A 55,930-nucleotide genomic window follows, 5' to 3' on the forward strand; every position below is an offset into this window, starting at 1 on the left:
TTGGCGAATCTCAATGGCGGCGCCCGTCTCCTCCTGGAGTGCATCCAGGGCAGCGGTGTTAGCGCCACTCTTATCGATCGTGACTTTGTCCGGAAGACCGTGCTGCCGTATCGCCTTTTTGAGAAAGCGCAGGGCGGCTTTCTTATCGCGATGCGCCGTGAACAGGAAGTCGATCGTCTGGCCGTCTCGATCAACCGCGCGGTAGAGGTACTTCCACTGGCCTTTGACCTTAATGTAGGTCTCATCCATCCGCCAACTTGTGCCCACCGGGCGCTTTTGTCCTTTGCGGAAAGCCGCTTCCAACTGCGGCGTAAACTTCTGGACCCAGCGGTAGACGCTGGAATGATCCACGTCGACACCCCGCTCCGCCAGCATCTCTTCCAGGTTCCGATAGCTCAACGGATAGGCGAGGTACCAACGGACACTCGTTAGGATGATGTCTCGTTCAAAGCGGTGGCCTCTAAAATCGATCATGCGGGTTCTCAAGTCAGGACAGGGGCCGTGTAGCTTACCGAAATCCGACCCTATCAGCTAACGCAACAGAACCTTCCGCCAGGGTCTCAATCTGGGCGTCATAATGAGCAACCCGTTCATCCAAGTGACGGAGTTCGTCAGCCAACTCGCGTAGCTCAGCCCGGAAGCGCTCGCTGAGGCCGTTCTCTGGATCCTCAAGAATCTCCGGCAGGCGCTGGTTCACCGCCACACGCCCCTGCGGGATTTCAATGCCGTATTCCAACAAAAAACCGCGAATCTGATTGACCTGGGCGGTGCGGCGTTCCACCCCCAAACTGCGCATCCGGTGAATCGCCTGGATATCTTGCTGTTCCACGCTCTTGATCGCCACCAACCGCATCCTGGGCCGCTGGGCCGCTTCGCAAATCGCCTCGGCATCGACGGCGTCGTTTTTATTGGATTTCACAAAGGGCTTCACGAACTGGGGCGCGATCAACCGTACCTCATGGCCGTCCTCCCGGAACTGCCGCGCCCAATAGTGCGCACTGCCACAGGCTTCCATGGCCACCGTACAGGCGGGCAGATTCGCCATGAATTCACTCAGACGTACCCGGTTGAAGGTCCTGCGGATCACCCGTTGACCGTTCTCGTCCACGCCGTAAACGTGAAAACTCCGCTTGGCCAGATCAATGCCGACAACCTTAATGACGCGCTCATTGGTATACTCTTTCATGGGTCCGCTCCGTTATCTCGGTTAATATGATGTGAGTCAGCATTCACTATCTTGCCCGCTTTGGGCTCGTTGGAGGAGCGGGGCGGACCATTCCATTAGCCTCTGAGCGAGGGCCTTCCGGGTCAACTGAACGAGTCAGCACGGATCGCTCTGGAAAAACGATCGTTTTCCTGGACTTCTGGCGACGACTCTATTCGTACCGATGGCCTTGTACTTTGGGATGACTTTGCTCGTCGAGTACCCGAAATTGTCATGGGAATGAAAATTGGCGGGTCTCGGATCTGTCCCGGAATGCTGCAGCCTTGTTTGCAGATAATCTGGGTCAGCCCGGATGTTTGCAGGCTATTGTCAGATAATGTGGGCTGTTAGCAAAGTAATGTGGGTTTAAGGCCCCAGATATTGTCAATTAATCTGGGCTGAAAAACGGGATGTTTGCAGGCTGAGCCACCGATGTTTGCAGGTCGCTACAGCTACCTGGCCATTGGCACCGGGGACACCGAGTTGTACATCTTCGCCGGGATGCTGGCGGCGGTGGTGATCAGCGTTCGAGTGTTTCTGTTCAAAGGCGCGGGGAAGGCGAATTGACGGTCGATCCAGCCAGGCGTTCGTTGCTAAACAATCAAATTGCATCTACGATTTGACCATGATGACCTGGGATGAAGCGAAGCGCCAAGAAAACCTCCGCAAGCATGGGATCGACTTTGCGGGGTGCGATGCGGTGTTCGATCATCCGGTCGTGGCGTGGGAAGATGACCGGGAAGGCTATGGCGAGCAGCGGATCAACGTCTTGGGCTTTCTGAACGGTGACCTGGTACATCTGACCTATACCGAGCGTGGCGATGACCTCCACGCCATTTCGTTGCGAAGGGCGGAGAAACATGAAATCAGACGTTATCGAGCGGCGCTTTCCAAAGACCGATGAAGAATGGGAGGCGTTGATCGCGGACGCGCCGGGCGAAGAACGTCCGCTGGATCCTGACGCGGAACGGGCCTTTCTGGAAAAGGCGGTCGTAGTGCGCGAAGGCGGCCCCGGTGCCGTGCGTGCGGCGCTGACCGGTCGGCGGATGCGCGGGCCGCAGAAGACGCCAACCAAGGAGCAAGTGGCGATCCGGCTTTCGCCGGAAGTGCTGGCGTATTTCCGCGCGACCGGCCAAGGCTGGCAGACGCGAATGGACGCGGCGCTCAAGGAATGGATCGCGCAACATTCCGGGTAACATTCGGAGTCTCTGCAAGGAGTTGACACGATGACCGTCGATACCCTGACCACCCTGGAAATCCCGCAAGGCATTGGGGTCTGAGTAGCAACCGGACGGAAAGTCGGCATAAGACCCCGATAGCTGTCTCATGAAGGGTCATTTCGGCCATAAGTACATCAAAACGCCCTGTCGCAGAATCTGTCGCAAAAGTTTTGACTTTCGCGACTGACTTTTACGACACGAAAGTTAGTGAGATTTGACCCTGAGTTGGCCTGTCGCAAAAGTTAGAATTTTTGCAACTGATTGCTTTTTAGCAGGTTTAGTTACCTGCTTGGGATAATGCCGACTTTCCGTCCGGTTGCTACTCAAACCCCATAGCAGGTAGCGGTAGCGTTGCATTGTGGTTTGAATCCTCGTGATGTCATGGATGGTTTTCAATTCCACAACAAGGCGTTGTGATTCATGATGAATATCGAGGCGGGCTTTGAGCGGCAATAGTCCGCGTTCCCGTTCCTGAATGAGGGTCTGCTCCTTCTTTCCGCCAGTCAGTAATAACCGGGCTTCCGGGTCGGCTTTGAGTGCCGCGACAATCGCTTGAGCGCGTTCAAAATCATCAGAGGTGATGATGATCTTGCCGGTCGCCGCCAGTGCGGCATAGCGGGCTTTCTCGGTTTGGGTGCGGCGGTTGCCGGTGTCGATCACGAATTCATTGCCGAATTGCAGCGGAGTCAACGCCAGACAATGAGCCAGCGTCCCAAACTGCATGGCGGCGCTGGCCTTCGGTTCGGGCCGGTGCGGGTCCAGGTGCTTGCGATAGCAAGTCGCCGGGCTGTCCAGCAGGTCTTTGAGCCAATGCGAGCTGATATATGCCCGGCGCTTCTTCAAGAAAGCGATTCGACAGCAGGGTCTCCCGGAGAAGGTCACCATCGACAAAAGTGGGGCCAACACAGCGGCCCTTGACGCGCTCAAGGAAGAAACCGGTACCGAGATCGAGGTGCGTCAGATCAAGTACCTCAATAACCCAGTGGAGCAGGACCACCGGGCCGTGAAAAGAATCGTCCGCCCCATGCTGGGGTTCAAATGCTTCCCTTCTGCCCGGACCACCCTGCGGGGCATCGAACTCATGCACATGATCAAGAACTCATCAGTCATAAGTTCTCTCCCTGAAAAGCCTTGACGGCCGCTCCTCAAGAGCAGCATGAATTCCCCTCAGCGGTCCGCGCCTGAACAACCCGGTCGCCCGAGGAGAATCCATGCTGATTTATGTATACCATGCTTGAGAAAGTTTTCGCAGCGCCTTTGCGCGGCAGCGCAGTTGGCTGCTGTTCTGCGCGGTGGTGTTGAGCTTTCTCGCCGCCCCGGAAATGATCGGGGTGACGTCAATGTGCCGGTTCTGGCAGGGGAATGAAGCGGTCTATCACCGGTTTCTGCATTTCTGTCGCTCCAAAGCTTATGATCTAGAGACCCTGTTGGCGACGTGGCAGGGTTATGTGTGGCGTCAGGCCGTCGCCGTCCAGGTGGCCGGGCGGGCTGTCTTGTTGGGTGATCATACGCTGGTGGTCAAGGATGGGGGCGTATGCCAGGCGTCGTGTCGTTACATGACGCTTCAGAAACCCAGCACAAGCCATCGTACTTCCGCGGGCACTGCTGGGGCGCGATCGGGGTGGTGGTTGGCGCACTCGATGCTTGTTTTTGTTTGCCTTTAGCCCTGCGCATGCATCAAGGCTTTTGCCATTTAGGTCAGGTGGAACCGACTTCACCCCAAAGGGGCGCGGACCCGAGCCTGCCCGAGCGGGTGGTGCAGATGGCCCTGACGTTGACCATCGATCAGGATGGCCCCGCATTTTTAGTCTTGGATGCCTTTTTCTCGATCGCGGGGGTCTTTCGCTTGGGGCACTGGGCTCAAACCACTGTAAGCCACTTTTCCGGATAAAGGCGAAAAGGGAAGAGAGACATTGACCCGCTGTTGTTTGGGCATCAAGCGGCCTTTTGCATCATCAGGATTTCTTCAAGGCGCAAAGGGGCTGCCATGATGCCGAGCCGCACGGCCGGTACCTCCCCGGTGGTCCAGTGTGGACGGACGAAGTTGTGTTGCAACAGATGCACGTCCAGGGTGCGTTGCAAGGCAGTGGTGTTCTTGGCATAGGTGTTGGTTCTACGCCGAAAGGCGCTGTTGCGCCGGCGTAAGGCCGTGTTGTGCGCTTCCAGAGGGTTCGCGTGGATGGCTGCCTCGGGAACATCGCGTGGGGTGTCGGGATGCTCGGGTTGAGGTGCTTGATATTTCGGGCGCTTGGGACCCCGCCGATGCTGTTGGCTACCCTTGTTCTTGAGGCGCACGCGGCAACCGTTCGGCAACGTCTTGCGGGGACGGCCCCGCTTTCCGGTCCGTACCGTCTGGGCACAGAGTTCGAACAAGGTGTTCCCATAACGGCGCTCCCCATCCGACAGAAAGGTCAGATCCTGGGTGCGCCGCACGTAGGCGGTGACCGATTGCATGACCTTTTTAAACAGCATGGCGTCTTTGTGGCCGCACGACTGATCCACCAGAAACCGGCTGGCTCGTTCCAGAATGATGGCCGTCCAGCCGGTCGAGTCGGCTGGGAGAACCCGTTGGCCGACCACCGTGTAAAGCTCATCCCCTTCAAACGTCAATTGGATGAAGGTATGACACAACCCGTAGAGCATCAACGTGGGTTTCATCCCGGCAAAACGGCCTTCCCATTCGGCGATCGTATTCTTGTGGGTACCCAGAATCCGGGCCGTCGCTCGCAGCCCCAGCCCTTCGCCGCGCAATCGCAGCGCCGCCGCGACCTTGCTGATCGGCGTCTTGATGCCCTGCATCGGGGTGCCGGTCGTCTCGGAGAAAACTTCCCCACAGGTCGTGCAGGCGCGGAGGCTTCGGGTCCCGTTGTGAATGGTCTCGTAGTGACCGTGGCCCGTGGTGTCAGCGGAACCGCAGGTCGGGCAAACCAGTGTCATCGTCGTTTTCATCGACGCAGTAAAACTCGATAAATGATCAAATACAAGGGTAAATCAATGGTTCAAGCCCAGTGCCACCTTCAGTCAGGGGCGGTCTTATTCGACGATTAGACCGAGAACTTACGACTGAGGAGTCAAGAAGGGCCAGATGAAATGGGATTTCCCGGTCGCCGTCGAGCAAAGTAGCGTCGGCCTTGGAAAACACCAGCCAGCGACCGAGCGGCGGATCGACCGGTGCGATCAACAAACCGTGATAGCGGCGGGTCAGCGTTCCCGCGACCGTACCGGCGGCATAGGCGCCCAGGCCGTTGCCTAGCCACCATTCGCGCCGCTCGGCTTGGCCGAGATCGCCGCAAATCGCCCATCCAAAGCAGATGAAGTTGGGAAGTTCGGCGCTCATGCTGGCGGCCTCCGCTGTTGCAGTCGCTCCGCCACCCGCAACGCCCAGGCATAGATCGTCAACGACGGGTTGACCCGGCTGGAGCGCGGCAAGACGCTGCCGTCCACCACGTACAGATTGTCCAGACCATGCACCTTGCCATCGGCGTCCACGACAGACGTGTGGGGATCGTTGCCCGCAACCAGCGTCCCGCAGGGTTCTGTTGCGTTAGCTGATAGGGTCGGATTTCGGTAAGCTACACGGCCCCTGTCCTGACTTGAGAACCCGCATGATCGATTTTAGAGGCCACCGCTTTGAACGAGACATCATCCTAACGAGTGTCCGTTGGTACCTCGCCTATCCGTTGAGCTATCGGAACCTGGAAGAGATGCTGGCGGAGCGGGGTGTCGACGTGGATCATTCCAGCGTCTACCGCTGGGTCCAGAAGTTTACGCCGCAGTTGGAAGCGGCTTTCCGCAAAGGACAAAAGCGCCCGGTGGGCACAAGTTGGCGGATGGATGAGACCTACATTAAGGTCAAAGGCCAGTGGAAGTACCTCTACCGCGCGGTTGATCGAGACGGCCAGACGATCGACTTCCTGTTCACGGCGCATCGCGATAAGAAAGCCGCCCTGCGCTTTCTCAAAAAGGCGATACGGCAGCACGGTCTTCCGGACAAAGTCACGATCGATAAGAGTGGCGCTAACACCGCTGCCCTGGATGCACTCCAGGAGGAGACGGGCGCCGCCATTGAGATTCGCCAAAACAAGTACTTAAATAATTTAGTGGAACAAGATCATCGCGCCGTTAAACGGATCGTCCGCCCCATGCTGGGGTTCAAAGGCTTTCATTCTGCTCGGACCACCCTGCGGGGCATCGAACTCCTGCACATGATCAAGAAGGGCCAAATGATCATGGCCGAAGGGACGAATCTCTCCGCCGCAGGACAATTTTATTCACTGGCTGCCTAATAACCTGCAAGGGTTACCCAATCGTGCTCGAAAAAAATTAACGCAACAGAACCGCGATCTTGGGTCGGCGTATAAAATCTGCTGATCCTTGTCGATGACCGTGACTTGTTTCACTTCGGTGCCGAGAACCTCTGCAGCCGGCGTCACCATGGCTTGGATTATTGCTGGAATTTGCTCAGTGGCGCCGGTCAGCAACGGATATTCCAGGTTTGCAGCAAGCTGGGCAGCCAGTAAGGCGCCTTGTCGGTGCAGCGCTTGATGGCTTTGGGCGATGTTCTCCCGGTAGGCCAACACGACCAGAATCAATGTCATGATCAAGGTGGGAGCGATCACCACGATCAGAATTTGGCCGCGAATTGAAAGATGATGATAAATCTTACTCAGCATAGGCGTTCCAGGTGGAGGGAATGCTGATGGATAACGCACCGGCCACGGTTGAATTGATAACCACCCGGGTTGCCTTTGGATAAGCGGGCGCCGGATTATCGCCGTCCGCCAAGCGCTGGGCGACAGACATAATCTGTGCGGGTAGGCGATCCAGATCCGCGACAACGGCGGCCAGCACTCCTGCGCGCACATACTCAGCTGTAGGGCCGCCAAAGGTAGGTACCCCTTGACGGATGGTCATTAACAGGATCGGTTTCAGCGACCAGGCATTGATCAGTTGCAGGTCCGGGAGTAATAACAGGGCATCGAGAGTGCTGATCCGTTTGCGTAGCGCCCGGACCGCTTCTTCATCGTTGGTAGCGATGATTTCCTCTAAATGAAACCGCAGCCGATCAGCTTCCGCGCGCAGGTGGGGTAATCGGGCACGCTGCTGGGGGGACACGAGTACGCCGATTGTGTTTGCTTTCGGAAGTAACTCCCGAATCATCAGTAAGTTCGCCACCGGGTCTGCTTCCTGATAGATAGCGGTTCGCGCTGATTCTCGGCTGGGATTGAAGTGCGGGTTAAGCAGCGAGGTTGGCGTTAACACAGTCAGCACGGGAATAGGGCAATGTTTATCGGCCTCCCGCGCTGCATCGCCGGCTATCGCTACCACAACGTCGACGTGCTGACATAAATTGGCCAAGCTCCCGGATCCGATCCGAGCATGAGGGCGCGTGCGTGATGGGGAGGATTTTCGTCCTGGTGTAACCGATTCAAGCCAGATTATGAATCCGGTCAATCGGTTTTCCTGGGTTTCCACGGTATCGAAGTCTAACCGATCGTCAGCGGGCCATTGGCGCAGCTGCGCCAGGAACTCACGGTGGGTGGGTGAGTCGCTATTGGCGATGAATAATAGCGCGGCGGAGTCAGCCGGGAGGGAGAGCGTCATCAGAATCAAGGCCAGTAGTCCACAGCCTAGTGGGCTGACACAGAAGTTTTGACAGGTAGCGGTGGGTGCCCTATGGTTGAGATCAACAGGAGGAATCACCATGGCCCACAAGTATCTGGTTGATCTAACTGAAGAGGAGCGGGAAGACCTGCTGAAGGTCATTCATAAAGGCAAGGCAGCGGCGCGCAAGGTTGCCCGTGCCCATGTGTTGCTGCAGGCTGCGGAAGGGGCGACGGATGAGGCCATTGCCCAAAGCCTTCACTTGGGGATTTCGACCGTTCATCGTACCCGTCAACGGTTTGTCGACGAAGGGTTGCTGGCGGCGTTAAGCGAGCGGCCACGAGTCGGTTTGCCCCCGGCCTTGACCGGCAAACAGGCCGCCTTTCTGGTCGCCTTGGCCTGTAGTACCCCGCCCGCTGGCCGTTGTCAGTGGACTCTCCAATTGTTAGCGGACCGCTTCATGGAACTCCGGCCCATCGAAGCCATTTCCCGTGAGAGTGTGCGGCGCATCCTTAAAAAAACGACCTCAAACCCTGGCAACGTCAAGAATGGTGTATTCCCAGTGTCAGTCCCGATTATGTTTGGCATATGGAGGATGTGTTGGACCTGTACGCCGAACCCGATGATCCTCAATACCCCCAAGTGTGCTTCGATGAAAGTCCGGTGCAATTGACCAGCGAAACCCGCTGTCCTCAACCCGCCCGCCCGGGTCAACCGGCGCGCTATGACTGTGAATACAAACGCGAAGGCACCGCCAATTTATTTCTATTCGTACAACCCTTGCGCGGGTGGCGTCATGTTAATGTCACGAAACAGCGCACCAAACGCGATTTTGCCCAGCAAATGCAGCAACTCGTTGATGTGTACTTTCCGAAGGCGGAGCGAATCCGGTTGGTCGTGGATAACCTCAATACCCACACTCCTGCGGCCTTGTATAGTGTCTTTTCTCCAGAGGAAGCCCGCCGGATCACCCGCAAGCTCGAATTTCATTACACCCCCAAGCATGGCAGTTGGCTCAATATGGCGGAATGTGAGTTCGCTGTTCTCGCCGGCCAGTGTTTGAATCGCCGCATTGCGAACCTCGAAACTTTGCGGAAGGAAATCGCCGCTTGGCAAGGCCCACGCAACCTACGTCAGACCAAAATCCACTGGCAGTTCGGCACCGACTTGGCCCGGGTCAAACTCAAGCGCCTCTATCCTCCCTTGAAATCTTCTGAAACCCCGGTGGACCTAGAAACCTCTGAACCTGTCAAAACTGGTTCTGTTGCGTTAATTTTTTTCGAGCACGATTGGGTAACCCTTGCAGGTTATTAGGCAGCCAGTGAATAAAATTGTCCTGCGGCGGAGAGATTCGTCCCTTCGGCCATGATCATTTGGCCCTTCTTGATCATGTGCAGGAGTTCGATGCCCCGCAGGGTGGTCCGAGCAGAATGAAAGCCTTTGAACCCCAGCATGGGGCGGACGATCCGTTTAACGGCGCGATGATCTTGTTCCACTAAATTATTTAAGTACTTGTTTTGGCGAATCTCAATGGCGGCGCCCGTCTCCTCCTGGAGTGCATCCAGGGCAGCGGTGTTAGCGCCACTCTTATCGATCGTGACTTTGTCCGGAAGACCGTGCTGCCGTATCGCCTTTTTGAGAAAGCGCAGGGCGGCTTTCTTATCGCGATGCGCCGTGAACAGGAAGTCGATCGTCTGGCCGTCTCGATCAACCGCGCGGTAGAGGTACTTCCACTGGCCTTTGACCTTAATGTAGGTCTCATCCATCCGCCAACTTGTGCCCACCGGGCGCTTTTGTCCTTTGCGGAAAGCCGCTTCCAACTGCGGCGTAAACTTCTGGACCCAGCGGTAGACGCTGGAATGATCCACGTCGACACCCCGCTCCGCCAGCATCTCTTCCAGGTTCCGATAGCTCAACGGATAGGCGAGGTACCAACGGACACTCGTTAGGATGATGTCTCGTTCAAAGCGGTGGCCTCTAAAATCGATCATGCGGGTTCTCAAGTCAGGACAGGGGCCGTGTAGCTTACCGAAATCCGACCCTATCAGCTAACGCAACAGAACCCATGCATCCGCTTGCGGGTGCGACCGAACGACTGCTGACGTTAAACGACCTGTCCGAGCGACTACCGATTTTCACCAAAGGGATTTTCACCAAAGGGCGGAAACTGGACATTCAGGCTACCGACGTGTATTTGCTCACACCTGCGGCCCTGTCGGCCTCTGCGCTGGTGCTAACACAGGCCACCGACGAGTTTAATTTCACGGATGGCCCCCCAGTGGGAACTATAGTCAAACAGTTTTTAGATAGTTTGGAAAACCGCAACCAGCGCATCAAAGAGACTTTGAAAATTTCCAATAATTTTCCTCAATTTTCCCTTAAGAAGTGCCCAGTGGTTTTCGATAGGATTTAAATCCGGTGAATAAGGAGATAAAAATAGCAATTGATGGCCATTGTCTTCAATAATTTCTCTCGTCTCTTCCGATTTATGAAAACGGGCATTATCCATCACGATAATACAATTCTTTGGAAGTGCAGGGATTAAGCATTTCTCAAGCCAAGTATTAAATATCTCGGTATCCGTATAAGATTGATAGGCGAGTGGCGCAATGATTTCATTGTTGAGTAGTCCACCCAATAAGTTCAGTTTTTTTCTATCATTCTTAATAGCTTATAATCATATTTCCTGAGCGTTTTCTAAGATTATATTTTTCCGTCAATAGGTTAGGTATTGAATTTTTGGAAAGAGTCCCCATATCTAAAGTAAGGAAACTCAGGATGAAGGAGAGCCGTCATGCGAAACTTTCAATCAATTTGCGTGCGCAATGAACGACAATTTAGAGCGCTGACTGGGGTTTCTCAACAAGAATTTGATCAACTCGTTCCCGTGTTTTCGCATTGTTTGAACGAAGAGAATCGGCGGCGTTATCGCCGACAGCAAGCGCAACGTCGACGCCATCCGGGCGGGGGGCGCAAGGGGATTTTGTCGGCGCCTGAATTAAAACTTTTCTTTCTGCTTTTTTATCTGAAAAACTATCCTACCTTTGATGTATTGGGTTGTTTATTTAATATGAGTCCGTCAAAAGCCCAAGAGAACGTGATGAAGCTAATCCCGATTTTGAAGCAAGCTGAAAAAGAGCTTCATATCTTACCTCATCGCCACCTTAAAATCGTACTAATGGACAGTCAACAAGAACAAGTTGATGAAAAAAATAGAAAAATTATGATTGATGCGACGGAAAGACCCTGTCGCCGACCGAAAAACAAGCGTCGGCAAAAAAGTCATTATAGCGGAAAAAGAAAGGCCCATACCCTCAAAAACACAGTCATCGCGACCGTCAACGGTGGTATCGATGTAATCGGCCCGGCGACTCCGGGTCATCAGCATGACTATGCAATGTTAAAAGGAGAACTAGACCCTGAAAAACCGGAGCTTTCATCCGTAGAAGTTTCGGTTGATTTAGGCTATCAAGGGATCGAAAAAGACTATCCCAAGATCGGGACTATTCATATTCCCCATAAAAAACCACGCAAGTCAAAAACCCATCCAAATCCGAAGCTCACACCAAAACAGAAAAGAGAAAATCGCTTGATCAGTCAGGTTCGTGTGGGCATTGAACATTTCATCGGTCAATTAAAGAACTTTGGTGCGCTAACAATAAGGTTTAGAAACCGCCTTAATAAGATAGGCGATCAAATTATATTGGTCGTCGCTGGACTCTGCAACCTAAGAAATGGCTATGAGGTTCAATGAATTATGTTACCATATTTCGGAACAGGTCTATTATATATTAACTAATAAAAAACTGTTTGACTATATGAAGTCGTTCGTCGTTAAAGACATCCCGATAAGTCACTGGCAATTGAAAATTCAAGACGTGAAAACTGGAATTGATAAATTCTGGTTACTCGTATTGTCTTGCTAATAGTTATCCCCACAAAAATCATGCTGGAGCTTTTTCAGGATTAGCGTATTGAGTATCAGGGAGCCTAAAAAATGATTTGACCCTTTCCTTAAATTCTTTTAGCTTTTCCAAAGCAGAATAAACGCGCGCTCTGAAATCAGCCCGGTTTTTAATTGGCTCCTTTTCCAGATGATCATTTTTGATCTCATTCCAAACCTGTTCATCCGGATTTAACTCTGGCGAGTGGGGGGGAAGAAAGAACAAGCGGATTTGTTTTCGATGCGTCTCAAGAAAGGCTTTGACTTCTTTCGAGGTATGATAAGACGCATTGTCCGTGATGACAATTAATGGGCGCTCTCGACCCTCTAATGCCTTCTCTAAAAAGGCAATGAAAACCCCACTCACTCATTTTTGAGTGGTCACTTCAAATATTAACTCGCCCGTCGCCGTAACCATCGATAAAATGTGAAACCCACCCCGGTCATCACTCACTTTAATTTCAGGCGGATGACCGACTAAGCCCCACGTCCGTCCAGAACGCGTATGGCCTTGAACCCATGACTCATCCTGAAACGCAATATCCGCTCCAAGTTCTTGAGCCCGCTTCTGAATCTCTTTAAATTCTTCATTAATAAACTTTTTAACTTCCTCCTGATCCTGGTTTAAGGCATGATAACAAGGTTTTTGACAACTCAGTCCTAATTGATGTAAATGCAGACGAACCGTGGCATCCGATACCCATAAACCAAAGTACTCTTTCAATAAATTAACCATGATCTCTAAAGTCCATAAAACCGTATCATAGCCATGATCCGCCGGCGTCGTATTGAGTATCGTTTCTTTTAACCATCGATCAATATCCGGAGTCATCACACACGTGGCGCCGAGCGCTTTCCGGGTATCCAGGGCTTCTTCTCCTTCATAACGATAGTTGCGAAGCCAATCATAAATACTCGTTCGGTCGATACCCAAAAAATCAGCAACAAGCTCCGGACCATAATGCTTCTCTTCGACCGCGCGAACCGCAATACGCCGGATGTAATTCATCACTTCATCCGGTATTTTACGTGCATCAAACATCCATTCCGCGTTCATTGCCGCACCTCCTCTATAAATTTAGAGTCTCTAAAGAGGTCTTCTATAGTTATTAGACAATTTGATTAACGCTCAGTTCGTTGATAATGTAGGGATAATCGTTGGCAAGCCTATAAGATAAGCGGAGCGCGAGCCGAGCTTCGCTCGACGCGAGTTGCAGGCGTTGCGCTGCGCGCTCCGCCTATCAACTCGCTGGAGCGGTAATCGGCCTAATCACCTGCAAGCGCCTATGCGCTCTCCGGTATTAGACCGATTCCGCTCAGCTCGCGCCCCAGTATGTATCGCAGTAAAGAGGATGGTTCTGTTGCGTTAGCTGATAGGGTCGGATTTCGGTAAGCTACACGGCCCCTGTCCTGACTTGAGAACCCGCATGATCGATTTTAGAGGCCACCGCTTTGAACGAGACATCATCCTAACGAGTGTCCGTTGGTACCTCGCCTATCCGTTGAGCTATCGGAACCTGGAAGAGATGCTGGCGGAGCGGGGTGTCGACGTGGATCATTCCAGCGTCTACCGCTGGGTCCAGAAGTTTACGCCGCAGTTGGAAGCGGCTTTCCGCAAAGGACAAAAGCGCCCGGTGGGCACAAGTTGGCGGATGGATGAGACCTACATTAAGGTCAAAGGCCAGTGGAAGTACCTCTACCGCGCGGTTGATCGAGACGGCCAGACGATCGACTTCCTGTTCACGGCGCATCGCGATAAGAAAGCCGCCCTGCGCTTTCTCAAAAAGGCGATACGGCAGCACGGTCTTCCGGACAAAGTCACGATCGATAAGAGTGGCGCTAACACCGCTGCCCTGGATGCACTCCAGGAGGAGACGGGCGCCGCCATTGAGATTCGCCAAAACAAGTACTTAAATAATTTAGTGGAACAAGATCATCGCGCCGTTAAACGGATCGTCCGCCCCATGCTGGGGTTCAAAGGCTTTCATTCTGCTCGGACCACCCTGCGGGGCATCGAACTCCTGCACATGATCAAGAAGGGCCAAATGATCATGGCCGAAGGGACGAATCTCTCCGCCGCAGGACAATTTTATTCACTGGCTGCCTAATAACCTGCAAGGGTTACCCAATCGTGCTCGAAAAAAATTAACGCAACAGAACCCGATCGACTTCCTGTTCACGGCGCATCGCGATAAGAAAGCCGCCCTGCGCTTTCTCAAAAAGGCGATACGGCAGCACGGTCTTCCGGACAAAGTCACGATCGATAAGAGTGGCGCTAACACCGCTGCCCTGGATGCACTCCAGGAGGAGACGGGCGCCGCCATTGAGATTCGCCAAAACAAGTACTTAAATAATTTAGTGGAACAAGATCATCGCGCCGTTAAACGGATCGTCCGCCCCATGCTGGGGTTCAAAGGCTTTCATTCTGCTCGGACCACCCTGCGGGGCATCGAACTCCTGCACATGATCAAGAAGGGCCAAATGATCATGGCCGAAGGGACGAATCTCTCCGCCGCAGGACAATTTTATTCACTGGCTGCCTAATAACCTGCAAGGGTTACCCAATCGTGCTCGAAAAAAATTAACGCAACAGAACCCGATCGACTTCCTGTTCACGGCGCATCGCGATAAGAAAGCCGCCCTGCGCTTTCTCAAAAAGGCGATACGGCAGCACGGTCTTCCGGACAAAGTCACGATCGATAAGAGTGGCGCTAACACCGCTGCCCTGGATGCACTCCAGGAGGAGACGGGCGCCGCCATTGAGATTCGCCAAAACAAGTACTTAAATAATTTAGTGGAACAAGATCATCGCGCCGTTAAACGGATCGTCCGCCCCATGCTGGGGTTCAAAGGCTTTCATTCTGCTCGGACCACCCTGCGGGGCATCGAACTCCTGCACATGATCAAGAAGGGCCAAATGATCATGGCCGAAGGGACGAATCTCTCCGCCGCAGGACAATTTTATTCACTGGCTGCCTAATAACCTGCAAGGGTTACCCAATCGTGCTCGAAAAAAATTAACGCAACAGAACCTCAAGCTGACACCCTGTTAAAAAACACCTTGCATCTCCCTGCGGAGTCTTCAACCGGGGCCGTTGGCGCGCAATGCCAGCAACGAAGCAAGCACCGACCGTCGAACGACGGTTGTTTGCAATAGGATCGATCAGTCAGGAAGTTCCGTGAAAAGCGCCAAAATGCGAGGGCGACCCATCGAAATTCCGTTGGCATGGATGTCAGCTGGTAACTGTAAGGCAGCAACCCAGTGGGAAACGAAACTCGCAATCAGAGGAGAAAGGACTCGGGCAATGAGTCGATACACGGGTGATCGACCTGATTTTCATGTTCAACATGAGTCGATGGCGCGAACACGAATTTAACTCGTTATAATGGAGCAAATAGCACCATGAGGTTTGACGCTACACGAGACACAACAATTACCACCCCAGAAACACCAAACCCCTGCGTTGGTAGCGCAGGGGTCTAGTGCGGGATAATTGATAGTTGCAGTCCATCGATCCGCTTAGGACGACAATCAGGCGTTTACTGTTTCTGATTATAGCGGACTGGCAGTGACTTTCAAGACCCCACACGGGTGGTTGTGCGCCTTTAAAAAGGGGATTTCATGAAAGTCCATACTGATAGACCGCCCAATCAGGGTACGGTCAGCGCCCGGGTGGCGTCTGCGCCATACTCGTCGCGACCCTCAAAAACCGCTGCTTCGGTCGACCGCGATAACCACGGTTCAAGTCAGCGGTTCCAGCGGATTCGCCCACTCCCCACGACCAGGTTTCGCAGCATCGGGGGGGGTCATGAGTTTGCTCAATGACGCCCTGAGCGCCTTGGAACGGGTGACTGGCTACCGCCCGGTGAAATCCGGCGACGAATATAAAGCCCGCTGCCCTTGTCACGAGGACAAAAATCCGTCCCTGTCGGTCAAAATGAACGGCCGGCTATTGCTGCACTGCTTCGCCGGCTGCCCCTACGAACACATCGTCGCCGCTCTCAACCTGACCCCGGAACCGGCCACTGGCCAGCGGCAGATCGTGGCGACGTATGCCTATCGGGATGCCGCCGGCGTCGAAGTCCGCCAGAAAATCCGATATACGCCCAAAGACTTTCGCATTCGCCATCGCGGGGAAGACGGCAAATGGATCTACAAAGCCGGCCCCGGTCCCGCTGTACTCTATCGTTTGCCGGAACTCCGCTCCGCTATCGCTCAGGGCGCTACCGTCTTCGTCGTCGAGGGCGAGAAGGACTGCGACCGCCTCGCAGCGGGTGGCCTGACCGTCACCACCAACATTGAGGGAGCGGCGAAGCCCGACCAGAAAGCCAAGTGGCGCCAGGAATACACCACCCAACTGGCTGGCGCCGCCCGCGTGATCCTGATTCCCGACCACGACGATCCAGGCCGGATGCACATGCAAACCATCGCACACGCCCTCCGCAGCCAGGTGCATGAGGTGCGGATTCTGGAACTGCCGGGGTTGCCGGCCAAAGGCGACGTGTCCGACTGGCTAAATCAGGGCCATACTCTGGATGAACTCCAGGCGTTGGCGGCCACCGCGCCGCTGTTGTCCACACAACCGGATCCCCTCTCTCCAATCGATCCTGCCTCGGCGCTGAACCTGCCCCGTGAACTGACCCGCCTTGCGGAAGAGGTCTACAGTCCCCCCACCGTCAGCCCCTGTACGCATCTGGCGAATGCTCACCGAATTCGCCACTACTACCAAGGAAAAATCGGTTATGCGCTGGGACTCGGCTGGATTCTGTGGACGGGTCGCTTCTGGCGTCCGGATCCGACCGGCGAAGGCTCCATCGCTACCGGCTTTATCGGCGGACTCTCACGCCTCATCGCCCGGGAATCCGCCACCCTCGCCCGGCGGGCCGCCGACGAAGCGGATGAAGACCGGCGTAAGTCGCTGATGACCCAAGCGGAAGCCTTGCTGAAATGGGCGGTGCAATCCGAGAACGAACGGACCATTGCCGCCGGATTAAAACTGACCAAACACGCCCTTTTGATCGAATATGGCGATCTCAATCGCGACCCGTGGTTGTTCAACGTCCAGAACGGCACGGTGGATCTGCGCACCGGCGCGCTGCGCCCACATGACCCCACCGATCTCATCACCTTCCTGGCTCCCGTCACCTACGATCCCATCGCTATTTGCCCGACCTGGGAACGGTTCCTGTCCGAGGTCTTTGCTGGAGATGCTGACCTGGTCGCCTTCATCCAGCGCGCAGTCGGCTGGTCCCTCACCGGCGTCGTTAAGGAACGCGCCCTGTTCTTCCTGTACGGCGACACCGGAAAAAACGGCAAAACCACCCTGGTCGAGGCCATCATGAAACTGGTCGGCGCCTGTGGCGAATCCAGCTATGGCTATGGCCGCAAAGTCGGCGCGGACACCTTCATGAAATCGAAGAACCCGGAAGACAACCAACGCAAGGCGGCGACGCTGGCCGGCCCTCGCTTTGTTTGCACCAGTGAGGTGGATGAAGAACACCGGCTCAATGAGCAATTAATCAAGGACATCACCGGCGGCGACACCATTGAAGGACGCCGTCTCTATCAGGAAGCCTTCACCTTCAAACCGCAGTTCAAGCCGTGGATGTACGGCAACCACAAGCCGGAAATCCGTGGCACCGATGACGCCATCTGGTCGCGCGTGCGCCTGGTGCCCTTCGAGGTGAGTTTTAAAGGCCGCGAAGACCTCAACCTCCCCGATCAACTGGAAGTGGAACTTTCCGGCATCCTGAATTGGGCGATCCAGGGCTGCCTGGACTGGCAACGCCACGGACTGCAACCCCCGAGCAAGGTTCAGGCGGCGACGCAGGCTTATCGTGACGAAATGGATGTGTTTGGCCCCTTTATCTGCGAGTGCTGCGTTGTGCATAAGAACGCTGAAGTGTGGGCGAATGATTTATGGAATGCCTACAGGGCATGGTGCGCAAACGCTGGCGTTAGGGAGCAAAGCCAAACAAAGCTAGGTAATTATTTGACATCAAAAGGTTTTAATAAGGAAGGAAGCCACAGAGTGAGACGTATTGGCATCGGTCTACTGCCTAAATCCTCTATCAATAATGGCGACAGTTGCGATAGTAGTTCCGAAAAGTCCCCATAGGGGGTTTTCTATAGGGATTTCTCCGGATAAGTGTCGCAACTATCGCAACTGTCGCAATCCAAAAATCAGGATGCATTCTTAGTGATAGATACGAATGATCACAACTAATTAATAATTAAATGATTATTTAATTATTACCCACCTTGGATGAATCCATGAAAGTTGCTCAGAATATCCCGCCGTTTGCTGCGGGTTTTTTTTTGGTCTTCCCACCAACAATGGCGACAGTTGCGACAGTTGCGATAGTAGTTCCGGAAAGTCCCCATAGGGGGTTCTCTATAGGGATTTCTCCGGATAAGTGTCGCAACTATCGCAACTGTCGCAATCCAAAAATCAGGATGCATTCTTAGTGATGGATATGATTTATCATAACCTAATGATTATTAAATTATTATTGAGTCATTATCCATATAAGACACGCTATCCCTAATGCCAGTCAAGGAGGCGTTTTGGGTTGATCACTCTGGAGTTGGCTCCAGGCGACCCGATATCCTGATCGCCAACCATGATCGTAAGCCAGCCACGATAGTCCCAGAAGGCCCAGTAAAAATAAGGTCGCAACGACGCCAATACTGAGAAAGCGTTTTTTCCGGCGCCCCAAGTCTGGTTTCGTGGTTGGCGACGGAATGTTTCGCGCGATCTCTCTAAGGATTGGCGGGAAGTCACGCTGAAACTCGCGTTTGGCGTTTTCCAAGACGGCGTGCGCTGTGGCGTCGGCGACTTGCTTGAGATGACCAAGGGTCCCTGTGACCGATGCTTCGAGATCCTGGCGGAAGTACTGTAAAGGGTTCTGTTGCGTTAGCTGATAGGGTCGGATTTCGGTAAGCTACACGGCCCCTGTCCTGACTTGAGAACCCGCATGATCGATTTTAGAGGCCACCGCTTTGAACGAGACATCATCCTAACGAGTGTCCGTTGGTACCTCGCCTATCCGTTGAGCTATCGGAACCTGGAAGAGATGCTGGCGGAGCGGGGTGTCGACGTGGATCATTCCAGCGTCTACCGCTGGGTCCAGAAGTTTACGCCGCAGTTGGAAGCGGCTTTCCGCAAAGGACAAAAGCGCCCGGTGGGCACAAGTTGGCGGATGGATGAGACCTACATTAAGGTCAAAGGCCAGTGGAAGTACCTCTACCGCGCGGTTGATCGAGACGGCCAGACGATCGACTTCCTGTTCACGGCGCATCGCGATAAGAAAGCCGCCCTGCGCTTTCTCAAAAAGGCGATACGGCAGCACGGTCTTCCGGACAAAGTCACGATCGATAAGAGTGGCGCTAACACCGCTGCCCTGGATGCACTCCAGGAGGAGACGGGCGCCGCCATTGAGATTCGCCAAAACAAGTACTTAAATAATTTAGTGGAACAAGATCATCGCGCCGTTAAACGGATCGTCCGCCCCATGCTGGGGTTCAAAGGCTTTCATTCTGCTCGGACCACCCTGCGGGGCATCGAACTCCTGCACATGATCAAGAAGGGCCAAATGATCATGGCCGAAGGGACGAATCTCTCCGCCGCAGGACAATTTTATTCACTGGCTGCCTAATAACCTGCAAGGGTTACCCAATCGTGCTCGAAAAAAATTAACGCAACAGAACCAAAAAATTAACGCAACAGAACCCACGTAACTCGTCCTGGGTGATTTCACCGTGCGGATAGATCAGCTTGACCAGTCCCGCCACCGATTTGCGCACCGCTTTCACATCACGGGCATTGAGATGGGAGCCGAGGGAGAAATAGCAGTCGATGATCTCGGTGAAGTTGTGTTTGCGCAGTTCCCGCAAGGCTTCGGCCAGGTAATCCACCACGAAGCCGTAGTGATCCGTGAAGAACTCCACCCGCATCTTCGGGATTTCCCAGCCGGGAATGTAGAAGTGGATGCGGTCGAGGAAGGCCATGTCTTCCCGAATCACGTCGGGCATCGGCATGAACAGGTGGGACGAGCGCACCATGACCTCGACCGGCTGGTGGGTGTTGCCGAACAGGGCAATGGACGCCATGCCCGACAGCGAATCCTTGCCACGGGCGAACGTGCCGGACTCGCAGTAGGTCTTAAGCGTGGTCACGACTTCTTTCGGCATCTTTTGCAGGTCGGCCACTTCATCGAAGGCCACCGCATCCCAGATCCCCACCAACCCCATCTTGCCGCTGGCCATGTTGTAGAACAGGTTCGCCACAGTGGTCGGGCCGGTCAGCAGGATGGTGTACGGCGAAAGTTCCTGATAGCCGTAGCTCTTACCGGTGCCACGGGGGCCGAGTTCGACCAGGTTGTAGTTCTGCTCACACAGCGCCAGTAGGCGAACGAGAAAGAGCAACTTGACCCGCCGCTCGAAATGCGCGGGTTCCATGCCGATGGTGCGGAGCAGCAAGTCGATCCATTCATCGGTAGTGAATGCGCTGCGACACGCCCGGTACTCTTCAAGATCGAAGGTGGCCAACTGAATGGGCTTGATGCGGTCGATCCAGAACGGACTGCGTTTGCCCTTTTGCTCTTCGTCAAATTGGTGTCTCAGATCCATTTGCGCCCAGATGCCGCCCATTAACAAGCGGTCATAGTCCCGCATGAAGTGTTCAGGGATGTGGACATGCTTGTGGCCGAAGTTCTTGAGTTCCGCCCAGTATTTGTCGTCATCGGAGACATAGCGGACTTGCACTTTGTCGATGAGGGTGTGCTGGCCCTTGTCTTTGAGCAGCGACTGGGTTTTGTTGGCCTCGTCGGGTCGCACGAAGTTTGACGACAAGGTGTTATTGACCACCTTCAATCCCGCGTCAATCGCTACGGGGTCGTCAGTGGCGCAGTATTTGCCCAACAGATACTCCAGGACGAAGACCGGGACGTTGGCTCCCACCTTCACCTTGCGCACCAAGTCTTTACGGACGACCTTGCCCGCAAATACGGCGGCCGCTTTTCGGTCCAATTCAGGCATGACGGATCCTCACAGCGAAATGGCGACCTCCACAGTCAGGGGAGCCGCCAGTTCTACCCCGGTGGTGGCGTCGAGCAGGTAGACGCCGATGGTCTTCTGCGCAATCTCCTCGGACAGCATGAGGGTAACGGTATTCGGTTCGATGCGTTGGTGATCGCTGTCGGCCATTTTCAGCTTCACTTCACCGATGGCATCCTCAAAACCGTAGGAGGCGCTGACCGGCAGCGAAACACATTTCTTGTTGGCGCGCAGTTCAATTCGCACCTTGGGCGGCTCGAATCCGAACAGGCTGGCTTCCCGCTGGCTTCCGGCAATCTGCACGGAGAAAAACCGGGTGGTCAGCTTTGAGGCGCCGGGGGTCAGCGTCCATTGCATGCCCGTCGTTTGAACGGCGGGTTTCGCCGTCGCATGCAACACGACCACCGGCACGATCAGTTCTTGCGGGGATAAACCGCCGTGGAAATAGGCGCGTCCGCCGCCTTTGGCTTTGAAGACGGCAAACGTCCACGGGGTCGCAATGTCAAATTCGCTCTCCATGCCCAGTGCGGTCAGCGAGGTGCGCAGATACGAGGACGCTGATGTTCCGCCGACGCCGACCCACACCCGTCGATGCAGGTCTTCCACCTGGCCACCGGGATTTTCGATCTTCATCTCCTCCCCCATTTCGTCGCCAAACAGGTGCCCATGATCGGCCGCGAGCACAAGGGTCGTGATGCGATGGTCCGCCAGTATCCTCACGCCCCGCCGTAACTGGCTCAGTACGCCATCGATTTGCAACCGCGCTTGTGACACGTTGTCGGCTTCGCCCAGTTCGTCGATTTCTTGCGAGGTGATCAGGATCAATTGGGCGTTTTGCAGGCCGTCCTTGATCTTCTTGCCGGGCTTGGGGAGCAGGTCGTCCAGCTTGGCCTCGAAGACCGGCACGCCTGCCTGCTCCTTCAGGAACGTCACGCGATCTTTGCGATCCTTGATGACCTTGCCGCCGATTTCCAGCGCCAACTTGCCGCCCCCCACGCTCACTACCTTCGCCGACTCGTGCGCCCTGGGGAGTAACGCGGCCATGCCGATTTCGGTAATGGTGGGCAGGGCGGCGAGGGCCGGTTGAATCGCCACCGTGAAGTCATCGGTGAGCAACTGAGCCAACTCCCGCGCCATCTCGAAGCGCAGCGCATCGACCCAGAGGTAAGCGACTTTTCCGGCGCTCAGATGCGGTTTCACCTGCTGCTCAAAAATCGCCTGCTGCCTCAGCAAACCCGTGATGGGATGCTGGGCCTGGTGAAAGTGGGTAATGAAGTGTTTGGCCAACTCGGAACCAACGGCGGTGTAGCGCTGTTCGGCCTTGGTGATGAGCTTTTCCAAGCTGTGATGATCGTGGTTGGCGGCGAACTCGAAGTGATATTTGCGGCTTTCCAGGCGCCGATGATGGGTGTCGAGCAGACACCACGGTTCGTCATCATCCGCATAGGCTTTGACGAGGGCCGGGACTGAGGTTGGCGCCTGTTTCAACGCCTTGGCGACCCGGTCGGCGGTGAGCAAGACCTCGGCGGCGGATGAGATCAGCGCCCAGCGCGCCTGAATCGCCGGGATCATATCGGCCCAGAAGCGCGAGCGGCGATACTCGGCCCGTTGCAACAACAACGGGGTTGCCGCTTTGGTCAGTTCGTTTTCCACTTGGGCCAGCAACGCCCGTTCGACACACAGGAAGGTTTCATTTTCCGTGAGCCACTCCACCGGGAGTTCCAGTTGATCGAGGCCCAGTTCCTGTTCGACCTGGTGGGCGACGGTCATGTAGCAGTCCCGCAGGTCCCGGTCGTTGCGCCAGGTGCGGGCCAAGCGTGTACAAGCGTCGATGCCGCCGGTGCTGTGGGCCACGGAAACCGATGCCAGGGATGAAGGCGCTTGCTCCTTGAGCGCAGCCAGCAGGTCGGTGAGCAGCACATGCCGCGCTAACTTCACGCGCCAGTTCGCCAGGGCTTCGGCGGTGGGGAGTTCGATGTCGAAGTTCGCTTGCAGCAGGTGACGCAGTTCCTTTTGGGCGTCCTTCTTGCTAACCGCTGTATCATGCTGGTCGCTGTGTAGAAAGGCCAGGGCGACTTCTTGCGGGTGGGCGGTGCCGAAGATCAGCTTGATCACGCCGGTCGAGAGGTCGATGCCTTGTTCGGTCAGCGCATTGAGATCGGTCAGCGACAATTTGCCGGCTTCCACCTGTCGTTCGATTTCAGCCACCTGATCCTCGCCCAGAATCGGTTTGAGGGCGTTGCGGACCACGACGGACAGGCGGGTATTGCAGGCAGGGGGTTGTTGCCGGGGTTGCATGATGACCCCGGCGCAATCGAGTTCGATCAGGGCGCTGTGGGTCTTCTCGCGCTCAAGGGGGACGTAGACGACCAGCCGGGGCGGTTGGCTGTCGTTGAGTAAGGGATCGATTGCTTTGCGCAACTGGAGAAAGCTGCCGTCGTAACCGGCGACGGTGGTGTTGGGCAGGGTGAGTTCGGCAACTGCCGCGCCGTAGGCGTGTTCCGGGTCGTACCAGACCACCAGTCCTTGATCATCGACCTGCTTGAGGATCAGTTGCGATAAATACCCGGTGACGGTTCCTGTTGGCATCGGCTCATTTCCACAAGCGGGTCACGCCATACTCATCAAAAATGGCGTCGGCGCTGATCAGTGGTAGTTTTTTTATCACGGATTGGGCAATCAACAGTCGGTCAAAGGGATCTTTGTGATGCGCTGGCAACGTTTCTACAAAAGTCGCATGAGCCAACTCGATCCCCAACAGATGGAAATGGTTCGTCGCCAGTTCGCGAGGCAGGAAGGTCATCGCCGGTTCGCCCAGTTCCAGCTTTTTCAGTCCAACTTTGATGGCAATCTCCCAACAGGAGGCCACGCTCACCCATTTAGGGTTCGCTGGGTCTTCGATCAGGTTTTTGGCCACCGGACTCAGTAGGGGGTCATCCCATACGAACCACAAGAAGGCATGGGTGTCGAGCAGAATATCGCTCACTCCATGTATTCCTTGAACTCGTCCAGTGGGGCGTCAAAGTCCGACGCCATCCAGTGGCGGGTGTTCTTCGCACTACCGGCCTTGCACGGCCACTGATTTTTCAGCCCAGTTCGCTGGGTGGGTGGTAAGGGATTCAGCACTAAACGGGCTACGGCTCGATCATTCTCAACAATGATAACTTCCTCGCCTGGCGTCAGGCGGTGGATGAGTTCTGCCAACGTGGTTTGGGTTTGTTCGAGGGCGATGGTGGTCATGTTTGTGGTTCCTATCGGTGATCACTTCCAAAGGCGGTTAACCCCGTACTGATCGAAGATCGCATCGGTACTCACGAGCGGGATGTTTTCGGCCACTGCTTGCGCCGCCAGCAATCGGTCGAACGGATCCCTGTGGTGGAATGGCAACCTGATCAGAGCAGCGGTGTGTATGGTTCTGTTGCGTTAATTTTTTTCGAGCACGATTGGGTAACCCTTGCAGGTTATTAGGCAGCCAGTGAATAAAATTGTCCTGCGGCGGAGAGATTCGTCCCTTCGGCCATGATCATTTGGCCCTTCTTGATCATGTGCAGGAGTTCGATGCCCCGCAGGGTGGTCCGAGCAGAATGAAAGCCTTTGAACCCCAGCATGGGGCGGACGATCCGTTTAACGGCGCGATGATCTTGTTCCACTAAATTATTTAAGTACTTGTTTTGGCGAATCTCAATGGCGGCGCCCGTCTCCTCCTGGAGTGCATCCAGGGCAGCGGTGTTAGCGCCACTCTTATCGATCGTGACTTTGTCCGGAAGACCGTGCTGCCGTATCGCCTTTTTGAGAAAGCGCAGGGCGGCTTTCTTATCGCGATGCGCCGTGAACAGGAAGTCGATCGTCTGGCCGTCTCGATCAACCGCGCGGTAGAGGTACTTCCACTGGCCTTTGACCTTAATGTAGGTCTCATCCATCCGCCAACTTGTGCCCACCGGGCGCTTTTGTCCTTTGCGGAAAGCCGCTTCCAACTGCGGCGTAAACTTCTGGACCCAGCGGTAGACGCTGGAATGATCCACGTCGACACCCCGCTCCGCCAGCATCTCTTCCAGGTTCCGATAGCTCAACGGATAGGCGAGGTACCAACGGACACTCGTTAGGATGATGTCTCGTTCAAAGCGGTGGCCTCTAAAATCGATCATGCGGGTTCTCAAGTCAGGACAGGGGCCGTGTAGCTTACCGAAATCCGACCCTATCAGCTAACGCAACAGAACCAAGCGGAAGGCCCTGCACCGCATTTCTAGGCGGGTTCAAAGCGTGGAACGTGAATGCTCTTTTGCTGAACCTGCGCCAAATCATAGGCCGTCTGCATCCGTAACCAGACTTCCGCCGTACCCCCAAAAGCCTGCGAAAGCCGAAGAGCCATTTCCGCCGAAATCCCCGCCTTGCCGTTAATCACATTGCTAAGAGCCTGACGGGTCACACCTAACGCCTTGGCCGCCTCCGTGACCGACAAACCAAGCGGCTCCAGACAATCCAGCTTGATCGACTGGCCCGGATGCGGTGGGTTTTTCATCGCCATGATCGTTGCTCCTTCCCGCTAGTGGGCTGACACAGAAGTTTTGACAGGTTCAGAGGTTTCTAGGTCCACCGGGGTTTCAGAAGATTTCAAGGGAGGATAGAGGCGCTTGAGTTTGACCCGGGCCAAGTCGGTGCCGAACTGCCAGTGGATTTTGGTCTGACGTAGGTTGCGTGGGCCTTGCCAAGCGGCGATTTCCTTCCGCAAAGTTTCGAGGTTCGCAATGCGGCGATTCAAACACTGGCCGGCGAGAACAGCGAACTCACATTCCGCCATATTGAGCCAACTGCCATGCTTGGGGGTGTAATGAAATTCGAGCTTGCGGGTGATCCGGCGGGCTTCCTCTGGAGAAAAGACACTATACAAGGCCGCAGGAGTGTGGGTATTGAGGTTATCCACGACCAACCGGATTCGCTCCGCCTTCGGAAAGTACACATCAACGAGTTGCTGCATTTGCTGGGCAAAATCGCGTTTGGTGCGCTGTTTCGTGACATTAACATGACGCCACCCGCGCAAGGGTTGTACGAATAGAAATAAATTGGCGGTGCCTTCGCGTTTGTATTCACAGTCATAGCGCGCCGGTTGACCCGGGCGGGCGGGTTGAGGACAGCGGGTTTCGCTGGTCAATTGCACCGGACTTTCATCGAAGCACACTTGGGGGTATTGAGGATCATCGGGTTCGGCGTACAGGTCCAACACATCCTCCATATGCCAAACATAATCGGGACTGACACTGGGAATACACCATTCTTGACGTTGCCAGGGTTTGAGGTCGTTTTTTTAAGGATGCGCCGCACACTCTCACGGGAAATGGCTTCGATGGGCCGGAGTTCCATGAAGCGGTCCGCTAACAATTGGAGAGTCCACTGACAACGGCCAGCGGGCGGGGTACTACAGGCCAAGGCGACCAGAAAGGCGGCCTGTTTGCCGGTCAAGGCCGGGGGCAAACCGACTCGTGGCCGCTCGCTTAACGCCGCCAGCAACCCTTCGTCGACAAACCGTTGACGGGTACGATGAACGGTCGAAATCCCCAAGTGAAGGCTTTGGGCAATGGCCTCATCCGTCGCCCCTTCCGCAGCCTGCAGCAACACATGGGCACGGGCAACCTTGCGCGCCGCTGCCTTGCCTTTATGAATGACCTTCAGCAGGTCTTCCCGCTCCTCTTCAGTTAGATCAACCAGATACTTGTGGGCCATGGTGATTCCTCCTGTTGATCTCAACCATAGGGCACCCACCGCTACCTGTCAAAACTTCTGTGTCAGCCCACTAGTGATAGTCGATCATTTCGACATCACTGGCCTTTCCGTTCTTGAATTTAAAAATAATCCGCCAGTTGCCCGACAGGCTGACGCTCCAATAGCCTTTCAAATCGCCCTTGAGTTCGTGAAGCCGATACCCCGGAAGATCCATGTCCTCAATCACAAGGGCTTGATCCAATCGCGCAAGGATACGCTCCGCCTTATCGACTAAATCCGCCCGTATCTTGCTGCGGTCGCCACGCTCGTACAGGCGTTTCAGTCGCCGATCCTTGAAATTTTCGATCATCCTTTATTTGTAAAGCGTCAATTGTCACTTGTCAACAAATCAAGATCGAGCGGTAGGTTTTCAACCTCTCTACCTATAGCTCTCTCTGTCTATAGCTTCGGCTTGGACTTTCTCAAATGTCGTCGTTCCATCGCTTGGGTACTCTGCCAAGCAATCACCCGCTTGAGAGCTACGGCCTCCACTTCGGACTTGATGCCCTCTTCCTCCAGAAAATCATCGAAGAACGATCCAAGGTGTGTTTTTCTACCTGCCGTCATGACGATCCCTTCAACTGTTTTTGCCTTTTCAGGAGCAAAGTATCGATCCTCGCACTCGTATTTCGCCATGTGCAAACTTTTCGTAGGTGCTTCTAATACCGTCCTCTATTGCGATTTCGCCTCGGGCGGCTCGCTGCATTTCCCCAATAATATCAAGCGGCACTTCAAGCCCTTCAAGTCGCTGTTGAGCAACAGCGTTTTCAACCGCAATCAGATTAAGGCGGATTTCCTGTTCGTTTAGCATTGGGCCGCTCCTGCTGATTACCCTATTTACCCATAACACAAACCATCAGAACGGCGTTCGTTCCCGCGCCCCATGCTTGACGTGCAGGATTTGAACGGTTTTTTCCTGCACCCGGAACAAGACCCGATAGCTACCGAAAATCAGATTTCTAACCTCGTAGTCATAAAAACGGTTCTCGTAAGCTAACGGGCAACGGTTCGGCGAGTCTTTCAACGTCTGAATTTTGTCATGGATGGCAAAATACCAATGGGCGGCGTTGTCTGGGGAATCCTCGGCAATGTAGAGATAAATGGCCTCAATCTCTTCTCCGGCCTCGGAGGTAATATCAACCCTATAAGACATCGCGCTTCAAACCGTGCTTTTTCTCGAACTCCTCAAAGAACCGATCAACGGGAACTCCCTTGCCTTCGTCATGTGATTTGGCGGCGCGGGCAATCTTCTCCAGTGTTCCGAGAAGACCCATCATCTCTTCATAAGCCTTAGCCGACTGGATGACCAGTTCTGCTTTGCCGTTCACCGTCAGGATTTCCGGTTGCCCGGTCTCTTTCAGCCGCTTGATATGCTCGGCAGGCTTTCGGCTAAAGTCAGAAACAGGGTGTATGGAGTCCATTGTAAACATGACAACACCTCAACAGATAATTATCAGATAATTTTCAGTCTATAGGATCGCCTTCTTGAGTTCAATAAAAACCAGTCGCTTACCTACCGCTCGCGTCCCCGGCTCCGGCCTTGGGGTGGGCCTTGGCTCTGCTGTTTCTGCTGGCTCGGCTCGGGCCTTTGCTGTTGTGGCTCCTGCGTCCTGCCTTGCCGGCGTTTCGCCTCGGGCCATGTGCCGGCCTCACGGGCTTGCTCGATCTTGCGTTCCAACTCGGCCCAGAACTAGCGAAGCTGTCACGCGCCGCCATATGCGTTTTCTCTAATATTCTAGCGGCTCAGTCGTCCCAGAAATCTTTGAACCGCTCGCTCGACAGTTCCGTGTAGCGAACGGTGTGCTGGATGTTCTTGTGGCCGAGGTAGTGCTGGATGGCTCGAGTATCCTGGCCATCGTTGGCAAGTTTATAACCACAGGCATGGCGCAGCATGTGCGGATGGATCGGGAATGCCAGATCCGACTGCTCGCCGCATCGTGACAGCCTCTTGCGGACGCCGGCCTGGGTGATGGGGCCACCGCGTTCGGTCGCGAAGAGGTAAGCGCAGGGTCCTGTCTCCCGTCTGAGTTGGCGCAGGGCGCGGATCTCCGGTCCGCGCAACGGATGGACGCTGGGGATGCCGTGCTTCAGCCGGCGCACATGGAGGAATCCCTGGTCGAGCTCGATCTGATCCCAGCGTAGTGCGCAGAGCTCGCCCACGCGCAAACCGTGCCGATAGGCGAGCAGAATCAGGGTCGCATCGCGATGGCCATGGCGGCCGCGTCGCTGGGCCGTCTGCATCAGGAGGGGAAGACACGAAACGGAAATTTATGCACTCTAAGAAGCTGTATTGAAACTCTATTATCTAAGTGGCCTGTAAAAGATTATCTTCTAATAATAATCTTTCCTTATGAATTCTTCGAAGCATCAGTCGAATTGAAGCTAAATAAACATGGCCCTCACTGGAGGTCGGTTTTCGTTCATAATCTCTATTCAGTCGCCGATAACGACCAAGCCAAGCAAAAGTCCGTTCGACTACCCAGCGTCGCGGTAACACATGAAATCCTTGTGTCATCTCATTCTTTTTAACCACTTCAATAATACAGCCAAATCGTTGTTTAGCCCATTCAATTAAAGAGGTGCTGTTATAAGCACCATCGGCCCATATTATTTGGATCGTATTCATCATTAAAAACAGGGCGGATAAGACAAAATAAGCAGTATGACCCTCGTAGATGTTGGCGGCATGGACGCGGGCAACCATTAAGTAACCAATGGTATCAACGACAATATGACGCTTCCTACCTTTGATGAGCTTCCCTCCATCAAATCCCGATTCCAGAGCAGATTCTGGGGTTCCTTTAACCGTCTGACTATCGATAATACCTGCACTGGGTTGCTCATTTCGGCCGAGTTCAACACGGAGTTTTTGGTGAATTTCTGCATTGATCTTTTCAATAATTTGATGATCAACCCATTTATGATGATAATAACTCACGGTGCAATAATGCGGGAAATCCTTCGGTAGATAGCGCCAGGGACAACCCGTTTTATTCAGATAAAGAAGGGCATTGACGACTTCACGAAGATCAACCCTTCGGGGCCGACCGGTTTGATAAGGTTCAAGCTTTTCTAAAATCGGCTTGACGATCTCCCATTCATCATCCAGTAGATCACTGGGATATCGCTTAAAAGGAATTTCTTTTGGCCAAACCATCGTTTACCTCAAATGGGATCTGTAAAATTAAAATAATAGCCTCGTTTTAGCCCAATTTCATCCCCTTTGGCTATATGAAAATCAATGAGTTAGTTTCAATACAGCTTCTAAGGTATCAGCGTGCCGCGCCCGGGACGGAAAGGTTGCTTAGCCAGTGATTGGGGAGCGGCGCTCCGAGACGCAGGAACGCGCCCGGATTCTCAATGGACTGAAGCCGAAGGGTATTGTTACGAAGTGGTGGCGCTCACCGTACGATGACGCTTGACGATATCGAGCACGGTGTTCTTGCTGATACCGAGCCGGTGGCTGATTTCCCGGTAAGATTGTCCGTCACCGACCAGTTTCAGAACACGCGACGTATACTGATCTGCCTTGATGCGCTGGCCAGGCCGACGCCCGAAGACGACACCCCGCGCCTTGGCGGCGGCGATACCGGAGCGCACGCGTTCGCGCAGCAAATCACGCTCGAACTCAGCCAAGGCGGCCATCAGTGAGGCGATCAGTTTGCCTTGGGGCGTACTGAGGTCGAACTGCAGGGTTCTGTTGCGTTAGCTGATAGGGTCGGATTTCGGTAAGCTACACGGCCCCTGTCCTGACTTGAGAACCCGCATGATCGATTTTAGAGGCCACCGCTTTGAACGAGACATCATCCTAACGAGTGTCCGTTGGTACCTCGCCTATCCGTTGAGCTATCGGAACCTGGAAGAGATGCTGGCGGAGCGGGGTGTCGACGTGGATCATTCCAGCGTCTACCGCTGGGTCCAGAAGTTTACGCCGCAGTTGGAAGCGGCTTTCCGCAAAGGACAAAAGCGCCCGGTGGGCACAAGTTGGCGGATGGATGAGACCTACATTAAGGTCAAAGGCCAGTGGAAGTACCTCTACCGCGCGGTTGATCGAGACGGCCAGACGATCGACTTCCTGTTCACGGCGCATCGCGATAAGAAAGCCGCCCTGCGCTTTCTCAAAAAGGCGATACGGCAGCACGGTCTTCCGGACAAAGTCACGATCGATAAGAGTGGCGCTAACACCGCTGCCCTGGATGCACTCCAGGAGGAGACGGGCGCCGCCATTGAGATTCGCCAAAACAAGTACTTAAATAATTTAGTGGAACAAGATCATCGCGCCGTTAAACGGATCGTCCGCCCCATGCTGGGGTTCAAAGGCTTTCATTCTGCTCGGACCACCCTGCGGGGCATCGAACTCCTGCACATGATCAAGAAGGGCCAAATGATCATGGCCGAAGGGACGAATCTCTCCGCCGCAGGACAATTTTATTCACTGGCTGCCTAATAACCTGCAAGGGTTACCCAATCGTGCTCGAAAAAAATTAACGCAACAGAACCTTCCGCTTTCCTATCGCCAAAGCTTTTCAAAGCGGGCGGGATTGGCGGCGGTATAGCGGACGGTGTGCTGAATGTTGCGGTGTCCCAGATAGTCCTGAATCAATCGGGTATCCGCGCCTTGATCGGCGAGGGCGAAACCGCAGGCATGGCGGAGCATGTGCGGATGCGCGGCGAGCGGCAGCCCGGCCAACTCCCCATAGCGGCGCAGGGCGGCCCAGACGGTGCGGCGATTGAGTGGCCCCCGGCGTTCGCTGATAAAGAACCGTTCGGAGACCGGCTTCATCCCCGCCCGTTCCTTGAGCCATGCCCTGATGCAGCGGAGTTCTTCGGTGCGGAGCGGGTGTGTGGTGGAGAGGCCCTGCTTGAGCCGGGCGACATGCAGGACGCGGCTTTCCGTATCCACTTGGGCGAGGGTCAGGCCACAGGCTTCCGAGACGCGCAAGCCGTGGCGGAACAGCAGCAGGATCAAGCAGCGGTCACGGGCTTCATGCCGTGCGCCCTTGGTGGCGGCGAGGAGCTTGTCCACTTCCAAGGTGGTCAAGTGCTTGCGTTCGCTCATTGTTTTGTCCCAAGTTCGGGGTTTTTGACCGATGATAGATCAACAGCTTAGGCGGGTTCGGGCGGAAAACACAGGACAAAATGAAGCATTTTGTCCTGTGTGGGTGTGATAGCAAAGCTCAAATGTCCCGTTTTCCTTTCCGGGCCGCCATTATTTTCTTGAATGTAGTTACAAAACGTGGTTACATAAGGAATGGAGTTCGAGTGGAACGAAATTAAACGTCTGAGCAATATCAGCGATCACGGTGTTGATTTCGTGGGCGTGACGCAGCTTTTTGACGGCAGACCTGTTTTTACCTACGCATCGCCAAGAAACAATGAAGAGCGATGGGGTACCGTGGGACTGATTGGTGAAAAGTTTTATCTGGTGGTTTGGACAAAACGCAACGAGAGGGTGCGGATCATCTCCGCATATAGAGCCGATGACTGGGAAATCAGAGAATACCGTCAGCTATTCGGCGGCGCAGCTTGAGGCCATGCGGGCGCGTGGCGAGGATCAAACCGATGTGGGCATGAGCCATAAAGAGGCCATGCGTCGCCGCCATGCCGACTCCGAAGCGCCCACGCCCTACGCCGGTTGGGAGGACACCATCACCGTAGGACTTCCAGAACCCAAGGAGCAGATCACCTTGCGCCTGGACCGGGATATGGTTCGCTGGTTCCGGGCCAGAGGCAAAGGGTATCAGACCCTCATCAATGCCGTCCTCAGAGGCTATTACGAACATGAACACAGAACCCCTTGAGTGACGGGATGCAACACACGGATTTTGAAATCGGACTGGAATTTGAGTGCGGGGGGAAGCGGTGGTGCTGCACCGATGTTGGCACGCGCACGGTGATTGCCATTGCGCTTGAGCACCCCGAAGACCCGAGTTGGTACAATGGCCCGCCTTATGCTGTTGCCGAAGCTGTGTTTGACGAATACGACATAAGAGCTTGCAAGCCGGTCGAGGATAGCCCGGAAATTTGCAGAACCGAGAAAGACATCCAAAACACCCGCGAGAAGTTCACGCAGGGCAAGTCGGAAGCCTTTGCCGCCATCCATGAAACGATGGATGCGTTGCGCCAGATTGAAGCCATTGATAAGAAAACCATGCGGGATTTTGACGCCGTTTGTCTGGCGGACCCTGACAGGTAATTGCCAATCTCCGATTCAGAAAACGGTATGCGCGATAATCGGCGTTATGTTTCTACGTGATGTGCAAATAGTGCGAACGGAAAAATCTCATCGGCTTTCCTGATACATACAGGGGTTCTTCCTGTTCATGCAGGGCGCAACAGACGGCGGTTCTCTCGTTCTCGGGCGGCGGGATGCACCGGACGAATCGGTAGCCGGAAAGGGCGCATTCAAGGTTCTGTTGCGTTAATTTTTTTCGAGCACGATTGGGTAACCCTTGCAGGTTATTAGGCAGCCAGTGAATAAAATTGTCCTGCGGCGGAGAGATTCGTCCCTTCGGCCATGATCATTTGGCCCTTCTTGATCATGTGCAGGAGTTCGATGCCCCGCAGGGTGGTCCGAGCAGAATGAAAGCCTTTGAACCCCAGCATGGGGCGGACGATCCGTTTAACGGCGCGATGATCTTGTTCCACTAAATTATTTAAGTACTTGTTTTGGCGAATCTCAATGGCGGCGCCCGTCTCCTCCTGGAGTGCATCCAGGGCAGCGGTGTTAGCGCCACTCTTATCGATCGTGACTTTGTCCGGAAGACCGTGCTGCCGTATCGCCTTTTTGAGAAAGCGCAGGGCGGCTTTCTTATCGCGATGCGCCGTGAACAGGAAGTCGATCGTCTGGCCGTCTCGATCAACCGCGCGGTAGAGGTACTTCCACTGGCCTTTGACCTTAATGTAGGTCTCATCCATCCGCCAACTTGTGCCCACCGGGCGCTTTTGTCCTTTGCGGAAAGCCGCTTCCAACTGCGGCGTAAACTTCTGGACCCAGCGGTAGACGCTGGAATGATCCACGTCGACACCCCGCTCCGCCAGCATCTCTTCCAGGTTCCGATAGCTCAACGGATAGGCGAGGTACCAACGGACACTCGTTAGGATGATGTCTCGTTCAAAGCGGTGGCCTCTAAAATCGATCATGCGGGTTCTCAAGTCAGGACAGGGGCCGTGTAGCTTACCGAAATCCGACCCTATCAGCTAACGCAACAGAACCGAGTAAGATCCAGTCGGCAAAGCAGCTGCTTGACAGTGGAATGTCATCACGGGAGGTGGCCAGGAATCTCGGCGTGTCGATACCGACTTTATACCGCTGGGTACCTGCATCGAGCCGATGAATGTATTTAAAATATCTACTAAAAATGACGCATCGCGCACCTGGTCGGTCATGGGCCCACCGGTGGTCGGTATCAGCCTACCGATAGCACAAATCAGCTAAATGTCCTCAAATTGCAGCTTCGCTCCCAATGGGCCTACCAGCGATGGCCACTGAGAAGTTGAGTCATCGATGCCGCCGGATCCGTTTAAACCTTTACGGACCACAGACTTCGCCATGACGGTTTAAGGTGCGTTAAATGCCGTTTCGTGTCTTCCCCGCTCAAGGCCGGTTGGTGATCATCCCGTTGCGGTCCGGAGTCGGCGGGTACTTCCAAGTACAGCGGTTCTTCTTCTGCGCTTCAAAAAATCGCTGGGATCGGCGTTCTTTATCAGGAACCGGTCGGTGGGCGCGGTGCGCAGTCTCTGTTTGGGAAACGACCGCAGACTTACCCAGACCTTTCCAAGGCCATTCACTGTTCACAGATGACTCCGTATGACGCCTCCTGTCTTCTCATTTCTTTCCGGGACCCCCTCCATCGTTTGTGGGATCGGCGATGTGCATGGGGAATCTTTCGCGTTCACCGCCGTCATCGAGCAGGCCCAGCGGCAGGTCACCGGGATCGTTCAACTGCAAGAACCCATTTTAGAGGCTGCGTATGATATTAAATTTTCATACAGTCTCTCAAATGCTTGACAATAATGAATTGGAGAATGTCAATGTTTGGCAATGATGAAGTTGATGTATGGGGTCATACAAGGACTGATCGCATAAAAATAGATATGGCTGCCTATGGGGGCACTAGCGAGCCAATTTTAACAATGGCTGATTATGAAGCCATGGAGGAAGGTCGGAAGCGATCTTTTGAAGTCGAACCTTCAACAAGCTCAAGCTCAAGCTCAACAGCGGGTAACGGTTCATTAGGATTTGTATTAATCTTGGCGATGATTTTTGGCGCATATGATAATATTTATAATGGAAATGGACCCATCAATTCAGCGACTAAAGCAGGAGGTTTAACTTTTGAAGTTATGTCAACTATCGGGGATAAAATTAGAGATATTGACCCTAATTCAACCATAACCAGTATAGGCAATCAATTGTTTAAGGTGATTGGTGTTGGTTGTGGAATAACGGCTGGTTTTGGAGCAGGCATTGGAAATGGTATGGTTTGGGTTTTTAGAGGAGGTGAATCAACCAAAATGTTAAAAGCTGATGCCATTGGCATAAAAAATACTACAGATAAATCACAAGGCAATTTAGAATCAACTTCTTCTGAAGTATTCACTGGAAATGCAATAATTGTTGATACGCAGAAACTCAACATTAGAAGCTGTCTTGAAAAAGAATTTCATCGATCATAGGCACTTAGCAACGGTCAATTTGAGCATAGCGATCCGAATCATATTTTCTGCGGTAGTCACCAGAATCTCGAAATCTTTTGCCAATCGCCGAAAGTGGCCTAACCATGCAAAGGTTCTTTCTACAATCCACCGTTTCGGAAGCACTTTAAACTGCCCTGGTTCAGCAACCGGTTTTTCTGAAATTTGGAGGGTTAATTTAAGTTCTTCCCGAACAAAATTTTCAGCGGTTCCCCGATAGCCTAAATCCGCTGAAAAAGCTTGAATAGTAGAATACTTATTGATGGTATCCTTTAAAATAGGACCGGCTGAGACGGTATCCGAAAAGTGAGCCGCATGCACTTGAACATGGAGAAGATTTCCCAGAATATCGACCACGATGTGGCGTTTATGTCCCTTGACTCGTTTATGGCCATCGATACCCCGTTGTTCGCTATTATATTGAGTTTTAACGCTTTGTGAGTCAATGATCCCATAACTTGGCAAAGATTCGCGCCCCTCTTTTTGACGATGCAGTGAAGTGAGTTCATCCAATACCTGGGTCCAAATGCCTTTTTTATTCCAACGTCGAAAGTGATCATAAACGGTTTTCCATGGAGGAAAATCATGAGGGAGCAATCGCCAAGTGATCCCGCCTTTCACGACATAGAGGATCGCATCGACAATTGATTTTTTAGAATGCTGGTGAGCGTTTCCTCGTGGGTCTTTCTGATTAAAGTGATGCTGAATTATTAGCCATTCTTCATTCGATAAATCACTATCATACATTCATTTTCTCCCTACTAATTCCGATTTTAAGGTAAGATCATTTATTCAAGTATACCGCGAATGCCTTTTTCAAGACAGTTTCTTAGATCAGGTCCGGGATTGCGCTATGATAAAATTAGCGATCCGTTGGATAATGGATCAAGAATTCTAGTTATTAAAGATATTGAGAATGGATGGAAAGAAATAAAAGCTATTCATTCTAATGGTAAAACCATTCATGATTTTGTAAATGGGAAATATTTAAAAGTGAACTATAGCAGTCCTATACAGGTTGTGGAATATTCATATACCAACCGCGCTTTCCAAGATTGAAAAATTTATTATTAAGAAAATTGACAAAACTCATTTTAACTTTATGGAAAGTATTGTTTTCATGAAAGTGCCTTCTTAAAAAGTTTTTACCTCTTAACCAGACATCTTCAACCGGGTTTTGTTCGGGTGCATTAGGAGCCAAAATGATACAAGTGACTTTCCAATCTTTTTCTTCAAGACCTTGGTTAACTTGGCCCAGATAAACCTGCATTTCTTTACTATGATGGTAGGTAGCTCCATCCCAAATAATCATCAATTTCTTGTCAGGGTAAAGCTTCCTCAAGTACTTGATAAATTCAATCGTATTCTTTCCATTCCCAGCATCATAAGGATTAAGAATAAATTTCTGATCATAGAGATTTAATACCCCATAATAGGTCTGCCTTTGTTTCACATTTTGTATCGGAACCTCCGTTCTTTCATTACGCCGACCCCACACATAACCCAGGGTATCTCCCCAAAGTAAATGACATTCATCTTCAATTAAAACAATGACTTCACCGGATATAATGTCAGCCTGACGCGCCTCGATTTGGGTCTTAATTTCTTCTCGCTTTAAAAGCACTTCCGCTTCATCCTTCTTTGGATTCATGGCTTGAGTGCGATGCCAACTTAATCGGGCCTCTTTTAGAAGATTATAGTAAGATTGCCGAGATTGATAAACTACACCATAGTGAAATTCAATGTAGTCTTTGAGTTCTTCAACTGTACAATGAGGAAGGTTTCTTAAATGATAGATAATTTCATAACGTTCATCCTCTGTTAAAAATCCTTTTCCCCCTTTATACTGAAGTCGTAGCGCTTCTGGACCTTCATTTTCGTAAATGATCTTCCATTTGCTCACAAAAGCATCCGAGACGCCTAATATTCTACAAATATCCTTTGTTTTAAACCCAATGAGCACCATCTTGACGGCCAATGCCCTTTTCATTTCCAGATTTCCTTTGGAATCGATAATATTATCTAGCGTTAACATAATAAAATCCCCTCAAAATTTTTGCTAAAATTATAACATATTTTTAATATTCCACAACCTGAATAGGACTGCTATAGTTGGTGTGCCTCCCGCATCCCGGCATTTTTATACGGTAAGAAGCCCCTTTTTGGGCTGATTTGGCCCTGACCGGGTGGGAATTGGATGCCCTGCAGCAGTTATGGCGTGCAATCATGGCGTACAGCATGGAATGTACGCCATGTTTCGAATCAATAGGCCGTATTGTACGCCACAAACAGGCTCCTTATCCGGGGGGTCAACATGGCGTACCAGGACTTTCGCTTTGTTTTTTTAACTCTATTATCTGATATAATAACCGAATGAAAATAACCAAACAACGATATGTTGAGTACATTATTAGTACTCCAGTTAACTATACTTGCACTAATCTTGCTGATCATTTAGATAACATAAGTCATGATGCGATTAATGATTATTTACGACGTCAAAGGTATACGGCCCACGGCGTATGGGAATTAGCTGAATCACTGATCAATAATAGTAACGAAGCCTACCTGATTTTTGATGATAGCGTTCAAGATAAAGGCTTTTCCAAAAAAATTGAGATGGTGAAACATCAGTATAGTGGGAATGCACATGGTTTAGTAAAGGGAATCGGGGTTGTGAATTTAGTTCACACCTATAAAGGTGATTATTATCCCCTCGATTTTCGCATCTATTCACCCGATGCGGATGGCAAAACTAAAAATGATCACTTTCGAGATATGTTGCAACAAGCCCTTGAAGAAAAAGGCATTAAAGCACAAACAATTCTATTCGATTGCTGGTATGCCGCTTCAGAAAATCTCAAATATATTCATCGCCTTGACAAATTCTTTGTGACGACTTTGAAAGAAAATCGTCTCGTCAGCCTCAGTAAAGAACAAGGTTATATTCATCGTAACTACCAACGTACCCCACCCAAGTACCATGAATCTACCCTCGGTTTGGACGGGTAAAGCGGATATCGGTCGGGAAGAAATCCGATGAGCGGGGGTGCGGGAGCGGCCGCCGCGGATCGGGCAGCGGTTAAGGAAACGACGGCGCGCTGGGGATGAACGGACACCCGGCAAAGGCATCGCGAATCGCCGCAAAGACATTCACCGCTTGCTTACGCGCCGTTGACAGATACCCACGAATTTGCGCAAAGCCCTGCGCGCCCTCAGGGGTGCGAAAGCCCCCGGAGACCTTTTGTTTGACTTTGATCATCCGGATATCCCGCTCAGCCAAATTATTGTCAAACGGCACCCGGAAGTCCTGCATGAAAGCCAAGGTTTCCGCTTTGAAATCCCGGAGCCGATCCAGCAGATTCAACGGGGGCGTTTGGGCGGCGCGGCCCCGTTTTTTGCGTCCCGTCTCCGGGGGTGGGCGTGGGGGCGGCGGATTGTGTTGATAGCCGGCCTCTAGGGCTTCGTCATAGCGCTGTTCAAACGCCACCACCGTGTCGGCCGGCAAAGCCGGCTGCCCTGCATCCCGCGCGGTGTCAACGGCAGTCTTCATTTCTACCAGGAGCTTCGCCAAGGTCTCGGCCCAGCCTTGACCGTACTGTTCGTGGATAAACTTCAGTTCCCGCACGTGATGCGCATTGCACAGGGCATGGGTGCTATCCACGTAGGTGAAATAGGATTTCCAATGATCATGCACCGCCCGCCCGGCAAATGCGGGCAAAATCCCGGCCGCGTCCATCGCCGCCGGGCCGCGCTGCGCATGGACGGTATAGTCGGTCAGCGCGTCCGTCGATGCCCCATGCAGCCACCGCAATTTCCCCGCCACGCGCAGGCCGGACTCATCAAAATGCGCCACCGGCGCCGCCCGCAGTTGCGCCTGGATCGCGGCCGTGGCCGGCGCGATCGCGGCCGCGCACTCCCGCTGAGCTTTCATCAGCGTGGCTTCGGCGACCCGCTGACCGGTGAAGTCCTCAATGATCTGGGCGGTCCGCTCGACCGGGACAAAGTGCTGGGTCTGGAAATAGGTGGCCCAGGTCTTGACCGCCGGGCCATACTGCACCGGCCCCGTCACGTCCCGCGGAAACTCGCCCCGGTTCTCGGCGCCACAGCCCGGACACGTCTTCACCTCGGCCCGATGCGCGGTCACCTCGATGCGGATCGCGAGAATATCGAATACCTGGCGTTCTTCGTGAGTCGTAACGGCGATGTTCGCCAAGTCGGCCCCGCACTGGGCGCAGGCCTCAACCGGATGGATTGCGGTCCGATCCGGGGTCGCCACCCGTTCCAGGGTGTCACCTCGATGGCCGGGTTGCCCGCCCCGCGGCTTGTGTCCCGGCTTCCGCAGACTCGCCGTCCGCTTCGGTTTGGTATAGCCGGCGCTCGACGGCGGTTGACTGCTGTTCGCACTCGTCTTCCCCAAGCGGGCCTGCACCTCTTTGAGCGCCGCCGCCTGGGTCTCTAATTGCTGCGCCAATCCCTCGACCTGTTGACCCACTTGGGCAAACCATTCCACAATCGCCTCTTCCCCTTCCAGGGGTATGTGCGGGATAGATACTGCTGGCGAATTCGATGAGAGGCATTTTATGCTACTGTTGCTCTAGTGGGCTGACACAGAAGTTTTGACAGGTAGCGGTGGGTGCCCTATGGTTGAGATCAACAGGAGGAATCACCATGGCCCACAAGTATCTGGTTGATCTAACTGAAGAGGAGCGGGAAGACCTGCTGAAGGTCATTCATAAAGGCAAGGCAGCGGCGCGCAAGGTTGCCCGTGCCCATGTGTTGCTGCAGGCTGCGGAAGGGGCGACGGATGAGGCCATTGCCCAAAGCCTTCACTTGGGGATTTCGACCGTTCATCGTACCCGTCAACGGTTTGTCGACGAAGGGTTGCTGGCGGCGTTAAGCGAGCGGCCACGAGTCGGTTTGCCCCCGGCCTTGACCGGCAAACAGGCCGCCTTTCTGGTCGCCTTGGCCTGTAGTACCCCGCCCGCTGGCCGTTGTCAGTGGACTCTCCAATTGTTAGCGGACCGCTTCATGGAACTCCGGCCCATCGAAGCCATTTCCCGTGAGAGTGTGCGGCGCATCCTTAAAAAAACGACCTCAAACCCTGGCAACGTCAAGAATGGTGTATTCCCAGTGTCAGTCCCGATTATGTTTGGCATATGGAGGATGTGTTGGACCTGTACGCCGAACCCGATGATCCTCAATACCCCCAAGTGTGCTTCGATGAAAGTCCGGTGCAATTGACCAGCGAAACCCGCTGTCCTCAACCCGCCCGCCCGGGTCAACCGGCGCGCTATGACTGTGAATACAAACGCGAAGGCACCGCCAATTTATTTCTATTCGTACAACCCTTGCGCGGGTGGCGTCATGTTAATGTCACGAAACAGCGCACCAAACGCGATTTTGCCCAGCAAATGCAGCAACTCGTTGATGTGTACTTTCCGAAGGCGGAGCGAATCCGGTTGGTCGTGGATAACCTCAATACCCACACTCCTGCGGCCTTGTATAGTGTCTTTTCTCCAGAGGAAGCCCGCCGGATCACCCGCAAGCTCGAATTTCATTACACCCCCAAGCATGGCAGTTGGCTCAATATGGCGGAATGTGAGTTCGCTGTTCTCGCCGGCCAGTGTTTGAATCGCCGCATTGCGAACCTCGAAACTTTGCGGAAGGAAATCGCCGCTTGGCAAGGCCCACGCAACCTACGTCAGACCAAAATCCACTGGCAGTTCGGCACCGACTTGGCCCGGGTCAAACTCAAGCGCCTCTATCCTCCCTTGAAATCTTCTGAAACCCCGGTGGACCTAGAAACCTCTGAACCTGTCAAAACTTCTGTGTCAGCCCACTAGGAGCCAGGGAGGCGAAGGCGGATCGTCGGGTTTTGGCCCGGGGACGGTCGGTCAACCAAGCGTCCACGCGCACGATATTAATGGCAATGGCGGTAAACACATGCTGAAGCTGGGTCTTGGCCAATCCGATATAACGACATCGGCGCAGGCCAAAGGCGCGGACGGCCTGGGACAAAGTGCCCTCGACCCCAGCCCGTGGGCCGTACCGGGCGCGCCAGGCTTCGGTTTCTTGTTGACGGCGAGCATTCTGCAACGCTTCATGCAATGAGCGCGGACGCAACGTGATTTCGCGAGGGTCGGTCTTAGCGCGGGTGCAGAAGGGACGGCTACTACAAGCGGCACAGGTGGGGCGGTGAAACCCGACGTGGATCGTGTCGTTACCCCAAGGATCGCGGGCCGGCGTCCAGTCGACGCTCGTTTGGCCGGCCGGGCAGATGACCTGTTGGGACTCCCAATTGATAACGAAGGCGGCCAAATCGAAGCCCTGGCCCGCCTTGGCCTGCCAGCTGACATCTGAGCGCACCGGGCCGAGTAACTCGATGCCCTGTTGGGTCTGGCTGGTGACCAGCAGGTCGGCATCGACATAACCTGCATCGGCAAGGTGTGTGGCAGGCGCCAAGCCTTTGTCCACCAGTGCTTGCTGGATCGAGGCGGTCAGGTCACTGTCGGTGACCGGCGCGGGGGTGGTTTCGACATGAACGATCCGATGGGGAGTGTCGGCATCGCAGGTTTCGGTGACGTGGACTTTGTAGCCGGTCCAAGTGATGCTGCGCTTGCTGCTGTAGCGGGCCTCGGTATCGTAGGGGGAGTCGAAACGGGTGCTGGCGGGCGGTAGGTCGGCGGCTTGGCGCCAGCGGACGACGTCATCCTCGATCAAGAATTGATGCACCCAGGCCTGCCGCAGGGTCTGGACCGCCGGCAGTTCGCGTAACCAGGCGGGTGCCGCCGGCGCATAAATCGCCGCCAGGAGAGTGTGACCATCCGTCCCGATTTGTTCGCCCAGGGCGGTGCGCGCCACTTCACCTTTAGGGAGGCGGTATTCCTCGACCCGGATCGCGTAGCGCTCGAACCACGCCGGCGCGGCGACACCGGTCAGCCAGTCCGGTGCCACCGTAGCGACGCTGTTCAGGGCCGCGCGCAAGGTCTCACCCACGCTCTCAAGCCGATTGAGGGTACGGATCGCAGCCAGAACATGAGTGGAATCGGTGCGTTGCTGGCCACGGGCTTTCAACAGGCCGCGCTCTTTTAACCGCGACAGCATCGCTTCCAACAGGACCGGCCCGGCCGCACCGTCAACGAGGCGGGCGCGGAACTCGCACAACACCGACGCATCACCGCCCGGATCCGTGAGTTCCAGACTCAGGGCGTATTTCCAATCGATCCGCGCGCGAACCGCCTCAGCCGCTTGGCGGTCGGAGAGTCCTTCGACAAATTGCATCACCGTGATCAAGGCCAGACGCCATGGGCTTTCCGCCGGTTGGCCGCGCGTGGGAAACCCGGGTGCAAACAGAGGGTCGTCGAAGAGCGTACCGATTTCATCACGCAGGCGAACGTACACGTTCCCTTTGGGAAAGGCCGCGCGCGCGACCCGTTGGGTGTCTTCGGGAACCGGGGGAATCTCTCGGGGCTGGAGCGACATGGCGATCCTCCGCAGGTCAAGGATGGGTATTTCTGACTAAAACCGCGACGAGTCAATTTGTGGCTAAAAAGTAGCCATTCCCCCGCTCCCTTATCCAGCTGCTTCGAGCCAGCCTCGCGACACAAAACGCCGGTTCGCAAGGCGGTGTCCGACCGATGGGCGTCATCCAGAAAACGATCGTTTTGCGGAAGGCCATTTTGCTTTGATCCGAAGGTCATACTTTCCCTTGAAAATGCATATGAACTCATCTCATTATCAATTTCAGAAAAACGTATGAGAATACAACATCAAAATTGGCAAAATTGACCGGTCGCGGTTTTAGTCAGAAATACCCACGTTGTGTGTGGCGGGCGAACTGGAGGAAGACACGGCCTTGCCGCTGGCCGTCGACGTGGAGGAACTGGCGGTTTACGTGGCGTCCGGCGCGGTCGATCTGGCCGGGCAACCGCTAACGGCCGGGCGCCTGGCGGTACTCGACCCGCAGGAAGCCCGCCGCCTACCGACGCACACCACGGCCACCACGCGCGTGATGCTCATTGGCGGCCCGCGGCTGGAAGGCCGTCGGTTCATTTGGTGGAATTTCGTATCCACCCGCCGCGACCGGATCGACGCCGCTAAGCGCGCCTGGGCTCGGGACGAATTTCCCCGAGTACCCGGCGAAACCGAGCGGATACCGCTACCTGATTAGGCCCGTAGGCGATGCCCCTATGCTTTTGAAGCGGTTTCACCCGCCAGTGCCAAAATGCGTTCACGGATTTCTGCTGATAGCCACATTCCTGTTTCACTCAACCGATCCACGAGGGGCTCAATGCGCTCGGTTAAGCCTTGTGATTTGGCTTCCAGCAGCACTTTCAAGGTTCCCCATAACTTGAGACCGGCGGCTTGTGCCGTCCGACGCGCCAGCCGGTCATCCAGAAGAAGGACCCGGGTGCGGTTTTCCAAGGCCAAGGCCATCGCGGCCAATTCCCCCGGTCCCAAATCCAGGGACAACCACTCGGAGGGGGTGGCGCGCGGGTCAACGACCTCAAGCCAGCGGTACTCGCGGGGAGAGGGGACATCGAAGCCCCGTCGTTGACCTTCTTTCAGTTCTTCCACCACGGCGGTGGGCGTCCAGACTGAACGGAAGATCTGGGGCAGCCAATCGATCGCCTGGATGCGATAAAGATAGATCAGAGGCGAAGTATTGCTGATGGCCTCAGGCACAGCGCTTTTCCTGTTCCAGGTCGCTCAGTTCCGCCGCCAACGGAAACACCTGGTAGCGACCCAGGGCCAGTAAAAATTCGACCCGGGGTAGGCCCGCCAACTCCGCCGCCCGCCCGGAGGAGAGTCGTCCCAGTTCATACAATTTTACCGCTGCCAAGAGGCGCAATTCGCGTGCAAACGAAGCTTCGTCCACCTTTTCGGCGAGCAGCACCCGTTCGGGGATATCGAGCGTGATTTGCCGGTTCATCATGTAGTCTTTCTCCTGTTTCACGCCATTCTACTCGGTTTTGGCAGGGAGGGAGAGGCGGCGATGGGTCACCGGGTCGCCGGGATCGTTGCCGATCACCCGAGCGGGTGTCAGCTTCGGCTTAATTTCTTCACCGAATTTTTCTATATTTCCAATGAATACAATATGTAATATTCCGGTCCAGTGTCTTCCGATTCCGGTTTAACCTCGTCCTTATCGAAAAAATACGGTTTCACTGCTTCCGCACCGGCAAGGTGAAACCGTCAAGAGAAGGCCCCGACCTGCGCAGGCATGGCCATCGCCACCCAAACGCGTCCAATTGACGGAAAAAGAGTTGATCTTTAGAAGCTTATGCTTATTGTTGATGTCTTCAGATCGGAGAAGCGGTCAAACCGGAATTAAGGAAAGCGTTCAATCGGAATCATGCGGGTGGACGGCAGCCGTTTAACCGTATTTTCTTCTCCCGGAAGCCGTTAAGTCGTAGCTGACAGCTCCTAAGTTCAGTTTTTATATCATCATTTTTATAATCAAGAAAACGTAACATGTAATCATATTATTAATTAGGCAATGCGCGACCTCAATCTACTCCTGATAACGGGCCAAATCAGGAATTTTTGCGGGTTTTACCGGTACATTAACATCACGACTTCCCACAGGGTGATCGCCTGCCACCATCCATCGGTAGCCACATCAAACACCACGGGTAGCCCCTGATCGTTGGCCACGGGGAACGGCGCTACGCCCCCTATAACTTTACCGATCACTGGGCCCGCCCGCCTCCGATGCACCTAGAAAGTAACGAAATATCGGATCGTGGCCTGCAGGTGCGGACATTCCTTCATCGCGCATGACAGCCGCATCAAGACCTGTGAAGCCTGTAAGGAACAAGCGCAACAGGCACGGCGCACCGGCCGTACTGCCGAAGCGAAACAGCTCCCGACGACCTGTACCCCGTGCGGTCAGTCTCTCACGGCGCAACGCCGCACCAAAATCTACTGTTCCTGCGCCGGCCAACAAGGGGTCTGCTCGGGATACGTGTAAATTTTTATCACACGGCAGTTTTATCAATATTAACTTGTTATAAATCAACTACTTGTGAAAAATGATAACATACTACTTTTGATAACGTGAGTGTCCTGAAAGGTATACCTTATTGGACACGCTTATTTGTATAATAAATTATTTAAAAATAAACACTTAAAAAGTATAGTCGCAAACCCTTTTTCGGACATCATCTCGTCAACCAGGAAGAAGTGATAAAAATTTACACGTATCCCGAGCAGACCCCAACAACAGGCCTATCAGCAACGGCAGGGGTCGTGCCCACACCGGTTAATTCAAGCGATGGCTTCCAAGCCTTTTTTTTGGATAAGAGACAGTAGTTTTAGGGAGGGACCCGAGGGGTGTTTCTCGCCGCGCTCCCACTGGCTGACGGAATCCTTCGGCACGTTCAAATAGCGGGCAAAGACAGTCTGGCTGACGTCCTCACGTTCCCGCAGGGCGCGGATTTCCTGGGCGGTAAAGCCATGAATGGGGGTTAGGCAAGACGCATCAAACCGGCGCATCGTTTTCTTATCCATTAGGCCGATTTCGTACAGGTCGCTGGCCGTTTGATGAATGGCCGCTTTGAGGTCACTCTTGTAACTCTTCGCTTGGGTCATCACTTGTTACCTCCACATACTTACCGCTATCGACCAGGGTTTTCAGCTCGGCATCAGAGAGGGCCAAAACGATTTTCGCCAGTTCCTTGAAATCCCGTTCATCGCTCTCGTCGATGTTGTCCTGTTCGTTTTTAGCAAACCCATAGACAAAAAAGGACAGTGCCCCCCGCTGGAAAAGGACAATAGACCGATACCCACCGGACTTCCCCTCATTCGGTCGGGCGATCCGCTGCTTGATGACGCCACCGCCATAATCCGCATCGACGATGCCCTGCTCTGCATTCCTGATGGCCTCGCATAACTTGGCGTCGGCGATCCGCTCCTTGCGGGCGAATTTTGCAAACCACTTGCTCTTGAAAATCCGCATCGACCTGCCCGCTGGGTTTGATACACCTAATATATAAAACTTAGTTCTATAGTTAAAGGGGGATCGCCTTACCATCTATCAGGGGTAACGACACGATCCATGTTGGGTTCCATCGCCCCACCTGTGCCGCTTGTAGTAGCCGTCCCTTCTGCACCCGCGCTAAGACCGACCCTCGCGAAATCACGTTGCGTCCGCGCCCATTGCATGAAGCGTTGCAAAATGCTCGCCGTCAACAAGAAACCGAAGCCGGGCGCGCCCGGTACGGCCCACGGGCTGGGGTCGAGGGCACCTTGTCCCAGGCCGTCCGCGCCTTTAGCCTGCGCCGATGTCGTTATAAGGGTACCGTGTACATTCGTGCGGAAAAAGGCGCTAAGGAATCAGAAGCTAAGAAAGACATTGAAATAAAGGCTCAATATGGATTCCAGTCAGTTAGCGTTGTTAGGCGACCAGCAGTTCCAAGAGAGGTCTGAGCAAGCCTTTGCCCCGAATGCGGACGTTATGCACGAACTGAAAGAAGCCCAGGTAGAGCGGCAGCTTTTCTTGCGAAATTCCTCGATGGGGTCGCAACCAGGAACGCAACAGGGACCAGAAACCCTCAGCGGTATTAACATGAATCTCATGGAAGCCATCGCCATCGTCGTCGCGGGCGTATTCACCCCGGCTGTGACACACCGTATGATGATCAAAGCCCCAATCCTTCAATGGGTTATAGATTGCATATTCATCGGTATACACCCGGGTTCCCGGGGCGATGAAAGTCTGAAGGAGCGGTTGGATGGTCGCTTGCTGGACATTATCCAGCATCCGGACGACCACCGCGCCGCCGCGCTCAATCATGCCGAGAATCGGCGGCTTTTCCTGCTCCAGGGTGCCTCGACCCCGTGCCCCCTTCAGCCGGCGACGCCGCCCGCGGCGGCCTTTTTTTTCACCGCGTCCGGATGCCCTTTATGCCCGGCCACCATATAGACCTCGTCGCATTCCACTTCCCCCGCCAAGGTGGGTTCGGGTTGGCGGGCGACGATACCTTGGCGCAGTTGCTCGGTCATCCGCTGCACGTCTCCGGATTCAACGCCAACTCTTGGGCAATCTGGGCATTAGACAAGTTCAAACCCATAAAATATAAACATAATATCCAAATTCGTAACGGCGGGTGGTGGCCGGCCAACACCGTCCCGGTTAGATCGTCAAAAGAGCGATGGCACCCGGCACACCGATATTTCTGTCGCGCCGGTTGGGTCGTGTCGTGACCCTGCTTCGTCACGTTCGCCGCCCCACAATGGGGGCAGTGAACCCCATCGGGCCAGCGCAGTTGGCGGACCGTTTCGTAACACCGGACATCGTCCAGTAGATTCTGAAGGTTGATCATCGACGGGAAACCTGGAGCGCGGCGGTTCAAAACCTCTTCAGTGTAGCTCCTGTCCCTTGGCAGGGCGAGCCATCTTCAACAGCCTGGAATCCATATTGAGCCGAAATAAAAAGCAAAGCCTCTTTAACGGTCGTTTTATAGACCGATTCAAATGAAGTGTTTTTACCTTGAAAACACAGCAAAAGCTGTCTCTAAAGTCCGTCTCTAAATGAAAATCGTCTATTTATCGCCCCAACCCTTTTATGGACGCCATTAACACCTATTTCCGCACGAATGTGCGCAATACCCTTCTGTATGTCCACGGCGACGCCAAGCCCTACCCGACGCTCGCCGGACTGATCGGCGGCAGCATCAACGTGAAGCACATCCGCGCCCATTGGGACGACATCCTGCGGCTAACGGCGTCGATCCAGCAGGGTACCGTCACCGCCTCGCTGATGCTGCGCAAGCTTGGCAGCTATCCGCGCCAGAACGGCCTGGCGGTCGCGCTCCGCGAACTCGGCCGCATCGAGCGCACGCTGTTCGCGCTGGACTGGATGCAGAACGTCGAACTGCGCCGCCGCGTGCAGATCGGTCTGAACAAGGGCGAGGCCAGGAACGCGCTGGCCCGCGCCGTGTTTCTGAACCGGCTCGGGGAACTCCGCGACCGCCGCTTCGAGAACCAGCGCTACCGCGCGAGCGGCCTCAACCTGGTGGTGACCGCCATCATCCTGTGGAACACGGTCTACCTGGAACGAGCGATTCAGGCGCTGCGCGAGTCGGGTCAAGACATCGACGAGACACTGCTGCCACACCTCGCGCCGTTAAGTTGGGAGCACATCAACCTGACCGGCGATTACATCTGGCAGCAGAACAAACTGGTCGAGCAGGGCCAGTTCCGGCCACTACGGGTGCTCGGCGAGGCTTAGCGTACGATTTTGTCCGTTTCGTGAGCGGACCCCATTCAGCACAAGTCGACAGACCCTCCTTCGCATCAGGGACCACGTCTGATCCCTATGTCGCCTCACGTACTTTTATTGGAATGGACCCCCCTTTTTGCAATCGCTCCGCTACCCGCAACGCCCAGGCGTAGATGGTCAACGACGGGTTAACCCGGCTGGAGCGCGGCAGGACGCTGCCGTCCACCACGTACAGATTGTCCAGACCATGCACTTTGCCATCGACATCCACCACAGAGGTGCGGGGATCGTTGCCCGCAACCAACGTGCCGCAGGCGTGTGCGGTGCCAGCTAATGGAATCCTCTGGGCCGTCGCCGGCAGGCCGATTTTCCACAGCGAGCGATTGAAGTCGCGCACCAGCCGCCGATGCTCCTCCCGCGCCACCGGCAACCGTGCCGGGTCATAGTCAAGCTGGGGGTAGCGGGCGCCATTAGTCTGGGCGACGACGCGGTTGGCGGGATCAGAACCGTCCTCGGTCTGTAAAAAGAAACCGTAGGCGCGATGACCGAGCGCACGGGCGAACCCGCGCGGCACGAAGCCCGGAATCAAGGTGCTGAGCAGTTGACCGTCGAAACCCAAGGGCTGGATGCTGCTGTGCGGCAACCGTTCGTTCAGCAGCAGCAGGGTTTTCCTCAGCAGATCGGTCTTGGGGGTCGCGGAAAACGCTAGCACGGCGCTGAGCAGGTGGGATTTGTAATTTCGCCCCACCACGTCCGCGCACAGCAGCCGCTCGGCTAAACCACTGTCGGCTAGATAGCCCTGCAACAGCCGTGGCGAATGCAATGCGCCCGCCGCCAGCAACACCGTATCAGCCAGAAATTCACTACCATCTTCGGTGCGAACCCCGATCAACCGCTCGGGCCGCTCGGGGTCGAAGAGGAAATCGCGCACCGCCTGCCCGGTCAGGATGACGAGGTTAGGCAAGTGCTGAACCCGCTCCAACAAAGCGTGTTGGCCGTCGGCTTTCAAGTTCTTGACCGAAGCGAAGGCGTCGAAATGCGCAGCTTCCTCGGGATGTTCGACGATGTGGGGGTCCAAGGCCAGCGCCAAGGGCCGGGCGTTCCAACCCGCGCCGTTGCGGGTCAACTTACCGACGATGGCTTGCAGATCCGGTTCCGGCTCAAAGCGATGGACGCCCAATAAGGTTTCCATCTGCTCATAGTAGGACTCCAGTTCCTGATACGAAATCGGCCAGGGCAAACATTGGTGTGCAGGTTCGGCCTCGAACTCGCGCGGCTCGAACCGCGCCAGAGCCGCGCCGTACCACTTAGTTCTACTTTGTCAGATTCATCTATTTGATTATTATTAATAAATGAGGATAATGAAATCCTGATCAAAAAACAAGCTGGGTGAGATAGTCCATGACACACGCACACGCGGAAGCCGTAAAAAAACTTGACTGGCGCTGCCGAAGTCGGATTGCTAGCCGGAATCGGTCAGCGATTCATGGACTTTTGTGGGCGCTTTGCAGGCCACTTCCGCCAAGGGACGCGAACGGTCGAGACGACGGCGCAACAGTATGTCCGTGGCTTGATCCAGGCGGACACCAAGAACATGGAACGCATGGAAGAGGTGGTTCCAGAGGCGGATCATCAAGCCTTGCAGCACATGGTGAGTGAATCCGCCTGGTCCGAACGCGCGGTACTCGATCAGGTGGCCCAAGAGGCTCATCGGTTGTTGGGCGGGCATGAGGACAGTGCCCTGCTCATTGATGACAGTGGTGTGCCGAAGAAAGGCCGGCAATCCGTGGGGGTCAGCCGCCAATGGTGCGGTCAGTTGGGCAAAGTCGAAAATTGCCAAGTGGGTGTGTTTGCGGCGCTGAGCCGGGGTTCTGAGGCGACGTTAATTGACGAACGGTTGTTTTTGCCCGAGGCGTGGACCGCCGACGAAGCCCGTTGCCAGGCCGCGGGCATTCCGAAGGCCCAGCGGGGGTTTCAACGCAAAACCGACTTGGCGTTGGCGATGGTCACCCACGCCCGACAGCAGGGCATCGGCTTTGCCTGGGTCGGCTTTGATGGGTTCTATGGCAGCGATCCCGCGTTCTTACGCGCGCTGGAGGCACAAGGGGAAATCTTCGTCGCGGATATTCACAAGGACCAGCGCATTTATCTGGCTGATCCGCAACCCATCGTCCCTCCGGCGAAGACCTCTCATGGTCATCCCCCGACGGTGCTTCACGCCCAAACCCCCGCCCTGCGGGTCGACCACTGGATCCAACAAAAACCGGCAACCGCCTGGCAACCGGTCACCTTACGGGACAGTACCAAAGGTCCGTTGCGGGTGGAGATTTTACACCAACGCGTGTGGGTGTGGGATGGCCAGGAAACCCGCGCGCGGCACTGGCACTTGATCGTGCGCCGGGAGGTCGAGACGCCGACCGAGATCAAATACAGCTTGAGCAATGCCCCAGCCGACACGCGGATGTCCCGACTGGCGTTCATGCAGGGCCAGCGCTATTGGGTTGAACGCGCTTTGCAACAAGGTAAACAAGATGTCGGACTGGGTGATTATCAAGTTCGGGGATGGCGGGGCTGGCATCACCACATGACGTTGGTCATGATGGCCATGCTCTTTCTGCTCGAAGAACGTCTGCTTCATCAGCAGACGCGACCGTTACTGAGTGGCCGAGATATTCGTGCATTGTTGAATCAATTCTTGCCTCGGCGCGACACGACCTTGGAGGAAGTGCTTCGCCAGATGCAAGTCCGCCACCGAAAACGTCAAGCTACTATCGATTCTGCCTATCGTAAACAACAACTTAATGAATAGTAACATGTGTTCTGACAAAGTAGAATTAGTCTTGCCGCCCAGATTGAAATACTCCTCCGGCTCGAAGGTCCGACCGTTCCGGTCGAGCCAGTGCTCCTTGCTCTTGAAAATCCCTTGCCGGATCACCTTATCCACGTCCAGGGTGCTGCCATCGCGCGGCAGTTCCCGGCCTTTTTCCAGCAGCAGCACTCGGCGACCGGCACTCGCCAGACAGTAAGCCGCCGCCGATCCGCCCGCGCCGGAACCGACGATGAGGGCGTCGTAATGAGCGGTGTTCATGTCACGCTCCGGTTAATTTCAGCTTTGCCGGCGCATCCACGGGCCGCTTCAGGAAAAACAGCGCGCCAGCGGTCACCACCGTACCGATCACAATGGCTAGCAGGTACGGACCCAGGTTCGTTACCGCATTGGGGATGGGTAGCACGAAGACTCCTCCAACAATAGAGCGAACTTCCCACTGGAATTTTCATCGAGCATCCAGCGCGAAGGCCTAAAAGTCAGGTACGGTGAGGGTTTTGGCGGCGCGCCGCTGCAGGATTTCTCGCCCTTGCGCTGCCCGCCTGCCAGTGTGGGAGAACGCGCTGATGGGCCACGCAAACCGAACCGCTCGAAAACCGTTGGAGGTGACGATCATGTTTGAATCCAGTCGCTTAGCCGCTGAACATTTAGCCGATGCCTATCGTCAGTTGGTGCCGTTGCGCACGCGCACCGTACACCGTTCTGAGCCGGAGGTCTCGTCCGAGACGCAACCGGCTGCCGTGAAGACGAGGAGGCGCTCATGACAACCCAGGCCGTGGCGTTATACGCCCGGGTCTCCTCCGAACAGCAAACCCAGGCCAAGACCATCGACAGCCAGGTGGCGGCGCTGCGTGAGCGCATCGCGCACGACGGCGTGGTACTGAACCCGAATCATGCGTTTGTCGATGCCGGTTACAGCGGCTCGACGCTCATCCGCCCGGCGCTGGAACGATTGCGCGATGCGGTTGCTAACGGCGAGGTCGAACGGGTTTATGTGTACGCGCCGGATCGGCTGGCGCGTAAGTATGCCTATCAGGTGATGCTCGTCGATGAGTTTCAGCGCGCCGGTGTCGACCTGGTGTTTTTCAACCGCGAACTCGGTCAGTCTCCCGAAGACGAACTGCTGCTCCAAATGCAAGGCATGATCGCTGAATACGAACGCGCCCAGATGCTCGAACGCAGCCGGCGAGGCAAACGCCATAAAGCCCGGCAAGGCTCGGTCAACGTCCTGTGCGGGGCGCCGTATGGCTATCGCTATATCACCCGCGCGGAAGGCGGTGGGGAAGCCCGTTACGAAATCAACGAGGCGGCAGCGGGGTGGTCCGTCAGATCTTTGCCTGGATGGGCCGTGACCGTCTGAGCATTGGCGAAATCCAGCGTCGGCTCACGGCGGCATCGACGCCGAGTCCCGCCGGCAAACGCGACTGGGATCGCAGTACGATCTGGGGCATCCTGAAAAACCCCGCGTATCAAGGCCAGGCGGCGTTCGGTAAAACCCGCGCCGGCGAACTGCGGCCCCGGTTGCGCGCTCAACGTGGACGCGCCTTACAGCCGCGTCGCGCCCGCTCGACCTACGACGTACCCGCCGACGAGTGGCAGTCGATCGCGGTCCCGGCGTTGGTTAGCGAAGCCCTGTTTGACGCAGTCCACGCCCAGCTCGACGACAACCGCCGCCGCGCCCGTACCGGCCAACGCGGGGCGAAGTATCTCTTGCAGGGCCTGCTAGTGGGCTGACACAGAAGTTTTGACAGGTAGCGGTGGGTGCCCTATGGTTGAGATCAACAGGAGGAATCACCATGGCCCACAAGTATCTGGTTGATCTAACTGAAGAGGAGCGGGAAGACCTGCTGAAGGTCATTCATAAAGGCAAGGCAGCGGCGCGCAAGGTTGCCCGTGCCCATGTGTTGCTGCAGGCTGCGGAAGGGGCGACGGATGAGGCCATTGCCCAAAGCCTTCACTTGGGGATTTCGACCGTTCATCGTACCCGTCAACGGTTTGTCGACGAAGGGTTGCTGGCGGCGTTAAGCGAGCGGCCACGAGTCGGTTTGCCCCCGGCCTTGACCGGCAAACAGGCCGCCTTTCTGGTCGCCTTGGCCTGTAGTACCCCGCCCGCTGGCCGTTGTCAGTGGACTCTCCAATTGTTAGCGGACCGCTTCATGGAACTCCGGCCCATCGAAGCCATTTCCCGTGAGAGTGTGCGGCGCATCCTTAAAAAAACGACCTCAAACCCTGGCAACGTCAAGAATGGTGTATTCCCAGTGTCAGTCCCGATTATGTTTGGCATATGGAGGATGTGTTGGACCTGTACGCCGAACCCGATGATCCTCAATACCCCCAAGTGTGCTTCGATGAAAGTCCGGTGCAATTGACCAGCGAAACCCGCTGTCCTCAACCCGCCCGCCCGGGTCAACCGGCGCGCTATGACTGTGAATACAAACGCGAAGGCACCGCCAATTTATTTCTATTCGTACAACCCTTGCGCGGGTGGCGTCATGTTAATGTCACGAAACAGCGCACCAAACGCGATTTTGCCCAGCAAATGCAGCAACTCGTTGATGTGTACTTTCCGAAGGCGGAGCGAATCCGGTTGGTCGTGGATAACCTCAATACCCACACTCCTGCGGCCTTGTATAGTGTCTTTTCTCCAGAGGAAGCCCGCCGGATCACCCGCAAGCTCGAATTTCATTACACCCCCAAGCATGGCAGTTGGCTCAATATGGCGGAATGTGAGTTCGCTGTTCTCGCCGGCCAGTGTTTGAATCGCCGCATTGCGAACCTCGAAACTTTGCGGAAGGAAATCGCCGCTTGGCAAGGCCCACGCAACCTACGTCAGACCAAAATCCACTGGCAGTTCGGCACCGACTTGGCCCGGGTCAAACTCAAGCGCCTCTATCCTCCCTTGAAATCTTCTGAAACCCCGGTGGACCTAGAAACCTCTGAACCTGTCAAAACTTCTGTGTCAGCCCACTAGACCTTCCGCCGCCATGAAGGTATGGGCAATGCCGGTCGGGCAGGAGGTAATGGCGACGATCTTCAAACCCGCCGCGGGCGGTGTAGCGGGCTTGTCCGTTGCCGATATACTGGCCAACGCGGTCTTGATGACTTCCACGCCGTCGCGAATAGCCGGTTCGGTGGTGGTCTCGGGGTTCGGGGAGCAATGGAACAGTCAACCGGCTTAAGCGGTTCGATAAAACCATCGTTTTGATGAACCTGCTGGTAGGACGCTTCCATAGGATGCAAAAGTAGAATAACTAGTACAGAAAACTGGTTTGCGAAATCAAAATTCAGTAAGAACTCGTTTCGGTTAGTTTACTGAACTTTCATTATCTGATGACTGTAATAATTTAATATAATTAATAATTTATCCTTATATCGGTTCGCTGTTCCATTGCTCCCCGGACTCCAACTTTTAGGAGTCTGCGCCATGTCCACCCTACAAGCGACTCAGGAACTACTCTCTACTTTGTCCCGCGCCGAAAAAGCTCAAATTCTGCAATGGATTGTTTGTGATCTGGGCGATCCCTTTCCTGGCATTGAAACCTTGCCCGGCGTTGCCGGTGGCGAACCCTGCATTGTGCGCACCCGTATCCCGGTTTGGGTCTTGGAACAAACCCGGCGGCTCGGCGTTCACGAAGCGGATTTACTCCGCGCTTATCCTATCTCCTCAGTCGTAAGTTCTCGGTCTAATCGTCGAACAAGACCGCCCCTGACTGAAGGTTAATCAGCCAAGAATACATTATTTAACCGAGTGATTTGAGCAAGGATTCAGACGATCGAAGGCGGGTCGGCCGGTTCCTCCTCCGTGGTACCTTGGAAAGCGTGTCGGATCTGCGCGATGAGACTGTTTGGTGGGAGATCGAGAAGTGGTTTGATCACCTGAGGAGCGAGGACTTGCCGGACTGTTTTCTCCGAGGGCAGGTCGCGGGAACGGGTGCGCAGATAGAACCGATGTTGTTGCCAGACTTCAGGGCCAAAGCGCAGAGCGATCAGCTGCAACAAGCCTTGGGCGACCACGGCGCAGAAGACGAAGACTTCATAGGCTTGCCAACAGGCGGCGACCGTGGGCTGACGCTCAATCACCGGGGCCTTGAGCGACCGATTCCGGGTCGGACGGCGGGCATGGCGTGGTAGGTGTGAAGTCCAGAAGTGAAAACAAAAAGCGCCCAGGAGCTGCTTTAATACCGCGAACAGAATTTCGATGCGGGTGCGGACACAATAGAGTTCCAACGCGGTGATGGGTGAGAGGCTCAGATCGGAGCACATGAGGACCAAAGGGCCGCGCGAGGTGATCGCGAAGATGAACAGGAGGGCGTCGCCGAGGGGCTTCCAGAGTAAGGGGACGCTCATCAACCGCACCCGTTCCCGCTGGCCATAGACGCAACACTCGACCTC

At 54.6% G+C, this 55,930-nt stretch carries 60 protein-coding genes and 14 pseudogenes (2 of these 74 running past the window's edge); 31 read left to right on the forward strand and 43 right to left on the reverse strand.

Annotated features, from left to right (window positions below; all coding sequences use genetic code 11):
* Both H6973_19030 and H6973_19035 read right to left on the reverse strand, forming a co-directional pair.
* Positions 1–474, reverse strand: the 5' portion of a protein-coding gene (locus tag H6973_19030) for an IS6 family transposase (GenBank protein ID MCP5127635.1). The gene continues 207 nt to the left of window position 1, outside the view; 474 of the gene's 681 nt are visible here — the first part of the coding sequence; the start codon lies at positions 472–474; the stop codon falls past the left edge of the window.
* Between the two features lie 34 nt (positions 475–508).
* Complete coding sequence (locus tag H6973_19035) at positions 509–1,186, reverse strand: IS110 family transposase (GenBank protein MCP5127636.1); 678 nt, start codon at positions 1,184–1,186, stop codon at positions 509–511.
* A 471-nt stretch (positions 1,187–1,657) separates the two neighbouring features.
* On the opposite strand from H6973_19035, the pseudogene H6973_19040 reads away from it, so the two are divergent.
* From H6973_19040 to H6973_19050, 3 genes and pseudogenes are all read left to right on the forward strand, one after another.
* Positions 1,658–1,771, forward strand: a pseudogene (locus H6973_19040) (ATP-binding protein).
* A 58-nt stretch (positions 1,772–1,829) separates the two neighbouring features.
* Entirely contained in the window at positions 1,830–2,108 is a 279-nt protein-coding gene (locus tag H6973_19045; protein MCP5127637.1) for a BrnT family toxin, read from the forward strand.
* The gene (locus H6973_19050) at positions 2,065–2,400 is read left to right on the forward strand and encodes a BrnA antitoxin family protein (GenBank protein MCP5127638.1); all 336 of its coding nucleotides are present in this window, start codon (positions 2,065–2,067) and stop codon (positions 2,398–2,400) included. The genes H6973_19045 and H6973_19050 overlap by 44 nt, the downstream gene beginning before the upstream one ends.
* 228 nt (positions 2,401–2,628) lie before the next feature.
* On the opposite strand, the gene H6973_19055 is transcribed toward H6973_19050, so the two are convergent.
* Entirely contained in the window at positions 2,629–3,267 is a 639-nt protein-coding gene (locus tag H6973_19055; GenBank protein MCP5127639.1) for a PD-(D/E)XK nuclease-like domain-containing protein, read from the reverse strand.
* Between H6973_19055 and H6973_19060 the strand changes: the two are divergent.
* Together H6973_19060 and H6973_19065 are read left to right on the forward strand one after the other, a co-directional pair.
* Positions 3,251–3,559, forward strand: a pseudogene (locus H6973_19060) (IS6 family transposase). The gene H6973_19055 and the pseudogene H6973_19060 sit on opposite strands and share 17 nt — an antisense overlap.
* A 160-nt stretch (positions 3,560–3,719) precedes the next feature.
* On the forward strand, positions 3,720–4,088 hold the full coding sequence (locus H6973_19065) for a hypothetical protein (protein ID MCP5127640.1): 369 nt from the start codon (positions 3,720–3,722) through the stop codon (positions 4,086–4,088).
* Between the two features lie 271 nt (positions 4,089–4,359).
* Here H6973_19065 and H6973_19070 read toward each other — a convergent pair whose 3' ends face one another.
* The 3 genes and pseudogenes from H6973_19070 to H6973_19080 all read right to left on the reverse strand — a co-directional run bounded on the left by H6973_19070 (position 4,360) and on the right by H6973_19080 (position 5,946).
* Complete coding sequence (locus H6973_19070) at positions 4,360–5,361, reverse strand: IS1 family transposase (GenBank protein ID MCP5127641.1); 1,002 nt, start codon at positions 5,359–5,361, stop codon at positions 4,360–4,362.
* 154 nt (positions 5,362–5,515) lie between these two features.
* A pseudogene (locus tag H6973_19075) lies at positions 5,516–5,761 on the reverse strand (glycogen debranching enzyme N-terminal domain-containing protein).
* Positions 5,758–5,946, reverse strand: coding sequence for a hypothetical protein (locus tag H6973_19080; protein MCP5127642.1), 189 nt, complete (start codon positions 5,944–5,946; stop codon positions 5,758–5,760). The pseudogene H6973_19075 and the gene H6973_19080 overlap by 4 nt, the downstream one beginning before the upstream one ends.
* Before the next feature lie 83 nt (positions 5,947–6,029).
* On the opposite strand from H6973_19080, the gene H6973_19085 reads away from it, so the two are divergent.
* A complete protein-coding gene (locus H6973_19085) occupies positions 6,030–6,710 on the forward strand; it encodes an IS6 family transposase (GenBank protein ID MCP5127643.1) in 681 nt (226 codons plus the stop codon).
* On the opposite strand, the gene H6973_19090 is transcribed toward H6973_19085, so the two are convergent.
* Positions 6,696–7,097, reverse strand: a complete 402-nt coding sequence (locus H6973_19090; protein ID MCP5127644.1) for a hypothetical protein — start codon at positions 7,095–7,097, stop codon at positions 6,696–6,698. The two genes, H6973_19085 and H6973_19090, sit on opposite strands and share 15 nt — an antisense overlap.
* Complete coding sequence (locus tag H6973_19095) at positions 7,087–8,130, reverse strand: hypothetical protein (protein ID MCP5127645.1); 1,044 nt, start codon at positions 8,128–8,130, stop codon at positions 7,087–7,089. Before H6973_19095 ends, H6973_19090 begins: the two co-directional genes overlap by 11 nt.
* Between H6973_19095 and H6973_19100 the strand changes: the two are divergent.
* Positions 8,129–9,240: pseudogene (locus H6973_19100) on the forward strand (IS630 family transposase). The gene H6973_19095 and the pseudogene H6973_19100 sit on opposite strands and share 2 nt — an antisense overlap.
* A 98-nt stretch (positions 9,241–9,338) precedes the next feature.
* Here H6973_19100 and H6973_19105 read toward each other — a convergent pair.
* Positions 9,339–10,019: an IS6 family transposase gene (locus H6973_19105; GenBank protein ID MCP5127646.1), complete on the reverse strand. Its 681-nt coding sequence runs from the start codon at positions 10,017–10,019 to the stop codon at positions 9,339–9,341.
* A gap of 74 nt (positions 10,020–10,093) precedes the next feature.
* Between H6973_19105 and H6973_19110 the strand changes: the two genes are divergently transcribed.
* Complete coding sequence (locus tag H6973_19110; protein MCP5127647.1) at positions 10,094–10,441, forward strand: hypothetical protein; 348 nt, start codon at positions 10,094–10,096, stop codon at positions 10,439–10,441.
* Here the strand turns inward: H6973_19110 and H6973_19115 are convergent.
* Positions 10,331–10,666, reverse strand: a complete 336-nt coding sequence (locus H6973_19115) for a transposase (protein MCP5127648.1) — start codon at positions 10,664–10,666, stop codon at positions 10,331–10,333. The two genes, H6973_19110 and H6973_19115, sit on opposite strands and share 111 nt — an antisense overlap.
* 156 nt (positions 10,667–10,822) lie before the next feature.
* Between H6973_19115 and H6973_19120 the strand changes: the two genes are divergently transcribed.
* A complete protein-coding gene (locus H6973_19120; GenBank protein MCP5127649.1) occupies positions 10,823–11,782 on the forward strand; it encodes a transposase family protein in 960 nt (319 codons plus the stop codon).
* Positions 11,783–11,972: 190 nt separating this feature from the next.
* Here the strand turns inward: H6973_19120 and H6973_19125 are convergent, their stop codons facing one another.
* Positions 11,973–12,338, reverse strand: a complete 366-nt coding sequence (locus H6973_19125) for a transposase (GenBank protein ID MCP5127650.1) — start codon at positions 12,336–12,338, stop codon at positions 11,973–11,975.
* Positions 12,339–13,028 carry an IS630 family transposase gene (locus H6973_19130; protein MCP5127651.1) on the reverse strand — a complete coding sequence of 230 codons (690 nt, stop codon included), beginning with the start codon at positions 13,026–13,028 and terminating at the stop codon, positions 12,339–12,341.
* Positions 13,029–13,398: 370 nt separating this feature from the next.
* Between H6973_19130 and H6973_19135 the strand changes: the two genes are divergently transcribed.
* The 5 genes and pseudogenes from H6973_19135 (at position 13,399) to H6973_19155 (ending at position 19,630) form a co-directional block, all read left to right on the forward strand.
* On the forward strand, positions 13,399–14,079 hold the full coding sequence (locus H6973_19135; protein ID MCP5127652.1) for an IS6 family transposase: 681 nt from the start codon (positions 13,399–13,401) through the stop codon (positions 14,077–14,079).
* A gap of 55 nt (positions 14,080–14,134) precedes the next feature.
* A pseudogene (locus H6973_19140) lies at positions 14,135–14,515 on the forward strand (DDE-type integrase/transposase/recombinase).
* 55 nt (positions 14,516–14,570) lie between these two features.
* A pseudogene (locus tag H6973_19145) lies at positions 14,571–14,951 on the forward strand (DDE-type integrase/transposase/recombinase).
* An 829-nt stretch (positions 14,952–15,780) separates the two neighbouring features.
* On the forward strand, positions 15,781–18,090 hold the full coding sequence (locus H6973_19150; protein MCP5127653.1) for a hypothetical protein: 2,310 nt from the start codon (positions 15,781–15,783) through the stop codon (positions 18,088–18,090).
* 859 nt (positions 18,091–18,949) lie between these two features.
* Complete coding sequence (locus H6973_19155) at positions 18,950–19,630, forward strand: IS6 family transposase (GenBank protein MCP5127654.1); 681 nt, start codon at positions 18,950–18,952, stop codon at positions 19,628–19,630.
* A 79-nt stretch (positions 19,631–19,709) separates the two neighbouring features.
* On the opposite strand, the pseudogene brxL reads toward H6973_19155, so the two are convergent.
* The 15 genes and pseudogenes from brxL to H6973_19230 form a co-directional block, all read right to left on the reverse strand.
* A pseudogene (brxL, locus tag H6973_19160) lies at positions 19,710–21,011 on the reverse strand (protease Lon-related BREX system protein BrxL).
* A gap of 9 nt (positions 21,012–21,020) precedes the next feature.
* The gene (locus tag H6973_19165; protein MCP5127655.1) at positions 21,021–23,618 is read right to left on the reverse strand and encodes a PglZ domain-containing protein; all 2,598 of its coding nucleotides are present in this window, start codon (positions 23,616–23,618) and stop codon (positions 21,021–21,023) included.
* Between the two features lie 4 nt (positions 23,619–23,622).
* A complete protein-coding gene (locus H6973_19170) occupies positions 23,623–24,015 on the reverse strand; it encodes a type II toxin-antitoxin system VapC family toxin (GenBank protein MCP5127656.1) in 393 nt (130 codons plus the stop codon).
* Positions 24,012–24,269 (reverse strand): type II toxin-antitoxin system prevent-host-death family antitoxin, encoded by a 258-nt coding sequence (locus H6973_19175; protein ID MCP5127657.1) that lies wholly within the window; start codon positions 24,267–24,269, stop codon positions 24,012–24,014. Before H6973_19175 ends, H6973_19170 begins: the two co-directional genes overlap by 4 nt.
* A 224-nt stretch (positions 24,270–24,493) precedes the next feature.
* A complete protein-coding gene (locus H6973_19180; protein ID MCP5127658.1) occupies positions 24,494–25,174 on the reverse strand; it encodes an IS6 family transposase in 681 nt (226 codons plus the stop codon).
* A 98-nt stretch (positions 25,175–25,272) separates the two neighbouring features.
* Complete coding sequence (locus H6973_19185; GenBank protein MCP5127659.1) at positions 25,273–25,554, reverse strand: HigA family addiction module antidote protein; 282 nt, start codon at positions 25,552–25,554, stop codon at positions 25,273–25,275.
* Positions 25,555–25,572: 18 nt separating this feature from the next.
* Positions 25,573–26,747 (reverse strand): annotated as a pseudogene (locus H6973_19190) (IS630 family transposase).
* A gap of 70 nt (positions 26,748–26,817) precedes the next feature.
* A complete protein-coding gene (locus tag H6973_19195; GenBank protein ID MCP5127660.1) occupies positions 26,818–27,096 on the reverse strand; it encodes a type II toxin-antitoxin system RelE/ParE family toxin in 279 nt (92 codons plus the stop codon).
* Between the two features lie 89 nt (positions 27,097–27,185).
* Entirely contained in the window at positions 27,186–27,422 is a 237-nt protein-coding gene (locus H6973_19200) for a hypothetical protein (protein MCP5127661.1), read from the reverse strand.
* Positions 27,382–27,597, reverse strand: a complete 216-nt coding sequence (locus tag H6973_19205) for an antitoxin VbhA family protein (GenBank protein MCP5127662.1) — start codon at positions 27,595–27,597, stop codon at positions 27,382–27,384. The genes H6973_19200 and H6973_19205 overlap by 41 nt, the downstream gene beginning before the upstream one ends.
* Before the next feature lie 45 nt (positions 27,598–27,642).
* The gene (locus H6973_19210) at positions 27,643–27,939 is read right to left on the reverse strand and encodes a type II toxin-antitoxin system RelE/ParE family toxin (protein ID MCP5127663.1); all 297 of its coding nucleotides are present in this window, start codon (positions 27,937–27,939) and stop codon (positions 27,643–27,645) included.
* Entirely contained in the window at positions 27,929–28,216 is a 288-nt protein-coding gene (locus H6973_19215; protein ID MCP5127664.1) for a type II toxin-antitoxin system Phd/YefM family antitoxin, read from the reverse strand. The genes H6973_19210 and H6973_19215 overlap by 11 nt, the downstream gene beginning before the upstream one ends.
* Positions 28,217–28,529: 313 nt before the next feature.
* Positions 28,530–29,027 carry a tyrosine-type recombinase/integrase gene (locus tag H6973_19220; GenBank protein MCP5127665.1) on the reverse strand — a complete coding sequence of 166 codons (498 nt, stop codon included), beginning with the start codon at positions 29,025–29,027 and terminating at the stop codon, positions 28,530–28,532.
* A 64-nt stretch (positions 29,028–29,091) separates the two neighbouring features.
* Positions 29,092–29,943, reverse strand: coding sequence for an IS5 family transposase (locus H6973_19225; GenBank protein ID MCP5127666.1), 852 nt, complete (start codon positions 29,941–29,943; stop codon positions 29,092–29,094).
* 227 nt (positions 29,944–30,170) lie between these two features.
* Entirely contained in the window at positions 30,171–30,479 is a 309-nt protein-coding gene (locus H6973_19230) for a recombinase family protein (protein MCP5127667.1), read from the reverse strand.
* Between the two features lie 73 nt (positions 30,480–30,552).
* On the opposite strand from H6973_19230, the gene H6973_19235 reads away from it, so the two are divergent.
* Positions 30,553–31,233: an IS6 family transposase gene (locus H6973_19235; GenBank protein MCP5127668.1), complete on the forward strand. Its 681-nt coding sequence runs from the start codon at positions 30,553–30,555 to the stop codon at positions 31,231–31,233.
* 63 nt (positions 31,234–31,296) lie between these two features.
* Here H6973_19235 and H6973_19240 read toward each other — a convergent pair whose 3' ends face one another.
* Positions 31,297–31,845 carry a tyrosine-type recombinase/integrase gene (locus H6973_19240; protein MCP5127669.1) on the reverse strand — a complete coding sequence of 183 codons (549 nt, stop codon included), beginning with the start codon at positions 31,843–31,845 and terminating at the stop codon, positions 31,297–31,299.
* 192 nt (positions 31,846–32,037) lie between these two features.
* On the opposite strand from H6973_19240, the gene H6973_19245 reads away from it, so the two are divergent.
* The 3 genes and pseudogenes from H6973_19245 to H6973_19255 all read left to right on the forward strand — a co-directional run bounded on the left by H6973_19245 (position 32,038) and on the right by H6973_19255 (position 32,775).
* Positions 32,038–32,316: a BrnT family toxin gene (locus H6973_19245; protein MCP5127670.1), complete on the forward strand. Its 279-nt coding sequence runs from the start codon at positions 32,038–32,040 to the stop codon at positions 32,314–32,316.
* 4 nt (positions 32,317–32,320) lie between these two features.
* Positions 32,321–32,587 carry a BrnA antitoxin family protein gene (locus H6973_19250; protein MCP5127671.1) on the forward strand — a complete coding sequence of 89 codons (267 nt, stop codon included), beginning with the start codon at positions 32,321–32,323 and terminating at the stop codon, positions 32,585–32,587.
* 8 nt (positions 32,588–32,595) lie between these two features.
* A pseudogene (locus H6973_19255) lies at positions 32,596–32,775 on the forward strand (hypothetical protein).
* A 473-nt stretch (positions 32,776–33,248) separates the two neighbouring features.
* Here the strand turns inward: H6973_19255 and H6973_19260 are convergent.
* Complete coding sequence (locus tag H6973_19260; GenBank protein MCP5127672.1) at positions 33,249–33,929, reverse strand: IS6 family transposase; 681 nt, start codon at positions 33,927–33,929, stop codon at positions 33,249–33,251.
* 80 nt (positions 33,930–34,009) lie between these two features.
* Here H6973_19260 and H6973_19265 point away from each other — a divergent pair, with 80 nt between their 5' ends.
* Entirely contained in the window at positions 34,010–34,123 is a 114-nt protein-coding gene (locus H6973_19265; protein ID MCP5127673.1) for a helix-turn-helix domain-containing protein, read from the forward strand.
* Between the two features lie 697 nt (positions 34,124–34,820).
* A complete protein-coding gene (locus H6973_19270; GenBank protein MCP5127674.1) occupies positions 34,821–35,465 on the forward strand; it encodes a hypothetical protein in 645 nt (214 codons plus the stop codon).
* Here H6973_19270 and H6973_19275 read toward each other — a convergent pair.
* Together H6973_19275 and H6973_19280 are read right to left on the reverse strand one after the other, a co-directional pair.
* A complete protein-coding gene (locus tag H6973_19275) occupies positions 35,460–36,230 on the reverse strand; it encodes an IS5 family transposase (protein ID MCP5127675.1) in 771 nt (256 codons plus the stop codon). The genes H6973_19270 and H6973_19275 overlap by 6 nt on opposite strands.
* A 262-nt stretch (positions 36,231–36,492) precedes the next feature.
* A complete protein-coding gene (locus H6973_19280) occupies positions 36,493–37,518 on the reverse strand; it encodes an IS630 family transposase (GenBank protein ID MCP5127676.1) in 1,026 nt (341 codons plus the stop codon).
* Between the two features lie 338 nt (positions 37,519–37,856).
* On the opposite strand from H6973_19280, the gene H6973_19285 reads away from it, so the two are divergent.
* The gene (locus H6973_19285; protein MCP5127677.1) at positions 37,857–38,495 is read left to right on the forward strand and encodes a transposase; all 639 of its coding nucleotides are present in this window, start codon (positions 37,857–37,859) and stop codon (positions 38,493–38,495) included.
* A gap of 70 nt (positions 38,496–38,565) precedes the next feature.
* Here H6973_19285 and H6973_19290 read toward each other — a convergent pair whose 3' ends face one another.
* Positions 38,566–40,068, reverse strand: a complete 1,503-nt coding sequence (locus H6973_19290) for an IS66 family transposase (protein ID MCP5127678.1) — start codon at positions 40,066–40,068, stop codon at positions 38,566–38,568.
* Between the two features lie 86 nt (positions 40,069–40,154).
* On the opposite strand from H6973_19290, the pseudogene H6973_19295 reads away from it, so the two are divergent.
* A pseudogene (locus H6973_19295) lies at positions 40,155–41,329 on the forward strand (IS630 family transposase).
* Here H6973_19295 and H6973_19300 read toward each other — a convergent pair.
* Complete coding sequence (locus tag H6973_19300; GenBank protein ID MCP5127679.1) at positions 41,304–42,968, reverse strand: IS1182 family transposase; 1,665 nt, start codon at positions 42,966–42,968, stop codon at positions 41,304–41,306. The pseudogene H6973_19295 and the gene H6973_19300 overlap by 26 nt on opposite strands.
* A 373-nt stretch (positions 42,969–43,341) precedes the next feature.
* Between H6973_19300 and H6973_19305 the strand changes: the two genes are divergently transcribed.
* Positions 43,342–43,656 (forward strand): hypothetical protein, encoded by a 315-nt coding sequence (locus tag H6973_19305; protein MCP5127680.1) that lies wholly within the window; start codon positions 43,342–43,344, stop codon positions 43,654–43,656.
* A gap of 17 nt (positions 43,657–43,673) precedes the next feature.
* Here the strand turns inward: H6973_19305 and H6973_19310 are convergent, their stop codons facing one another.
* The 3 genes from H6973_19310 to H6973_19320 all read right to left on the reverse strand — a co-directional run bounded on the left by H6973_19310 (position 43,674) and on the right by H6973_19320 (position 45,182).
* Entirely contained in the window at positions 43,674–44,171 is a 498-nt protein-coding gene (locus tag H6973_19310) for a DUF3368 domain-containing protein (GenBank protein ID MCP5127681.1), read from the reverse strand.
* Positions 44,164–44,421: a UPF0175 family protein gene (locus tag H6973_19315; protein ID MCP5127682.1), complete on the reverse strand. Its 258-nt coding sequence runs from the start codon at positions 44,419–44,421 to the stop codon at positions 44,164–44,166. The genes H6973_19310 and H6973_19315 overlap by 8 nt, the downstream gene beginning before the upstream one ends.
* Before the next feature lie 620 nt (positions 44,422–45,041).
* Positions 45,042–45,182, reverse strand: coding sequence for a hypothetical protein (locus H6973_19320; protein MCP5127683.1), 141 nt, complete (start codon positions 45,180–45,182; stop codon positions 45,042–45,044).
* Between the two features lie 49 nt (positions 45,183–45,231).
* On the opposite strand from H6973_19320, the gene H6973_19325 reads away from it, so the two are divergent.
* Complete coding sequence (locus tag H6973_19325; GenBank protein MCP5127684.1) at positions 45,232–45,459, forward strand: hypothetical protein; 228 nt, start codon at positions 45,232–45,234, stop codon at positions 45,457–45,459.
* A gap of 296 nt (positions 45,460–45,755) precedes the next feature.
* Here H6973_19325 and H6973_19330 read toward each other — a convergent pair whose 3' ends face one another.
* Together H6973_19330 and H6973_19335 are read right to left on the reverse strand one after the other, a co-directional pair.
* Entirely contained in the window at positions 45,756–46,079 is a 324-nt protein-coding gene (locus H6973_19330; GenBank protein ID MCP5127685.1) for a DNA-binding transcriptional regulator, read from the reverse strand.
* On the reverse strand, positions 46,051–46,446 hold the full coding sequence (locus H6973_19335) for a type II toxin-antitoxin system RelE/ParE family toxin (protein ID MCP5127686.1): 396 nt from the start codon (positions 46,444–46,446) through the stop codon (positions 46,051–46,053). Before H6973_19335 ends, H6973_19330 begins: the two co-directional genes overlap by 29 nt.
* 62 nt (positions 46,447–46,508) lie before the next feature.
* Between H6973_19335 and H6973_19340 the strand changes: the two genes are divergently transcribed.
* Positions 46,509–46,916 (forward strand): transposase, encoded by a 408-nt coding sequence (locus tag H6973_19340; protein MCP5127687.1) that lies wholly within the window; start codon positions 46,509–46,511, stop codon positions 46,914–46,916.
* Here H6973_19340 and H6973_19345 read toward each other — a convergent pair.
* A pseudogene (locus H6973_19345) lies at positions 46,885–47,812 on the reverse strand (IS1595 family transposase). The gene H6973_19340 and the pseudogene H6973_19345 sit on opposite strands and share 32 nt — an antisense overlap.
* A 317-nt stretch (positions 47,813–48,129) precedes the next feature.
* Between H6973_19345 and H6973_19350 the strand changes: the two are divergent.
* Positions 48,130–48,720 (forward strand): annotated as a pseudogene (locus H6973_19350) (Tn3 family transposase).
* 85 nt (positions 48,721–48,805) lie between these two features.
* Here H6973_19350 and H6973_19355 read toward each other — a convergent pair.
* Positions 48,806–49,903 carry a GMC family oxidoreductase gene (locus H6973_19355; GenBank protein MCP5127688.1) on the reverse strand — a complete coding sequence of 366 codons (1,098 nt, stop codon included), beginning with the start codon at positions 49,901–49,903 and terminating at the stop codon, positions 48,806–48,808.
* 243 nt (positions 49,904–50,146) lie between these two features.
* On the opposite strand from H6973_19355, the gene H6973_19360 reads away from it, so the two are divergent.
* Positions 50,147–51,520, forward strand: coding sequence for an IS701 family transposase (locus H6973_19360; protein MCP5127689.1), 1,374 nt, complete (start codon positions 50,147–50,149; stop codon positions 51,518–51,520).
* A gap of 280 nt (positions 51,521–51,800) precedes the next feature.
* Here the strand turns inward: H6973_19360 and H6973_19365 are convergent, their stop codons facing one another.
* A complete protein-coding gene (locus H6973_19365; GenBank protein MCP5127690.1) occupies positions 51,801–51,944 on the reverse strand; it encodes a hypothetical protein in 144 nt (47 codons plus the stop codon).
* A gap of 160 nt (positions 51,945–52,104) precedes the next feature.
* Here H6973_19365 and H6973_19370 point away from each other — a divergent pair, with 160 nt between their 5' ends.
* The 3 genes and pseudogenes from H6973_19370 (at position 52,105) to H6973_19380 (ending at position 54,509) form a co-directional block, all read left to right on the forward strand.
* Positions 52,105–52,302, forward strand: coding sequence for a hypothetical protein (locus H6973_19370; GenBank protein ID MCP5127691.1), 198 nt, complete (start codon positions 52,105–52,107; stop codon positions 52,300–52,302).
* A pseudogene (locus H6973_19375) lies at positions 52,299–53,266 on the forward strand (recombinase family protein). Before H6973_19370 ends, H6973_19375 begins: the two are co-directional and overlap by 4 nt.
* A 68-nt stretch (positions 53,267–53,334) precedes the next feature.
* Positions 53,335–54,509, forward strand: a pseudogene (locus H6973_19380) (IS630 family transposase).
* Here H6973_19380 and H6973_19385 read toward each other — a convergent pair.
* A complete protein-coding gene (locus H6973_19385; GenBank protein MCP5127692.1) occupies positions 54,498–54,647 on the reverse strand; it encodes a hypothetical protein in 150 nt (49 codons plus the stop codon). The pseudogene H6973_19380 and the gene H6973_19385 overlap by 12 nt on opposite strands.
* 315 nt (positions 54,648–54,962) lie before the next feature.
* Here H6973_19385 and H6973_19390 point away from each other — a divergent pair, with 315 nt between their 5' ends.
* Positions 54,963–55,259, forward strand: a complete 297-nt coding sequence (locus H6973_19390) for a DUF433 domain-containing protein (protein ID MCP5127693.1) — start codon at positions 54,963–54,965, stop codon at positions 55,257–55,259.
* 44 nt (positions 55,260–55,303) lie between these two features.
* On the opposite strand, the gene H6973_19395 is transcribed toward H6973_19390, so the two are convergent.
* A protein-coding gene (locus tag H6973_19395; GenBank protein ID MCP5127694.1) for a transposase crosses the window boundary here: on the reverse strand, positions 55,304–55,930 show its end. The gene runs 738 nt beyond the window's last position; the window shows 627 of its 1,365 coding nt (coding positions 739–1,365); its start codon lies beyond the right edge, outside the window; the stop codon is at positions 55,304–55,306.

The organism is Gammaproteobacteria bacterium, assembly GCA_024235095.1.
Lineage (GTDB): Bacteria > Pseudomonadota > Gammaproteobacteria > Competibacterales > Competibacteraceae > UBA2383.

Bases quoted from the DNA above. Each gene is read 5' to 3' on its own strand.
- H6973_19035 (MCP5127636.1), bottom strand. From the start codon at position 1,186: ATGAAAGAGTATACCAATGAGCGCGTCATTAAGGTTGTCGGCATTGAT.
- H6973_19045 (MCP5127637.1), top strand. From the start codon at position 1,830: ATGATGACCTGGGATGAAGCGAAGCGCCAAGAAAACCTCCGCAAGCAT.
- H6973_19050 (MCP5127638.1), top strand. From the start codon at position 2,065: ATGAAATCAGACGTTATCGAGCGGCGCTTTCCAAAGACCGATGAAGAA.
- H6973_19070 (MCP5127641.1), bottom strand. From the start codon at position 5,361: ATGACACTGGTTTGCCCGACCTGCGGTTCCGCTGACACCACGGGCCAC.
- H6973_19085 (MCP5127643.1), top strand. From the start codon at position 6,030: ATGATCGATTTTAGAGGCCACCGCTTTGAACGAGACATCATCCTAACG.
- H6973_19090 (MCP5127644.1), bottom strand. From the start codon at position 7,097: ATGCTGAGTAAGATTTATCATCATCTTTCAATTCGCGGCCAAATTCTG.
- H6973_19095 (MCP5127645.1), bottom strand. From the start codon at position 8,130: ATGGTGATTCCTCCTGTTGATCTCAACCATAGGGCACCCACCGCTACC.
- H6973_19105 (MCP5127646.1), bottom strand. From the start codon at position 10,019: ATGATCGATTTTAGAGGCCACCGCTTTGAACGAGACATCATCCTAACG.
- H6973_19110 (MCP5127647.1), top strand. From the start codon at position 10,094: ATGCATCCGCTTGCGGGTGCGACCGAACGACTGCTGACGTTAAACGAC.
- H6973_19120 (MCP5127649.1), top strand. From the start codon at position 10,823: ATGCGAAACTTTCAATCAATTTGCGTGCGCAATGAACGACAATTTAGA.
- H6973_19130 (MCP5127651.1), bottom strand. From the start codon at position 13,028: ATGAACGCGGAATGGATGTTTGATGCACGTAAAATACCGGATGAAGTG.
- H6973_19135 (MCP5127652.1), top strand. From the start codon at position 13,399: ATGATCGATTTTAGAGGCCACCGCTTTGAACGAGACATCATCCTAACG.
- H6973_19150 (MCP5127653.1), top strand. From the start codon at position 15,781: ATGAGTTTGCTCAATGACGCCCTGAGCGCCTTGGAACGGGTGACTGGC.
- H6973_19155 (MCP5127654.1), top strand. From the start codon at position 18,950: ATGATCGATTTTAGAGGCCACCGCTTTGAACGAGACATCATCCTAACG.
- H6973_19165 (MCP5127655.1), bottom strand. From the start codon at position 23,618: ATGCCAACAGGAACCGTCACCGGGTATTTATCGCAACTGATCCTCAAG.
- H6973_19175 (MCP5127657.1), bottom strand. From the start codon at position 24,269: ATGACCACCATCGCCCTCGAACAAACCCAAACCACGTTGGCAGAACTC.
- H6973_19180 (MCP5127658.1), bottom strand. From the start codon at position 25,174: ATGATCGATTTTAGAGGCCACCGCTTTGAACGAGACATCATCCTAACG.
- H6973_19185 (MCP5127659.1), bottom strand. From the start codon at position 25,554: ATGGCGATGAAAAACCCACCGCATCCGGGCCAGTCGATCAAGCTGGAT.
- H6973_19195 (MCP5127660.1), bottom strand. From the start codon at position 27,096: ATGATCGAAAATTTCAAGGATCGGCGACTGAAACGCCTGTACGAGCGT.
- H6973_19200 (MCP5127661.1), bottom strand. From the start codon at position 27,422: ATGGCGAAATACGAGTGCGAGGATCGATACTTTGCTCCTGAAAAGGCA.
- H6973_19205 (MCP5127662.1), bottom strand. From the start codon at position 27,597: ATGCTAAACGAACAGGAAATCCGCCTTAATCTGATTGCGGTTGAAAAC.
- H6973_19210 (MCP5127663.1), bottom strand. From the start codon at position 27,939: ATGTCTTATAGGGTTGATATTACCTCCGAGGCCGGAGAAGAGATTGAG.
- H6973_19215 (MCP5127664.1), bottom strand. From the start codon at position 28,216: ATGTTTACAATGGACTCCATACACCCTGTTTCTGACTTTAGCCGAAAG.
- H6973_19220 (MCP5127665.1), bottom strand. From the start codon at position 29,027: ATGCAGACGGCCCAGCGACGCGGCCGCCATGGCCATCGCGATGCGACC.
- H6973_19225 (MCP5127666.1), bottom strand. From the start codon at position 29,943: ATGGTTTGGCCAAAAGAAATTCCTTTTAAGCGATATCCCAGTGATCTA.
- H6973_19235 (MCP5127668.1), top strand. From the start codon at position 30,553: ATGATCGATTTTAGAGGCCACCGCTTTGAACGAGACATCATCCTAACG.
- H6973_19240 (MCP5127669.1), bottom strand. From the start codon at position 31,845: ATGAGCGAACGCAAGCACTTGACCACCTTGGAAGTGGACAAGCTCCTC.
- H6973_19245 (MCP5127670.1), top strand. From the start codon at position 32,038: ATGGAGTTCGAGTGGAACGAAATTAAACGTCTGAGCAATATCAGCGAT.
- H6973_19250 (MCP5127671.1), top strand. From the start codon at position 32,321: ATGCGGGCGCGTGGCGAGGATCAAACCGATGTGGGCATGAGCCATAAA.
- H6973_19260 (MCP5127672.1), bottom strand. From the start codon at position 33,929: ATGATCGATTTTAGAGGCCACCGCTTTGAACGAGACATCATCCTAACG.
- H6973_19270 (MCP5127674.1), top strand. From the start codon at position 34,821: ATGTTTGGCAATGATGAAGTTGATGTATGGGGTCATACAAGGACTGAT.
- H6973_19275 (MCP5127675.1), bottom strand. From the start codon at position 36,230: ATGTATGATAGTGATTTATCGAATGAAGAATGGCTAATAATTCAGCAT.
- H6973_19280 (MCP5127676.1), bottom strand. From the start codon at position 37,518: ATGTTAACGCTAGATAATATTATCGATTCCAAAGGAAATCTGGAAATG.
- H6973_19285 (MCP5127677.1), top strand. From the start codon at position 37,857: ATGAAAATAACCAAACAACGATATGTTGAGTACATTATTAGTACTCCA.
- H6973_19300 (MCP5127679.1), bottom strand. From the start codon at position 42,968: ATGTCGCTCCAGCCCCGAGAGATTCCCCCGGTTCCCGAAGACACCCAA.
- H6973_19315 (MCP5127682.1), bottom strand. From the start codon at position 44,421: ATGATGAACCGGCAAATCACGCTCGATATCCCCGAACGGGTGCTGCTC.
- H6973_19330 (MCP5127685.1), bottom strand. From the start codon at position 46,079: ATGACCCAAGCGAAGAGTTACAAGAGTGACCTCAAAGCGGCCATTCAT.
- H6973_19335 (MCP5127686.1), bottom strand. From the start codon at position 46,446: ATGCGGATTTTCAAGAGCAAGTGGTTTGCAAAATTCGCCCGCAAGGAG.
- H6973_19355 (MCP5127688.1), bottom strand. From the start codon at position 49,903: ATGGAAACCTTATTGGGCGTCCATCGCTTTGAGCCGGAACCGGATCTG.
- H6973_19370 (MCP5127691.1), top strand. From the start codon at position 52,105: ATGGGCCACGCAAACCGAACCGCTCGAAAACCGTTGGAGGTGACGATC.
- H6973_19390 (MCP5127693.1), top strand. From the start codon at position 54,963: ATGTCCACCCTACAAGCGACTCAGGAACTACTCTCTACTTTGTCCCGC.